The organism is Paenibacillus sp. FSL H7-0942 (assembly GCF_045040715.1).
In the GTDB taxonomy this organism is placed as follows: Bacteria; Bacillota; Bacilli; order Paenibacillales; family Paenibacillaceae; genus Paenibacillus; species Paenibacillus amylolyticus.
The window spans coordinates 3,229,598-3,287,268 of record NZ_CP150279.1 but is presented as its reverse complement, the minus strand read 5'-3'; the positions used below and the strand labels follow the sequence as shown (position 1 = coordinate 3,287,268).

The 57,671-nt window shown below is 43.8% G+C and carries 55 protein-coding genes (2 of these 55 running past the window's edge); 18 read left to right on the top strand and 37 right to left on the bottom strand.

Features of this window, described 5'->3' with window-relative positions; all coding sequences use genetic code 11:
* On the bottom strand, positions 1–966 hold the 5' end (the start) of the coding sequence (locus MHI48_RS14750; protein WP_405144472.1) for an ABC transporter substrate-binding protein. 1,005 nt of this gene lie to the left of the window's left edge; only the first 966 of its 1,971 coding nucleotides appear in the window; the start codon lies at positions 964–966; its stop codon lies beyond the left edge, outside the window.
* Positions 967–1,147: 181 nt separating this feature from the next.
* Complete coding sequence (locus MHI48_RS14745; RefSeq protein WP_017688524.1) at positions 1,148–1,342, bottom strand: hypothetical protein; 195 nt, start codon at positions 1,340–1,342, stop codon at positions 1,148–1,150.
* Positions 1,343–1,505: 163 nt separating this feature from the next.
* Between MHI48_RS14745 and MHI48_RS14740 the strand changes: the two genes are divergently transcribed.
* Positions 1,506–2,177 carry a cyclase family protein gene (locus MHI48_RS14740; RefSeq protein ID WP_036616002.1) on the top strand — a complete coding sequence of 224 codons (672 nt, stop codon included), beginning with the start codon at positions 1,506–1,508 and terminating at the stop codon, positions 2,175–2,177.
* Positions 2,178–2,250: 73 nt separating this feature from the next.
* Here the strand turns inward: MHI48_RS14740 and MHI48_RS14735 are convergent, their stop codons facing one another.
* Both MHI48_RS14735 and MHI48_RS14730 read right to left on the bottom strand, forming a co-directional pair.
* Positions 2,251–3,123 (bottom strand): YitT family protein, encoded by an 873-nt coding sequence (locus MHI48_RS14735; protein ID WP_017688526.1) that lies wholly within the window; start codon positions 3,121–3,123, stop codon positions 2,251–2,253.
* Positions 3,124–3,213: 90 nt separating this feature from the next.
* Positions 3,214–3,570: a MerR family transcriptional regulator gene (locus tag MHI48_RS14730; protein WP_076327623.1), complete on the bottom strand. Its 357-nt coding sequence runs from the start codon at positions 3,568–3,570 to the stop codon at positions 3,214–3,216.
* A 111-nt stretch (positions 3,571–3,681) separates the two neighbouring features.
* On the opposite strand from MHI48_RS14730, the gene MHI48_RS14725 reads away from it, so the two are divergent.
* Positions 3,682–4,455: an SDR family oxidoreductase gene (locus MHI48_RS14725; RefSeq protein WP_282321465.1), complete on the top strand. Its 774-nt coding sequence runs from the start codon at positions 3,682–3,684 to the stop codon at positions 4,453–4,455.
* A 185-nt stretch (positions 4,456–4,640) separates the two neighbouring features.
* Here the strand turns inward: MHI48_RS14725 and nspC are convergent, their stop codons facing one another.
* From nspC to MHI48_RS14705, 4 genes are all read right to left on the bottom strand, one after another.
* Positions 4,641–5,768: a carboxynorspermidine decarboxylase gene (gene nspC / locus MHI48_RS14720; protein WP_340904533.1), complete on the bottom strand. Its 1,128-nt coding sequence runs from the start codon at positions 5,766–5,768 to the stop codon at positions 4,641–4,643.
* 1 nt (position 5,769) lies between these two features.
* Complete coding sequence (locus MHI48_RS14715; protein ID WP_036616010.1) at positions 5,770–7,008, bottom strand: saccharopine dehydrogenase family protein; 1,239 nt, start codon at positions 7,006–7,008, stop codon at positions 5,770–5,772.
* 937 nt (positions 7,009–7,945) lie between these two features.
* Entirely contained in the window at positions 7,946–9,205 is a 1,260-nt protein-coding gene (locus MHI48_RS14710; protein WP_405144468.1) for a cytochrome P450, read from the bottom strand.
* Between the two features lie 216 nt (positions 9,206–9,421).
* Positions 9,422–10,315 carry a TetR/AcrR family transcriptional regulator gene (locus tag MHI48_RS14705; RefSeq protein WP_405144466.1) on the bottom strand — a complete coding sequence of 298 codons (894 nt, stop codon included), beginning with the start codon at positions 10,313–10,315 and terminating at the stop codon, positions 9,422–9,424.
* 236 nt (positions 10,316–10,551) lie between these two features.
* Here MHI48_RS14705 and MHI48_RS14700 point away from each other — a divergent pair, with 236 nt between their 5' ends.
* Both MHI48_RS14700 and MHI48_RS14695 read left to right on the top strand, forming a co-directional pair.
* Positions 10,552–11,199, top strand: coding sequence for a TetR/AcrR family transcriptional regulator (locus tag MHI48_RS14700; RefSeq protein ID WP_076253018.1), 648 nt, complete (start codon positions 10,552–10,554; stop codon positions 11,197–11,199).
* A gap of 19 nt (positions 11,200–11,218) precedes the next feature.
* Positions 11,219–13,543: an MMPL family transporter gene (locus MHI48_RS14695; RefSeq protein ID WP_405144464.1), complete on the top strand. Its 2,325-nt coding sequence runs from the start codon at positions 11,219–11,221 to the stop codon at positions 13,541–13,543.
* A 107-nt stretch (positions 13,544–13,650) separates the two neighbouring features.
* Here MHI48_RS14695 and MHI48_RS14690 read toward each other — a convergent pair whose 3' ends face one another.
* Positions 13,651–14,406: a gamma-glutamyl-gamma-aminobutyrate hydrolase family protein gene (locus MHI48_RS14690; RefSeq protein WP_405144462.1), complete on the bottom strand. Its 756-nt coding sequence runs from the start codon at positions 14,404–14,406 to the stop codon at positions 13,651–13,653.
* 212 nt (positions 14,407–14,618) lie between these two features.
* Complete coding sequence (locus MHI48_RS14685; protein ID WP_405144460.1) at positions 14,619–15,818, bottom strand: MFS transporter; 1,200 nt, start codon at positions 15,816–15,818, stop codon at positions 14,619–14,621.
* 245 nt (positions 15,819–16,063) lie between these two features.
* Between MHI48_RS14685 and MHI48_RS14680 the strand changes: the two genes are divergently transcribed.
* Positions 16,064–16,936: an AraC family transcriptional regulator gene (locus MHI48_RS14680; protein WP_405144458.1), complete on the top strand. Its 873-nt coding sequence runs from the start codon at positions 16,064–16,066 to the stop codon at positions 16,934–16,936.
* A gap of 94 nt (positions 16,937–17,030) precedes the next feature.
* On the opposite strand, the gene MHI48_RS14675 is transcribed toward MHI48_RS14680, so the two are convergent.
* The 3 genes from MHI48_RS14675 to MHI48_RS14665 form a co-directional block, all read right to left on the bottom strand.
* Complete coding sequence (locus MHI48_RS14675; RefSeq protein WP_405144456.1) at positions 17,031–19,016, bottom strand: methyl-accepting chemotaxis protein; 1,986 nt, start codon at positions 19,014–19,016, stop codon at positions 17,031–17,033.
* Positions 19,017–19,259: 243 nt separating this feature from the next.
* Positions 19,260–20,789 (bottom strand): response regulator, encoded by a 1,530-nt coding sequence (locus MHI48_RS14670; RefSeq protein WP_405144454.1) that lies wholly within the window; start codon positions 20,787–20,789, stop codon positions 19,260–19,262.
* A gap of 13 nt (positions 20,790–20,802) precedes the next feature.
* Positions 20,803–22,566, bottom strand: a complete 1,764-nt coding sequence (locus tag MHI48_RS14665; RefSeq protein ID WP_405144452.1) for a sensor histidine kinase — start codon at positions 22,564–22,566, stop codon at positions 20,803–20,805.
* A gap of 206 nt (positions 22,567–22,772) precedes the next feature.
* Here MHI48_RS14665 and MHI48_RS14660 point away from each other — a divergent pair, with 206 nt between their 5' ends.
* From MHI48_RS14660 to MHI48_RS14650, 3 genes are all read left to right on the top strand, one after another.
* Positions 22,773–24,086, top strand: coding sequence for an ABC transporter substrate-binding protein (locus tag MHI48_RS14660; protein ID WP_405144450.1), 1,314 nt, complete (start codon positions 22,773–22,775; stop codon positions 24,084–24,086).
* 68 nt (positions 24,087–24,154) lie between these two features.
* Entirely contained in the window at positions 24,155–25,027 is an 873-nt protein-coding gene (locus tag MHI48_RS14655) for a carbohydrate ABC transporter permease (RefSeq protein ID WP_405144448.1), read from the top strand.
* Position 25,028: 1 nt separating this feature from the next.
* Entirely contained in the window at positions 25,029–25,859 is an 831-nt protein-coding gene (locus tag MHI48_RS14650; protein ID WP_017688542.1) for a carbohydrate ABC transporter permease, read from the top strand.
* 117 nt (positions 25,860–25,976) lie between these two features.
* Here MHI48_RS14650 and MHI48_RS14645 read toward each other — a convergent pair whose 3' ends face one another.
* Complete coding sequence (locus MHI48_RS14645; RefSeq protein WP_036616036.1) at positions 25,977–26,681, bottom strand: SDR family oxidoreductase; 705 nt, start codon at positions 26,679–26,681, stop codon at positions 25,977–25,979.
* Positions 26,682–26,902: 221 nt separating this feature from the next.
* A complete protein-coding gene (gene helD, locus MHI48_RS14640) occupies positions 26,903–29,317 on the bottom strand; it encodes an RNA polymerase recycling motor HelD (RefSeq protein ID WP_340020340.1) in 2,415 nt (804 codons plus the stop codon).
* Positions 29,318–29,679: 362 nt separating this feature from the next.
* Between helD and MHI48_RS14635 the strand changes: the two genes are divergently transcribed.
* The 3 genes from MHI48_RS14635 (at position 29,680) to MHI48_RS14625 (ending at position 32,235) form a co-directional block, all read left to right on the top strand.
* Complete coding sequence (locus MHI48_RS14635; protein ID WP_017688544.1) at positions 29,680–29,997, top strand: helix-turn-helix domain-containing protein; 318 nt, start codon at positions 29,680–29,682, stop codon at positions 29,995–29,997.
* A gap of 146 nt (positions 29,998–30,143) precedes the next feature.
* On the top strand, positions 30,144–31,022 hold the full coding sequence (locus tag MHI48_RS14630) for an SDR family oxidoreductase (RefSeq protein WP_282321476.1): 879 nt from the start codon (positions 30,144–30,146) through the stop codon (positions 31,020–31,022).
* A 232-nt stretch (positions 31,023–31,254) separates the two neighbouring features.
* On the top strand, positions 31,255–32,235 hold the full coding sequence (locus MHI48_RS14625) for an aldo/keto reductase (RefSeq protein ID WP_341007391.1): 981 nt from the start codon (positions 31,255–31,257) through the stop codon (positions 32,233–32,235).
* A 75-nt stretch (positions 32,236–32,310) separates the two neighbouring features.
* Here MHI48_RS14625 and MHI48_RS14620 read toward each other — a convergent pair whose 3' ends face one another.
* The 3 genes from MHI48_RS14620 to MHI48_RS14610 all read right to left on the bottom strand — a co-directional run bounded on the left by MHI48_RS14620 (position 32,311) and on the right by MHI48_RS14610 (position 34,510).
* Complete coding sequence (locus tag MHI48_RS14620) at positions 32,311–32,682, bottom strand: iron chaperone (protein WP_047842909.1); 372 nt, start codon at positions 32,680–32,682, stop codon at positions 32,311–32,313.
* Between the two features lie 128 nt (positions 32,683–32,810).
* Positions 32,811–33,452 (bottom strand): HIT family protein, encoded by a 642-nt coding sequence (locus MHI48_RS14615; protein ID WP_405144444.1) that lies wholly within the window; start codon positions 33,450–33,452, stop codon positions 32,811–32,813.
* A 17-nt stretch (positions 33,453–33,469) separates the two neighbouring features.
* Positions 33,470–34,510: an NAD(P)-dependent alcohol dehydrogenase gene (locus MHI48_RS14610; protein ID WP_074095019.1), complete on the bottom strand. Its 1,041-nt coding sequence runs from the start codon at positions 34,508–34,510 to the stop codon at positions 33,470–33,472.
* A gap of 192 nt (positions 34,511–34,702) precedes the next feature.
* On the opposite strand from MHI48_RS14610, the gene MHI48_RS14605 reads away from it, so the two are divergent.
* Complete coding sequence (locus tag MHI48_RS14605) at positions 34,703–35,116, top strand: MerR family transcriptional regulator (RefSeq protein ID WP_405144442.1); 414 nt, start codon at positions 34,703–34,705, stop codon at positions 35,114–35,116.
* A gap of 98 nt (positions 35,117–35,214) precedes the next feature.
* Here the strand turns inward: MHI48_RS14605 and MHI48_RS14600 are convergent, their stop codons facing one another.
* A complete protein-coding gene (locus MHI48_RS14600; protein WP_405144440.1) occupies positions 35,215–35,793 on the bottom strand; it encodes a TetR/AcrR family transcriptional regulator in 579 nt (192 codons plus the stop codon).
* A gap of 289 nt (positions 35,794–36,082) precedes the next feature.
* Between MHI48_RS14600 and MHI48_RS14595 the strand changes: the two genes are divergently transcribed.
* On the top strand, positions 36,083–37,006 hold the full coding sequence (locus MHI48_RS14595; protein ID WP_405144438.1) for an AraC family transcriptional regulator N-terminal domain-containing protein: 924 nt from the start codon (positions 36,083–36,085) through the stop codon (positions 37,004–37,006).
* Positions 37,007–37,145: 139 nt separating this feature from the next.
* Here the strand turns inward: MHI48_RS14595 and MHI48_RS14590 are convergent, their stop codons facing one another.
* From MHI48_RS14590 to MHI48_RS14570, 5 genes are all read right to left on the bottom strand, one after another.
* A complete protein-coding gene (locus MHI48_RS14590) occupies positions 37,146–38,168 on the bottom strand; it encodes an NADH:flavin oxidoreductase/NADH oxidase (RefSeq protein ID WP_405144436.1) in 1,023 nt (340 codons plus the stop codon).
* A gap of 112 nt (positions 38,169–38,280) precedes the next feature.
* The gene (locus MHI48_RS14585) at positions 38,281–38,625 is read right to left on the bottom strand and encodes a rhodanese-like domain-containing protein (RefSeq protein ID WP_405144434.1); all 345 of its coding nucleotides are present in this window, start codon (positions 38,623–38,625) and stop codon (positions 38,281–38,283) included.
* 51 nt (positions 38,626–38,676) lie between these two features.
* Positions 38,677–39,321, bottom strand: a complete 645-nt coding sequence (locus MHI48_RS14580; RefSeq protein WP_405144432.1) for an SDR family oxidoreductase — start codon at positions 39,319–39,321, stop codon at positions 38,677–38,679.
* A gap of 137 nt (positions 39,322–39,458) precedes the next feature.
* On the bottom strand, positions 39,459–39,884 hold the full coding sequence (locus MHI48_RS14575) for a MarR family winged helix-turn-helix transcriptional regulator (protein ID WP_405144430.1): 426 nt from the start codon (positions 39,882–39,884) through the stop codon (positions 39,459–39,461).
* A 186-nt stretch (positions 39,885–40,070) separates the two neighbouring features.
* On the bottom strand, positions 40,071–41,099 hold the full coding sequence (locus MHI48_RS14570; RefSeq protein ID WP_405144428.1) for an ABC transporter substrate-binding protein: 1,029 nt from the start codon (positions 41,097–41,099) through the stop codon (positions 40,071–40,073).
* Between the two features lie 211 nt (positions 41,100–41,310).
* Here MHI48_RS14570 and MHI48_RS14565 point away from each other — a divergent pair, with 211 nt between their 5' ends.
* Entirely contained in the window at positions 41,311–42,123 is an 813-nt protein-coding gene (locus MHI48_RS14565) for an undecaprenyl-diphosphate phosphatase (RefSeq protein ID WP_036608062.1), read from the top strand.
* A gap of 87 nt (positions 42,124–42,210) precedes the next feature.
* On the opposite strand, the gene MHI48_RS14560 is transcribed toward MHI48_RS14565, so the two are convergent.
* A complete protein-coding gene (locus MHI48_RS14560; protein ID WP_405144425.1) occupies positions 42,211–43,389 on the bottom strand; it encodes an MFS transporter in 1,179 nt (392 codons plus the stop codon).
* Between the two features lie 144 nt (positions 43,390–43,533).
* On the bottom strand, positions 43,534–44,391 hold the full coding sequence (locus tag MHI48_RS14555; RefSeq protein ID WP_405144423.1) for an arginase family protein: 858 nt from the start codon (positions 44,389–44,391) through the stop codon (positions 43,534–43,536).
* Between the two features lie 105 nt (positions 44,392–44,496).
* On the opposite strand from MHI48_RS14555, the gene MHI48_RS14550 reads away from it, so the two are divergent.
* Positions 44,497–44,862 carry a helix-turn-helix domain-containing protein gene (locus MHI48_RS14550; protein WP_036608870.1) on the top strand — a complete coding sequence of 122 codons (366 nt, stop codon included), beginning with the start codon at positions 44,497–44,499 and terminating at the stop codon, positions 44,860–44,862.
* A gap of 141 nt (positions 44,863–45,003) precedes the next feature.
* On the opposite strand, the gene MHI48_RS14545 is transcribed toward MHI48_RS14550, so the two are convergent.
* Positions 45,004–45,474: a GNAT family N-acetyltransferase gene (locus MHI48_RS14545; protein ID WP_340020327.1), complete on the bottom strand. Its 471-nt coding sequence runs from the start codon at positions 45,472–45,474 to the stop codon at positions 45,004–45,006.
* 205 nt (positions 45,475–45,679) lie between these two features.
* Between MHI48_RS14545 and MHI48_RS14540 the strand changes: the two genes are divergently transcribed.
* Positions 45,680–46,345, top strand: coding sequence for an MBL fold metallo-hydrolase (locus MHI48_RS14540; RefSeq protein WP_405144421.1), 666 nt, complete (start codon positions 45,680–45,682; stop codon positions 46,343–46,345).
* 128 nt (positions 46,346–46,473) lie between these two features.
* On the opposite strand, the gene MHI48_RS14535 is transcribed toward MHI48_RS14540, so the two are convergent.
* Positions 46,474–47,097: a hypothetical protein gene (locus MHI48_RS14535; RefSeq protein ID WP_076327649.1), complete on the bottom strand. Its 624-nt coding sequence runs from the start codon at positions 47,095–47,097 to the stop codon at positions 46,474–46,476.
* A gap of 224 nt (positions 47,098–47,321) precedes the next feature.
* Between MHI48_RS14535 and metE the strand changes: the two genes are divergently transcribed.
* Positions 47,322–49,616 carry a 5-methyltetrahydropteroyltriglutamate--homocysteine S-methyltransferase gene (metE, locus tag MHI48_RS14530; RefSeq protein WP_076327650.1) on the top strand — a complete coding sequence of 765 codons (2,295 nt, stop codon included), beginning with the start codon at positions 47,322–47,324 and terminating at the stop codon, positions 49,614–49,616.
* A gap of 161 nt (positions 49,617–49,777) precedes the next feature.
* Here metE and MHI48_RS14525 read toward each other — a convergent pair whose 3' ends face one another.
* From MHI48_RS14525 to MHI48_RS14495, 7 genes are all read right to left on the bottom strand, one after another.
* Complete coding sequence (locus tag MHI48_RS14525; protein ID WP_253508302.1) at positions 49,778–50,329, bottom strand: redoxin domain-containing protein; 552 nt, start codon at positions 50,327–50,329, stop codon at positions 49,778–49,780.
* Between the two features lie 2 nt (positions 50,330–50,331).
* A complete protein-coding gene (locus tag MHI48_RS14520) occupies positions 50,332–51,045 on the bottom strand; it encodes an ABC transporter ATP-binding protein (RefSeq protein ID WP_036670852.1) in 714 nt (237 codons plus the stop codon).
* Positions 51,038–51,859, bottom strand: a complete 822-nt coding sequence (locus tag MHI48_RS14515) for an ABC transporter permease (protein ID WP_036670851.1) — start codon at positions 51,857–51,859, stop codon at positions 51,038–51,040. Before MHI48_RS14515 ends, MHI48_RS14520 begins: the two co-directional genes overlap by 8 nt.
* A gap of 28 nt (positions 51,860–51,887) precedes the next feature.
* Entirely contained in the window at positions 51,888–52,469 is a 582-nt protein-coding gene (locus MHI48_RS14510; RefSeq protein WP_051449728.1) for a nitrous oxide reductase accessory protein NosL, read from the bottom strand.
* Positions 52,466–53,854: a nitrous oxide reductase family maturation protein NosD gene (locus tag MHI48_RS14505; RefSeq protein WP_235193811.1), complete on the bottom strand. Its 1,389-nt coding sequence runs from the start codon at positions 53,852–53,854 to the stop codon at positions 52,466–52,468. The genes MHI48_RS14510 and MHI48_RS14505 overlap by 4 nt, the downstream gene beginning before the upstream one ends.
* A 317-nt stretch (positions 53,855–54,171) precedes the next feature.
* Positions 54,172–54,846, bottom strand: a complete 675-nt coding sequence (gene bshB2 / locus MHI48_RS14500; RefSeq protein WP_036670850.1) for a bacillithiol biosynthesis deacetylase BshB2 — start codon at positions 54,844–54,846, stop codon at positions 54,172–54,174.
* 23 nt (positions 54,847–54,869) lie between these two features.
* Positions 54,870–55,214, bottom strand: a complete 345-nt coding sequence (locus MHI48_RS14495; protein ID WP_017688572.1) for a YojF family protein — start codon at positions 55,212–55,214, stop codon at positions 54,870–54,872.
* 269 nt (positions 55,215–55,483) lie between these two features.
* On the opposite strand from MHI48_RS14495, the gene MHI48_RS14490 reads away from it, so the two are divergent.
* Complete coding sequence (locus MHI48_RS14490) at positions 55,484–56,269, top strand: DUF817 domain-containing protein (RefSeq protein ID WP_076327653.1); 786 nt, start codon at positions 55,484–55,486, stop codon at positions 56,267–56,269.
* A gap of 92 nt (positions 56,270–56,361) precedes the next feature.
* Here the strand turns inward: MHI48_RS14490 and MHI48_RS14485 are convergent, their stop codons facing one another.
* The gene (locus tag MHI48_RS14485; RefSeq protein WP_179086462.1) at positions 56,362–56,976 is read right to left on the bottom strand and encodes a hypothetical protein; all 615 of its coding nucleotides are present in this window, start codon (positions 56,974–56,976) and stop codon (positions 56,362–56,364) included.
* Positions 56,977–57,201: 225 nt separating this feature from the next.
* Positions 57,202–57,671: the 3' portion of a UDP-N-acetylmuramate dehydrogenase gene (gene murB / locus MHI48_RS14480; protein WP_370511408.1), read on the bottom strand. The gene runs 439 nt beyond the window's last position; 470 of the gene's 909 nt are visible here — the last part of the coding sequence; the start codon falls outside the window, past its right edge; the stop codon is at positions 57,202–57,204.

Below are 57,671 nucleotides of genomic sequence, written 5' to 3'. Positions count from 1 at the left end.
AGATGTAAGTGATTCTCCTTTTGAGTTGTATTGATAATAATTATCATCATCAATAGGATCATAACCGCGATGCATGGGACTGACAATGGACAATTCTGATTCTTGAATAGCATTATTCTGACCGGTTGGCAGGGCGATACATTTTTGTTTGAACCGACCTGGTGAAAGGCCAACATGCTTTTTAAATAAACGATTAAAATAGATCACATCTGGAATGCCGATTGCCTCGGCAATCTTCTGAAGAGATGCATCTATGTGCAACAGCAGCTCCTTGGCTTTGTACATCCGTATCCGAGTTAAATAGGTAATCAGACTGCTGCCTGTCTCTTTCTTGAACGTTCTCGACAGATGCCCTGCACTGCAATCCAGAAGTTCTGCGAGCGGATCGACCATAACGGGCAACATGTAGTTCTCTTGAAGATAACGAACGGCTTGAGCTACCAGATCGGGCTTGGCAGTCTCAATTCCTTGTGCACTTAACTGCCTCATTAATTCATTAATAAATTGATAAAATAACGTCTTTACCTGAAATTTCGAGAACGCATCCGTCCGTTCCCAATGTTGCTCTATTCTTTGGACTTTATCATATAAGTCAATGGGATAGCTTGGGGCGAAAGCATATTGCACGTGAAACGGGACATGTTGCCTGAGCAGAGCTTGATTCTCACGAGTATTGGATAACGACAAATTAGCCCGATAAAACATCAAATAAAATTCGAATGAATCCTCGCTCAGGGAGATATTCATCCATACCCCCTTGCCTCCATGTAAGACTTGCATCTGATCGATCGCGTACATCGTGTCATCCAGCGTAATCGTTGCATTGCCGCGAACTGTATATATAAAACCGCTAATTGGAAATCGATAGGCATGGATGGGTTCGCCAGCGCGCACGACGACGTGACGCACATCCCATATTTTAATTGAGGCCAGATTCCATAACTTCACATGCTCTTCTACGTGCATCTCTTCCTTCACCTTCCACAACCCATTAAGTTAGCAAAACATCAGCAAAATCAGCGGATATTTTCACTTTTCTCCATTCTATCGATAATCATTCTCAACTACAACATATATCTTCCTGTTAGATAAAATGCTACGCACGAATAAGCCGATCCATGAAAGGATCGGCTTATGTTGTAACGTTTTAGACTTCGCCGCGTCTGTTCTCAACCGATTTCATACGGTTTTGGTCATCTGGCACTCGGTCAACACTGAACTCTTGACCAGCTTCAACCTCACCATGACCTGAAATATTTCGGGAAAAATTAGTGAACTGTCTTTTTTGTTCATCCAGTTCATGTTTTTGCTTCAAAAGCTCTTGCGGGTCCTGCTTTGTCACTATGCTAACCTCCCATAGGAATCATGCTATTTAATCACACTACAGAAGTTTTCCATAATAGAGCTGTGCTTATGCATGAAGTACCGATTCCTTTCATAATATGAGTCCATACATTCACCAAACATTATATAAATCCTGTGTGACATAAAGGAGAGAACAATAGATGAAGCGGATCCTCTTGTCCTATCCTCTTAGTGTAAATACTCCCGTTTATAAAGATAACCCTTCTGTTGAGATTCAGCAGCAGTCCAGCATAGATCAAGGAGACCTGTATAACCAATTTATCATCACATCCCTCAACCATAATGGAACTCATATTGACGGGCCTTGGCATTTCAATCCGCAAGGTCTAAAAATAAGCGAGATTCCAATAGACTATTTTATCTTTACTCATCCAACAATCCTCGATATTCCCAAAGGTAATGATGAACTTATTACCAAAGCTGACCTGGAGCCGTATGAGCACCAGATCGCTGGCTCTGATCTACTGCTCATACGTACAGGTTTTGGCAAGTTTCGATCATCTGACCCTATTCGTTATAGTGATCATAACCCAGGATTTGCAGCGGATGCTGCAAGCTACCTGATGGTTTTTGATTCATTGCGAGCAGTTGGGATGGATATGATCTCTTCAGGCTCTGTGATTCATGTGGATGAAGCTATCGCTTTTCATCAAATTATGCTCGGGAAAGGTCGGGTTGATGGCAAGTTCATTCTACTTATAGAGGATATGAATTTAAACCATAATTTATCTGGAATTGAAAAGGTATATGCTGTTCCATTATATATTGAAGGTGTTGACAGTAGCTTCAGTACAGTTTTTACGGAAGCTTGATTTTTTTTATATACATAAGGTAAACAAAAACGCGCTGGCAAGAGTATTCCTCCTGTCAGCGCGTTTTTGTATGTTAGTGAATATCTTTCTTTTTGAAATTGCCGCCTCTCACTTCAGCTACATCGTATACGACTACAAAAGCAGTTGGGTCAATTTCGTGAATGATATCTTTAATTTTACTCTCTTCCATCCGGTTAATGACACAAGTAATTTCCTTGAATTGCTCATTAGAGTAGCCACCGTAAGCCTCGGTATACGTTGCTCCACGGCCTAAACGGTCCCGAATGGTTTCAACCATAATCTCAGGTTGATTCGTAATAATTTTAAACGTTTTGGAGCCGCTCAAGCCCTCTTCAACAATATGTATTACTTTAGAAGCAATAAAATACGCAAGTCCTGACAAGATCGCACCTTGCAGACCGAACACGGTAGAAACGACAATAAATACAAACATGTTGAGGAACAGAATGAGATCACTGGTTCCAAAAGGTACTTTTCGCGAAAGGAGTACAGCCAGCATATCTATGCCATCCAATGCCCCGCCATTACGTAATGCAAGTCCCATACCAAAACCGATGATAATCCCGCCGACAACCGTAACAAGCAAGGTATCACCTTCAATGATGGTTGGTATATGGTGCATCAGACTGGTGCTGATTGCGAGTGAAGCAATACCGATGATCGAATATAACGCAAAGCTTTTTCCGATTTGCTTGTACCCGAGCCACACAAATGGAATGTTAATAATCCCGATGAGCATCCCCAGTGGTAATCCGAACAGCTGTGATCCTACGATACTCAGACCTGTGACACCACCATCTGAGACATTATTCGGGATCAATATGGCTTCGAGGCCATATGCCGTTATAAATCCCCCAATGATAATCAATAATACTTTGGAGAGGATCTTTAACTTGTTTGACTTTTGTTTTCTGTTTTGATGCATTGCATTTCCCCCTTGATGAACAACCGATAAAAAACAGTCTATAATAAAAATCACTGTTTTGGCAATAGATCGTCATTTGTGTGTGTTAGTTCATTGTCCGATGAGCGTTCGATACGACGAAATTTTATGCTCAAGCATCTCATCTGCTGTGTGAAGTATGTGCATCTGTTTTTGAATCGACTCTTTATGCTCCTCCAGTAGCTTCAAACGATCCCCCGCCGTATGCTCCCCTTCCTGAAACAAGGACGCATATTTCTTAATAATAGCAATGGGCATTTGAGTCTCTTTTAATTTGATTACAAATTGCAGCCACTTCAGGTGTGACTCGTTGTATCGCCTGTCTCCACTGGCATCTCGGAGAGGAGTTACAATCTGTTCCTTCTCATAATAACGCAACGTATGTGCACTGATATGGAGTAATTCTGCCACTTCACCAATGGTATGCATGGTTAACCTCCCCTCCATTTTCCCGCTTGACTTAGAGTAAGCTCTAATCAGTATAATCAACTCGTGGTCACATCACAATAAAAAATGAAATCAGATCCAGGAGGAATTCCCATGAAATATACAGTGATTACCGGTGCCAGTTCAGGCATTGGATATGAAGCGGCTTTAGCTTTTGCAACTCGTGGCAAAAATATAATTCTGGCAGCGCGCAGAACCGATGAATTGAACAAGTTAAAAGCAAAAGTAGCTGAAATCAATCCTGCTCTGGATGTTGTCATTCGTACAGTGGATTTGTCCATTGCCGCTAATGTGCATGAATTCTATGAGAGTCTTCAGGCTTACTCCATTGAGACGTGGATTAACAACGCCGGATTCGGAAATTTTGCTTCCGTGGGCGAACAACATCTGCCCAAGATTGAACAGATGCTTCATCTAAATATAGAAGCTCTTACGATTCTTTCTTCCCTGTATGTACGTGATTATGCAGATGTTGATGGCACACAGATCATTAATATCTCCTCTGGTGGTGGATATACGATTGTAGCCGATGCAGTAACCTACTGCGCAACCAAGTTCTATGTAAGTGCCTTTACGGAAGGACTTGCGCAAGAGTTAAAAGGTAAGAACGCAGCGATGCAAGCCAAAGTTCTCGCACCGGCTGCAACCGAGACTGAGTTTGCGAAACATTCCTTTAATGTAGACGAGTTTGAATATGAAGGCAGAGTTCCCAAGTTCCATACGGCGGAACAAATGGCTGGATTTTTGCTAGAGTTGTATGACAGTGAAAGTGTAGTCGGCATTGTGGATGGGTTGACGTATGATTTTGAACTAAGAGAACCGATTTTTCCCTACGCTGCACGAGCAGCCTCTAAACCGAAAAATTAACCCGAAAACTGAAGTCGAAGCTAAGTCGGCTCAATACCGGTAAACATTCACCTAACCCGGCTAATAAACATCATTAAATCTAATCGTTAAACTTCAGTTAACGTTAAAAAGGGAACCTGTCTCCAGGTTCCCTTTTTTGTATTTATTTTCAATTCTATATTAATACTTACTATATTATGAAGTAATTATGCCAGCCTCATTTTGAAATCCTGATATCCGAATTCGCGAACAACTTCGCAATCGCCGTCTTTTCTTTTGACTGCAATCGCTGGAAGCGGCATGCCATTAAACGTATTGGTTTTCACCATGGAGTAAATCGCCATGTCCTCGAATACCAGACGGTCGCCTTCTTGCAAAGGCTGATCGAATGAATAATCCCCAATCACGTCACCGGATAGACAGGTTTGTCCACCTAGGCGATACAGATGAGCCTTCTCACCCACTTCTCCCGAACCGATCAGCGGCGGGCGATATGGCATTTCCAGCACATCCGGCATATGACACGTAGCTGAAGTATCCAGAATAGCGATGTCCATACCGTTTTTATGGAAGTCCAGCACAGAGGTCACCAGATAACCCGCGTTCAGCGCAACAGCTTCTCCCGGCTCTAGATATACTTCCAGGCCATAATCGTTCTGCATACGTTTGATGCATGCTTCCAGTCTTGGAATATCATAATCTTCACGTGTGATATGGTGCCCACCGCCGAAGTTGATCCATTCCATCTGAGGCAACCATTGTCCGAACTTCTCGACAACTGCATTCAGCGTAGTCTCCAGATCGTCGGAATTTTGCTGACACAGTGTGTGGAAGTGCAGTCCAGAGACACCTTCCAACAGGTCTTCATCGAAATCCTCCAGTTTCGCGCCAAAACGCGAACCCGGAGAACACGGATCGTAGATCTCATGTCCTTCTTGGGTGGAGCATTCAGGGTTGACGCGCAAGCCGACCTTACGGCCAGCTTGAAGCGCCTTATCCTTGAATTTTGCAAGCTGTGAAAATGAGTTGAAAATAATGTGGTCGCAGATAGAGATAATCTCGTCGATCTCTTCTGCACGATATGCTGGAGCAAAGACATGATTCTCTTTGCCCATTTCCTCATGGCCCAGACGCGCTTCATACAAACCGCTCGCCGTTGCACCGCTCAGGTATTCTCCAATCAGCGGATACATCGCAGTCATGGAGAATGCTTTTTGAGCCAGTACGATTTTGGCACCTGTACGCTGCATAACACCGTTCAGGATTTTCAGGTTTTTCTCAATAAGCGCCTCGTCAACAACAAAACATGGTGTCGGTAATTGCTCGAACCGCATTTTAGCGAACAAGCTCCGATTCTTTAACTTCTTCTGGCAGCTCATCAACGAGTACCGGGTTGAAGTCTTCTACCCATGGGAGGCCCCATTTGTTCAACTCTTCCATGAATGGATCTGGGTTGAACTCTTCTACATTATATACGCCTGGTTTGTTCCATTTGCCTGTCATGACCATTGCTGCACCGATCATTGCTGGAACGCCTGTTGTGTAAGAGATCGCTTGGGAACCCACTTCTTTATAACACTCTTGGTGATCACAGATATTGTAAACATAATATGTTTTGTCTTTGCCGTCTTTTTTACCTTTGAAAATACAACCGATGTTTGTTTTACCTACAGTACGTGGTCCAAGGGATGCTGGATCAGGCAGTACTGCTTTCAGGAATTGCAGTGGAATAATTTGTTTACCTTCATATTCAATAGGCTCGATTGAAGTCATGCCTACATTTTCAAGAGCTTTCAAGTGAGTCAGGTAGCTTTGGCCAAATGTCATGAAGAAACGGATACGTTTCAGACCTGGCATGTTTTTTGCCAAAGATTCCAGTTCCTCATGATACAACAGGTACATGTCTTTCTCGCCAACTTCTTTGAAGTCGTAGACACGTTTGATTTCCATCGGCTTCGTTTCGATCCATTCACCATTTTCCCAATATTTTCCGTTCGCAGATACTTCGCGAATGTTGATCTCAGGGTTGAAGTTGGTTGCGAACGGATAGCCATGGTCGCCGCCATTGCAGTCCAGAATGTCGATGTACTCAATTTCGTCAAAGTAGTGCTTCAGGGCATAAGCGGAGAATACGCCAGTCACACCTGGGTCAAATCCACTACCGAGCAATGCAGTGATGCCTGCTTGTTCAAAACGCTCTTTGTAATCCCATTGCCAGCTGTATTCAAACTTCGCTGTATCATGTGGCTCATAGTTAGCTGTGTCCATGTAATTTGTTTTAGTTGCAAGACAAGCATCCATGATTGTCAGATCTTGATATGGCAAAGCGAGGTTCATAACGATATCCGGTTTAACTTCGTTGATCAGAGCGATCAGTTCGTCAACATTGTCAGCATCAACTTGTGCTGTTGTAATTTTTGTTTTTCCGCCGTCCAGCTTGGCTTTGAGTTCATCACACTTTGATTTTGTACGACTCGCGATGCAGATTTCCTCAAAAACTTCGCTGTTTTGAACGCATTTGTGTACTGCCACGGAAGCAACGCCGCCGGCGCCGATGATTAGTGCTTTTCCCATTTTACATTCTCCTATCCCAATATGTATTTTTTTAAAATTGGTTTAATACGGTGACAACAAGACAACAAAAAAAGCAAGGTGAAAAATGCTCGCAATCGCGCATCATCACACTTGCTTATCGATATACATCATAAAAAAGACGTGAAGTCTCCATGACCAAAAAAGTTCACAAGAACTCCTTTGGCGGAAAGCTTCTTCATGTATATCAATATTGGATCAGAGTCTATATAGCAAATAATTCGCCTTTACCACTCTTATTGACCGTTTCACAAGTTGATGTGCAATTGCACTGGTTGTAAAGTAACCAACTTATAAAATTTGAGCTTTGAACTCAATCAATAAAGCAACATAAGTTGCCAATCGGCGTTTGACCCGGCTGTCCGTATGGCCTTAACTTCCTGATGAAGTGGTCAAAATTATCTGCTGGAAAGCTCTAATTCATATTGATAAATTAACTTCCCAAAATCACAGGTCTTACACTATCAGACGTCGAAAAAAAAATCAAGCAATAATTTAAAATTAATTTTTTGACCTGATTACGCGTTGGAAAGAAATTGATATCCTTCGAATACTTTCAAGCCTTCTGCACTCAGTAATTCCCCCACTACTCAGGCTTTTGAGGACTTTTCTCAAATACTTCTTCACACGAGATCATGATGTTACCACCAGCAATTTCCGCTAATTGATCATGAGCCGAATGGTTCGTTTCCTTCTTTGCGAGCTTGCAGAGCAATCTCAATGGCTTTATGCATAAAAAGTTCATCTTTATTCATAAGGTTTACCTCTACAACAAAATTTATGTACTCAATTTTATGTTTTTGCTTTAAGCATGTTCACTCCATGAAATGCTTCTTGTTCATCCCATTCTATCATCTATACAAATAAAGAGTATGACGATAATTCGTCATACTCCAATGGGTCGTACTAAGTTTATCTATTAAAATTTCACAGGCAATGCTGCCAATCCCTGTGATGACAAAGCAGAGTGCCAATGAATCTCTTCCTGAGGAATACTGAGCTGAATATCCGGTAGCCGACGTAAAAGCGTAGTAAACGCCACGTCCCCTTCTACACGAGCAAGCGGAGCGCCAAGACACATATGAATGCCGTGTCCAAAGGACAAATGCCGTTTTATTTTGCGTTCGATATCCAACTCTTCGGGGTCAGTGAACTGCTGCTCGTCCCGATTCGCTGATTTCAGAAGGGGAATCACAACATCTCCCTTTTGAATCAATTGTCCATCCAACTCCGTGTCCTGCGTTGCATAACGAGGACCTGAGGAAGTCGCGGGTCCGTTATATCGTAGCAACTCCTCCACCGCAGAAGGAACCAGGTTCAGATCTTGTTTCAGTTGTTCCAGTTGTTCGGGATGGGTCAGAAGAAGATAAGAACCAGTTGCAATCAGATTGGAAGTTGTCTCATGTCCGGCAAATATCAATAACGTGATCATGGATATTAATTCATCTTCATTCAGTCGATCCCCCTCTTCCTCAATCGCAATCAATTGACTGATGAGGTCATCAGAAGGTTCTACTCGTTTGTTCGCCACAAGCTGTGAGGTGTACTCTGCAAATGATCGCAAGTGCTGCGCTACGGCAGGGTCCTGTTTACCAAAACCAAGACCTTTTGCAATGGCTTCAGACCATACATGGATCTGAGGTCGGTCTTCCTGAGGTATACCCAACATCTCGGAAATAACGTTGATTGGGAAAGGATAGGCATAGTCTTTTACAAGATCCATCTCTCCTTTACCTTCGAATTGGTCAATCAACTCATCGGCAATTTCCTGGACGCGTGGACGCAGGCTTTCCATATATCTTGGCGTGAACGCTTTGGAAACCAGGCTACGCAGTCTTCGGTGATCCGGTTCATCAACAAAGAGCATCGACTTTCCGGTAAAAAAGGTCTGGGGTTCCGATGAACCAAGCTCACCTGAGAGATTCTTTCGAATATCATTGCCACTATCAATAGAGTTCATATCTACCGTAAATCGAGAGTGATCTTTCAGCACTTCCATGGCGACGTCCATCCGAGTTACAATCCAGGTTTGCCCTGCTCCACCCATTGGATTAGGAATAGGGACAACGGAACCTTTGGCACGCATCTGTGCAAACATGGCAAATGGATCTTTACTATTTTCTTCGCTAAACAAATTAAATTCTACTTTTTCTGATGTCTGGTTATTCGAGTTATTCATATAAATCTTCCTTTCGAAGTGAAGTTATTCAAATCTATGGAAATATATGTTCATTCCGATTATATACTACTCGTATATTTAATTTCAAATATCATAGTTTAAACAGCAAAAAACAACTGTTATAACAACATTTTATTAATATACTCATAGTATATTAATAAAAACTACGGGCATAAAAAAGCAAAAAAAGAGGTCGGCTACGAGCCAACCCCCATATTAATTACGTTGCTTCACTAGTTCCAAATACCACCAACAGGCTTCGGTCAGTCTATTGGCTTCAGATTGAAACGTACTGGATTTGTACTCTTTGTGAAACGCTTGAAGCACCACTTCGATTACAGGAATATTTAAATCCTCTTGATCTTGTAATAGCGCTAAGAGCCCCTTCGAAAGTTGCTTGAATGATGCAGATTCCTTGGATTTTTGTACACGGTTGTTGAACTCATCCAATTCGATCAATATATTATCGATGTCCAGACCCATATCATGGTTACGCTCATCGGCATTCAGGAAATAGAGAGACTGAAAGTCGAAAATGTGTTCATTTCTCTGGTGCATTGTTCTTAGGATCACTTCAATGTACGTTAATACTTTGGGAACCACTTCGCTCCATACCGGTTTTTGCGTATTTAGACTTCTTGATGTGTTGGCAATCTGATGTAATATGCCGTAGCACAATATGGCCCCTTCGTTGGCATATAAGCTAATATCGTTCCCGTACACCTGAATCAAGCGTGTGGACAGCCATTTTAGGTGAATTGTAGCCAGTTTGGCTGAGTTGATCTCCCCGGAATAAAAACCCGTCCAATATAATTCCCATACTCGCTCTTTATTAGGTACAGACATAGGAATCGCAATCTGATCTACGAGCAGGTCATAATCCGATGTATAGTGATTTTGTTCAAGCTCTTTACGAATGAAAACATCCTCTTGCATACGCTGATCAATAATAGAATATAAACAGTCTTCTTTTGAACTGAAGAATTTGTAGAATGTGCCTTTGGATACACCCGATTGATCCAAGATCATCTGGATTGTTGTATTTGCATAACTATGCTCTAAAAATAGTGCAAGTGCTGTTTCCAATAAACTTTGTTTACGACTACTCATATCTCGTTATCGCCCCAAGTTTTTCTATTGATTTTAACATTCATTCCTCAGGAGTTGAAGCATTGATTCGCAGTATAGCTGTCATATAAAATAATTGCACAATGAGTAAATTTGCACAATGGGCAACTTGTTTGTTATGATAAACCTCACAAAGTGCATATTCAGTAAGTGTGCTCTTCTTAAAAGAATTAAACCATAGTCATTGGTGTTGGAGGTGAACGCATAAGCGGAGAATAATGATCAAACGAAACTTGCGACATTTGAAGAAAGAAGCAACTGAAAAAGCACTTGCTAGTGCTGCATTTGAACTTACCCTTGAACATGGGCTTGATGGCTTTACGGTCGAAGATATCGTGCATCAGGTGGGTTGTTCCCGCAGAACATTTGCAAACTACTTCACATGTAAAGAAGAAGCCGTAGCAAGAGGCGCAATATCCGTTCAGAATACAACGGAACTCGAAGAGTTACTTACCGAATTGCCCGACAACGTCTCCTTGCTTGACGTACTGTATAACCTGATCAAGATGCAGCTTACAACAGAACTAATAGGAAGACTTCATCAGCTACTATCGCTATCCCAGACCTATCCCGTGCTTGAACCGCATTACCTTGGAGCCATGCACCGGATGCAGACGCAGGCACAAGATACCTTATTAGACTTATCTAACGGGAAGTATGACGAGATCTATACTTATCTTTTGATCAACGCACTATATGGAACAATACTGCCATTAATTGATGGAAGACTCAATGTGTTACTACCCGGACAAGTCATTACTGAAGATACCAAGCCCGGTGTTTTAACATTCGATCAATTTTTGGAAACCACGTTTAATCATTTACGGGCAGGATTTGAACATGCCAACCATCCACATTCATCATAGAGGAGTGTAAAATAGAGAAATGTCTACATTATTATACAGAGTGGGGAAAACCGCTTTTAGCAAACCTGCCTATTTCATCATTGGCTGGGTTTTAATTCTGGGAATTGTCATCTCCATGATCAGCATCAATGGTATTCACATCAGTTCCGAAATGAAGATTGAAGGCACAGAGTCACAGAAGGTTCTGGATCAATTGGCAAAAGAACTGCCTGCCGCCTCCGGCGGTCAAGGAAGTGTTGTCTTCAAAGCTCCAGACAACGAGCGTTTGGATACGCCTGAACGTTTGGCGGCCATGATGAAAGGTGTAAATGAAGTTTACGGATTAGACAAAGTCATTAACCCTGCGGACTATGCAGCTGAAGCGGGTAATTCGGGTGCTCAGGCGGAGATGGCTCAGAATGCTCAGGCTACTGATATGGCGCAATCCGCAACAACCACGCCTCCTCCCTATGGACCTTTGATGGTGGATGGTGTTCCTGTACCTGGAATGCTGATCTCTTCGGACGGCAGCATTGCACTGTTCCAATTCCAATTTACAATTGAACAGTCTGCCATAACACAGGATGTATTTGATTCCGTTATTCAATCTGTTATGACGGTAGAGCAAGGAACCAATATTAAGGTGCTGCCGGGCGAAACTCTCAAAACGGTATCGATTGGAGTCGGCTCGGCAGAGATTGTTGGACTGGTCATTGCTATCATTGTATTGCTGATCACCCTTGGCTCCGTTGTTGCAGCAGGTCTACCTCTGATCACTGCACTCCTCGGAGTTGCCATTGGAGTTGGTGGTGCGTTCTCCATCTCCAAATTCATTGAAATGCCTAGTGTCACTTCCGTTCTAGCTCTAATGGTTGGATTGGCTGTTGGAATCGACTATGCGCTCTTCATTGTTAATCGCCAACGTCGAATGATCATTGATCAAGGCTTGAGCGCAAAAGAAGCAACGGCCAGAGCCATTGGTACATCGGGCAGCGCAGTATTTTTTGCCGGATTAACCGTCATTATTGCACTGTGCGGTATGCTTGTCATCGGTCTTACATTCTTGTCTACGATGGCTTTGGTCGCAGCTGCCACCGTACTCATCAACGTATTTGTTGCTTTAACCCTGTTGCCGGCTTTACTGGGATTGGTAGGAGAACGCATCTGTTCCGCCAAAGCTCGTGAGAAAAGCGCGAAACATCCTAAAGCCACTAACCACGGAGTCGCGAACAGATGGGTGAAATTCGTTATCAAAAATCGTTGGGCTACCATTATCGCCATCATCGTCATTCTTGGTTTTGCCGCGACACCTATCGCGAAAATGGAAATGGGTATCCCCGGAGCTTCCTCAGCGAATCTGGATACAACTGCAAGACAAAGTTACGATGCCATCTCCGAAGGTTTCGGAGAAGGATTCAACGGACCCCTTATTCTGGTCGCAGAGCCTAATCAGTCTTCCGCAAAAGTTACACCAGAACTCTTGGGTGGTCTGGTGATGGAACTCCAAGGTCAGAATAACGTTGCACAAGTCACACCGCTTGGGATGACAGAAGATTTAGCTATTTTCAGTCTCATTCCAAAAACGGGTCCAAACGATAATCTCACTAAAACACTGGTCACTGATCTACGCGCGGCTGATTCCCGCATCGCACAGACCTATGATGTGAAACTCGGAGTTACTGGACTCACAGCTGTTAACATCGATATGTCAGCCAAACTGGCGCAGGTGTTCCCTATCTATGTAGGCATCATCATCCTGTTGTCACTGATCATTCTGTTACTCGTATTCCGTTCGATCATCGTTCCCATCAAAGCAACAATTGGCTTCCTGCTTAGTATCCTGGCTACATTCGGGATCACCACTGCTGTATTCCAATGGGGCTGGCTGCACTCGCTCTTTGGTTTCGATACAGGTGGCCCGCTGCTGAGCTTTATGCCAATCATCGTGACAGGTATCCTGTATGGCCTGGCGATGGACTATCAAGTCTTCCTTGTGAGCTCCATGCGGGAATCCTATGTGCATGGTCATCGCGGGACCGAATCCGTTGTTCATGGGTACAATCAGGTAAGTCGCGTGGTTGTTGCCGCAGCAGTGATTATGGTCTCTGTATTTGCAGGATTTATATTCACTGACGATGTCATGATCAAACAGATTGGTTTCACTTTGGCGGTAGGCATTCTGATTGATGCTTTCATCATCCGTATGGGCTTGGTCCCTGCCATCATGGCTATTTTCGGAGACAAAGCTTGGGCACTTCCAAAATGGCTGGATCGCATTCTGCCAAACCTGGATGTTGAAGGCGAGAAGCTGATTGCTTCCCTGAATGCTGAAGAGCATGCCAACACGAAGTCTGGATTAAAATAATCCTGCCAATAGAACGGTGATACCATGATTACTATTACGACTATATTCACCAATACAAAGACCTCCTCTGTTTTTATAAACAGGAGGTCTTTTTTCTTTTTCACATTTTATGCGGTGATGTCTTCAATATGGATAGTATAGCGTGGGGATTTAGCAGCATTAACAAACGCCGCAAATAACTTCTGACTGTAGTCATCTACTTTGTAGCTGTACTCTGGATGCCACTGCACAGCCACAACAAACGAGCGGTTTGGCATGACCACGGATTCAACGAGTCCATCTTCAGCGACGGCCACGGCAGTTAACTTATCCGATAACATCTTGATTCCCTGATGGTGGTAGCTGTTCACTTTTATCGTATCTGTTTGCAAGATATCGTATAGGATATTATTTTCCTCAATATGTACATCATGTACGAGATTCGTATACGGCGGACTTTGCTTATGATTAACGATCTTGTTCCCATGAAGTTGAAGGCTAGTTGGAATGTCTTGATATAACGTCCCACCCAACATAACGTTAAATAGCTGTAGTCCACGGCATATGCCAAAGGCAGGTTTATCAAGCTCAATTACCTTTTGTAATAATATCGACTCCATCATATCGCGTTCAATACACAACTCTCCACAGGTAACCTCAGCATGCTCATGATACAGCTCAGGATTGAGATCATGTCCCCCGGTGAACAGGAACCCATCGAACTGATTAACCAGCGTTTCTATGATCTCGGTATCCGTTGTCAAAGGAAGCATAATTGGAATCCCACCTGCTCCTTCTATGGCGTTCATATAATCTGGAAGCATCCAGTAACTTTTTTTGTCAATATCGTACAAAGGCAGAACACCGATCATCGGCTTTTTCATGGGTTCCCCTCCTATCTTTTCATTCATTTTATCAGATCTCTTCATATACAAATTCACTGAATTATTGCATTTTCCTACCTTTACAATCTGTGAACCCGTTACATCCGGAGTGTTGGAAAAATAAAAACAAACAAAGCCGCATAACAGCGACTTTGTTTGTAGTTCATATACCATATATACGCATTCATGTGTTTGTCTAGACAGCATCTCATCTAAGCTGCTTTTACAGTGGTTACTTCGTCTGAGTTCACTTGGATAGAACGCTGGCATATCAGGGTAACGACAAAAGCCAGCAAGGCAAGCATCACAGCAACTGGAGGCACCCACTGGAGACCACCCATATTAACGGCAATTCCCCCGACACCAGAGCCTAGCGCTATACCTACATTGGCCGCCACAGGCAGGAGTGTAGATGCAAATGCTTTGGAACCCGGCGCGATCGATCCTGACACATCAAACAAATATAACTGGGATGCCGCGCTCATGGAGGATGACAGACATCCAATCAGGAATAGAAATGCCAAGCCGAGCCACACATTAGAAACGGTAAAACTCATGCCAAGGAACAGGATGGCTTGGATGACGAAAAGCCGCTTGAGCTTGGGCAGGAAGTCACCCCTGGCTATTTTGGCACCAATCCAGTTACTCAGGATGCTGCAGGCGCCATAGATCAGGAGTATGGCACTAATCCATTGTACTGGCACACCCATCGTCTCACTCAGGAGTGGCGTAATGTACGTAAAAACGACGAAAATACAGCTGTTTCCCAGTACAGGGATCAGACAGGCCAGCAATATCCGTGGTTTTAAAAAGAGAGACATCTGATCACTGAACGAACCTGCAATCGTTGTTGTTTGGCGTGGCAGAATACGGAACATGAACACCAGCGGCACAACACCTATGCATGCCGTAACAACAAACGTCATGGACCAGCTCAGATGTTGTCCGATAAATGTACCGAGCGGAACACCTAGCACATTAGCGATTGAAAATCCGCCCAGAATCCAGGCGATAGCTTCCCCTCTTCGCTCCCGGTTCACTGCGTCGCTTACGATCGAGATCGAAAGCGATATTGTAAGTCCACAAGCAACGGCCGACACGATGCGAATGGCCATCAACGAATAAAACGTTGTTGAGAACACGGTTAATAGATTTAATGCTAACACGATTGCAAATCCAATCAATATGGAACTTCTTCTGGATATTTTGGCCAAGAAGGCTACGGCAAATGGTGTACCGACTGCGTATGCAATCGCAAAACCGGAGACAAGCATCCCCGCGGCAGCAAGTGATACTTTCATGTAACTTTCAATTTCCTTCAACACACCCACGATAACATACTCGGTTGTTCCCAGTACAAAGCTAACAAGCGTAAGCGTTAAAATAAGTAGGTTCTCTCTATTTCTAGTCATAAATCAATACTCACTAATCCTTTCTATTGTTGCAAGCGCTTCAATTCTGTCTACGATCATTAATTCATGTATTTTCTGCTTTCCCATCCCTTCACTTTCGATATATAGTACATTTTGGATAGTGAAATTGTACTGTCAGATATACCATGGCGACAATCAAGGTTGTTGTGGTTTTATTGCAAAACATTATATATGTTGTCATTTCAACACAGACATACATTACAGATTCTGAAGGGAAGACATAGATGAATACACACCACGAATTCGGCCAACGGCATCCAAATCGAGATTGCACCATTATTTATGTAGGCAAACTGGCCGACAATCCCCATTGGAGTTTTCCGACGCATAAACATGACGATCTGCATGAGATTATCTACGTAACTGAAGGCAAAGGATTGTTCACCATTGACGGCACCAAACACTGGGCTCAAAAAGGGGACATGCTCATATATAACAAGGGTACTCTTCACGAGGAGAAATCCAATCCTGAATTCCCGTTATCCACCTTTTATTGCGGCTTTCGTTTTACAGAAGGCACCCAGACCCTTGAGGATTGGGTCATCCCTCCCTCTAACAATCCGATCATTCGAGCCAACCGATATTCCGATGAGCTCCATTCGTTAATGCAGACTCTCTTCAATGAATTTTCAATCCGGGAACATGGATACGAGTCGATCTCTGGGCATGTCCTGAAAGCAATACTTCTGATCATCGATCGGCAGTCCCGTCAACAGCTTCCTAGTGGGGAGATCGTTGAGAGCAATACCCTTGCTGAGAGCATTAAAGACTATTTGGATACCAACTATCGGCAAAACATTAAGCTCAAAGAATTGGCAGATCAATTTCATATCGATTTTTATTACTTAATTCATATGTATAAAAATCACTATGGCACTTCTCCTTATCATTACCTGATTCAACGAAGAATGGGTGAAGCCACCCGATTATTAGTCTCAACCAACAAAAAAATATGGGAAATTGCCAAACTGGTCGGTTACGATAACCCCAATTACTTTACGATTTTATTTACCAAAACGGTTGGTGAATCACCACGAAGTTTCCGAAAAAAGAATCAAAAGGATATGTTCGGGGATGAGGTGTCACATTCTTACTAATCTTACTAAATGCAAAAAGGCGCTCCATTAGGGGAGCGCCTGGTGCTTTACATATCTCTTTACATGTTTCTTTACACATTTATTTACTTCTACTTTAGAGCTTAAACCGGCGAACCAATTCTTGCATGTTCTCAGCTGTTTTGGATAGCTGTGCAGATGATGCCGATATCTCCTGCATTGCCGCCATTTGTTCTTGGGCTGCTGCTGAAGTTGTCTGAGCACTATCAGCCGATACTTTAGAGATATGACTCATCGCGGCAACTGTAGCCGACACTTCTTCCGTGCTGGCTGACAACTGTTCTGAGACAGCGGAAATATCCTGAATTTGATCCACGATATGTGTTGTATACTGTTCAATGTTCGATATGGTTACTGAAGCCTCTTGGCTGATCCGTATTCCTTCACCAACTTGATTACGAACTTTATCATTCATAAGAGACGTGGATTTGGCAATCAGATCAAGCATTTTACCAATAGTAGCGCCAATCTCGTCCGCACTTTGTTTGGATTGCATCGATAACGTGCGCACTTCACCAGCAACGACAGCAAAACCTTTTCCGTGTTCTCCTGCTCTTGATGCTTCAATAGAGGCATTCAGTGATAGAAGATTGGTTTGCCGAGAGATATCCGCAATCGCTTCATTCATTCGATTGGCTTCAGCGGATAGACTGGACAGCTCGTTAATCAATGCCGAGGTTTCTTCAACAGCTCCGAGAATATGTTCCATTTGTTCTCCGACCTGGTTTATCGTTTTCCCACCATTAGCAACAGCGCGCTCCGTCTCTTCAGCCGAATCCACAATCGCACTCGCAGATTCTGCAATTGTACTGATGCCTCTCGCCATCTCTTCTACGGCATTCGCGGTTTGTTCCGAATTCTCCGCCCCAACGATAGCTGATTCCGCAGTCTGTTGCATGGTTTCAGCCACATGTTGAACCGATTGGGTGGTTTGTTCTGTACTTTCCTGAATCATCTGGGAAGAGTGACTTAACAACGATGAAGTCTGGTGAAGTTCAGCAACCACCGATTGAAGGGAGATGGTCATTTGGTCAAAATCATTTGCCAATATACCAAATTCGTTTTCGGTTTTAAGATTAACCCGTTCGGACAGATTCCCTTCGCTTACGCTGCGGGTGGCCTTTCGCAGTTTTTGCATAGGTACGATAAAAGATCTCAGAATGAAGAAAATAATTACACCGGCAATCAATACAGATATAACAATGACCGTTAGACTCGATACCATAATGGGTTTCGCTGCGGCGATAAAATCTTCATGGCCCATCAAAGCAATGACATTCCAACCCGTCAAAGCATTAACACCGTTATATACCTCCAGATCATACGCCAGATCCGTTCTAACAAATTGGGAAAATGCCATCGGTTCATCGGAATTTGAAGCCGTATTTGGATGGACTGGAATTCCCTCGATGAGTGCTCCGCCGAGCTCTCCTCCTCCACCTTTTGCAATCGCACCGGACCAAGCTGCAATCGTTCGATTGGAGTCCACTACAATCAGACTTCCATTGCCTCCTACATCAACATATGATAACGCTTTTGCTAATGGCTCCAGATCAAGTTTAATACTTGCTACACCATGTTCATCTGAAAGAGCTTTTGAAATCTCTACATAAATCTTCCCGGATGCCGGATCATTCATAATACTCGAAAAATAGAGTGATCCATTGTTACTTTCACCATTGGCATACCATTCTGTGCTGCGTGGATCGTATGTTGCATCCTCTATTGCTGGAGAAGATATAACACTGCCTTGGTCGTTGCCTACGGTTATGGCAAGAATATCAGGGTATGTATCAGCTAACTGGTCGATTCCTACTTGTAGTGCTTCATTGTTCGCCTGACTGGGGTCGGAGCCATACATACTGTCTATATAACTCAATAATGCCGCTTTTTCCCCCACCAGATTGTTAATATGCTGTCCGGTCATCGTTAATATGGTATTGATGGGCTCTGTCATTTTTTGTTGTACTTGATCTTTGGCACTATGATACGAGAAATATCCGATAAGTGCAGTGGGGATAATAAGTACCGCAAGGAAAGCTGCAATGAGTCGAGTACTCATTAATCGTAAAACGGCTCCTCCTTTCTTACAAAATGACCTTTTTTCACTTTCCTTTTTCAAGTTCAATCTTCCTCTCTTTATTCATTTTTGGTAGAACTAATCGGCCAGTAAACGCAAAAAAACCCATATATATGCACACCCAAAGAAACTTTGAGCATGTATATACATAGGTATTGCCTGAATGAATTCAGTAACAAGCCGTATTTGTTTAGTATTATAACATAAATAAAAAGGGTTTGTTAACTATGATTGGGTCTTTATACCAGACATCTGTTGTTTATAATCCGTAGGACTTAGCCCCGTATACTCTTTGAACACCTTCGAGAAATAGTGCTGGTCGCTAAACGACAGTACATCGGAAACCTCCTTAAACTTCATGTCGGGTTGACTTTCCATCAGTCTGCAGGCCTCCTGAATGCGAAGCCGGGTGTAATACTGGACAAACGTAATTTGTGTTGCATTTTTGATCACTCTGCTGACATACGACGGGCTAACGTGAAACTTCATGGCAATGTCGTTGATAGATAATTGAGAGTATTTATTTAGTTTTACGTAATCGTCAATCTGTTCAAACAGGATCGCCTTGCTTTTTCGAACGTGGGATTGCAGCATATCGAAGCACTGTCCCGTCCATTCCGCCAGTTCCCGGCAAAAATCGGCATAGGACTGTGCCTGGGCGAATTGTCTTGACCGAAGCTCCAGACCCAACCTCATGCCCGACCCCTGTTCCTCGTACAGATGAGCAAACGTGTCTACAATCAATCCAATAAACCGATCCACCTCGGTCATATGTACATTTTCCTCTGCCCATCGATCCAGCAATTCGGATAACTTAAGAGCAAACCGTTCTTTCTGCCGAGCCTGTATCATCTGTACAAAAACAGATTCCTGCACCGGATCCAGACAGCCTGTCTCGGATCTGGCCATCGACACCGGATTCCCGGTATCCAACACTATTCCTTGTTTCAACCGTTGCTGCTCAGACAAAATGGATGACATGCGGTGATAGAGCTCCGGCAGATTACCAGACTCAGCGAATAGAAGTTGTCCTCCAATGATTGCATCGATGTCATGCGCAACCAAATGCCGTCGCATCGATTCAAGACATTCATGTACGGAAGAGTACACCTCAAGTGCACTCTTGTTGACAAAAGCGATAAATTGATATGAAGTTTGACTGGTGTAAACACGACAAGGATGGAATGCAAAAAAATCCTGCACTAAACCCTCAAGTTCCACCTGCACCCAACGTTCATGCCCTGCGGTAAAAGGCTGTTTGCTCATAATGATCATCATCTGGCTGAATAAAGGCGGAAACTCCTCCCCTTGTTTGGGCGTAGTCTCACATTGGGGATGAATGATTTCCTGCAAATCCAGCAGTTCCTTGGACATCTGTTGATCAAGTTGGTCAATTACCCGACCCATGACTTCTTCAAGCGCCTCTCGCTCGACGGGTTTTAACAAATAGTCAAACACTTGCAGGTTCAATGCTTTTCTTGTGTATTCAAAATCGCTATAACCGCTAATCAAGATGACCTTCAGATCCGGGTTGGCAATTTTGGCTTGCTCAATCAGAGACAGCCCATCCATTTTTGGCATTCGTATATCGGTCAACAGCAGATCAATCGGTTCCTGCTTTAACGCTGCCAAGGCTTCTTCTCCATTCGTTGCCGTAGCCGCTACACGAATCGGGAAGCTCAGCGTCTCCAAGAGCATTTTAATATTACGTAATATCGGTTTGCTATCCTCAACGATCATAACGTTATACATCATCTATGCCTCCTCGCTAGTAAAAATCTCTCGTCAGTGAGCCGATGATTTGAATCGTTGCTCCATGTTGCTCTTCCGCATGATTGTTAAATATATTAATAAAAAGCCGGTTGTTATACATTAGTTTGAGTCGATTGACACTATTGATAATCCCCATGTTACCAAGGGCTGTGGCACGATCGGTAGTCTGGTTCATTCCGGAACCCGATGCCTGAATATTGGCTAAAATCTCCTGGATCTTATCCGGTGGAAAGCCTTCTCCGTTATCTTTAATCTCCAAAGCCCATAATCCGTTATATTGCTTCACGGTAATCTGGATACGCCAAGGCGGCACGGTGTTGGCAAAGGCATGTTCAATGCAGTTTTCCACAAACGGCTGAATGACCAACCGTGGCAATCGGATTTCGTTCGCCAGCTCGTCTGCACGGATGTCCCACTCCAGATCCTCTTCGTACTTTTGTTGTACAAGGGAAAGATAATGTCTCGTATGTTGAAGCTCCTCAGCCAAAGTCACATGCGCGTATGGTGAAGAGACAATATAACGCAGACTGTCCGAAAGATGTTTGCACATATCCGATACAACTTTGGTCTTCCCCTCTTGGGCGGCAATACTGATCAGGTATAAGACATTATGAATAAAATGAGGTGCAATCTGGGCTTGCAGCGCCGAATTACGCGCCTTTACTTCTTCATGAAGCGCCGATTTTTCCCGGTCAATCGATTGCTGCAGCCTCTCCATCAGATCCTGAAAGGCTTCATTTAGTAATAAGAGATCGTTATTCTTCGGCGTTTCATCCACCTTCAGATTCATATTGCTGTAGTTCATGCGCCAGATCTGACCGCGTAGCTTGCGGATAGGCAGTAGCAGGTTACGTGTCGACAGGAAGATATACACAAATGAAACCAGCATCAGTGCTGTAATCAGCAGAATGGACATCGTCTGAACCGAATGGATCGAGCCTAGAACAGATTTTTTGGGCGTTATGATATACGTGATCCAGCCTGTACTGGGTGAAGTGGAATGCGTGATATAATTGTCGTTTTTGTCCACATCCAGTCCCTCGTCTGATGAAGGCTTTGTCCAATTGGCAAATGTCACACCCTCTTCCGAGCCCGTCATCTGCTCCCCTTGTTCATTCAGAATATAGACATCGCCAGCGGTAATGCCCTCCGTTAGGTTCTGTATATAGGCCTGTTCCATCTGGATGCTAAGATAACCGTACACCTTGCCGTTCTGATTATTGATCGTGCGCACAAAGGAGATCATATCGTCTTGACGCAGCAGAACAAAACCACTTTCCGTCCAATCTCGTCCGACCTGACTACTCTCCATCATGGTGTTCAGGATTGCGGGAGGATTGCCCGAACCCAGATATGATGTCAGGAGAACCCCGTGATTGTCGTAGATAGACATGTCCTTGATATTCATGCTCGGCCCGATGGCCTGAAACATAATGTCTTTGATGATCCGAATCTGTTTCAGCCTTTCATAATTACTATGCGCTGAGGAGCTCTTGTCCATGGCTTCAAATATATTTTTGCTGGATAATATTCGCTGCGACATCTGGTTCTGTTGTTCTACGTAGAGATCAACTTGCTCTCTTACCTTCGTAGCTGTAACGAGCGTATCCTGCTCTGTTTTCAGTTTGAGCGGGCGGACAACGATCACATTCACATAAACGATAAAACAGCCCAACACGAACAAAAGCAGAGCCAGAAACGTCAAAAACACCTTTGTCTGCAAACTGAATTGAGTTGCTTTATGTATGAGCTTTGCCATTCTCAGAGATGCCCTCCTGTTCTGACATGATGTGAAATCCCTTATATTCATGTCTACTCTATCACGGTATTTCATGAAATGATAGCGATTTCAAGTTCAGGATTTTACACATCAACGTTCAAGCACAGACATGTACCGGGGCGAGAAAAGAATCTATAATCGGACTTGTAAACGGATTCACTAAACGTTTTAGAGGGGGATTTGCATTGAAAACAATAAAAAGAAAAAAGGCGTTTTCTATTATTCTGGCCAGTTTATTATCGGTCTCGTTAACCGCTTGTGGATCAGGAGGTACGGATTCCGGCACAGCTGCTGGCGGGGACAGCAAGAGTGGCAAAGTCACATTGGAGCTGGCAATCTCTAAAAGTTCTCAGGACTCTGCTTTCATCCAGCAGGACATTCTCGATGCATTCGAAAAACAAACAAACATTCGTGTCAATTTGCAACTGATTCCAGCGGAACAAACAACAACTGTACTGCAAACCAAACTGGCTGTAGATGAAACGCCTGATATTATTCAGTACAATCTGGCGAGCGCAGTCACGGACCTGAACCTTGAACGTAACTTCGAGATTCTGGATAACGAGCCTTGGGCGAGCAGAATTGTGAACAAAGACGTCCTCTCTTCTGGTGGCCATCTCTACAGCTTCCATGTCAGCCAAGATACGGGGATGCAAGGGGTCGTTTATAACAAACAAATCTTTGAAGAACTCGGGTTGTCGATTCCAACCAACTACGAAGAATTCCTGGCGATCTGTGAAAAAATCAAAGCAAGTGGCATTACACCTGTATTCATGCCTTACAAAGATGCCTGGGCTGCCAACATCTGGCCTGCTGCAGCTTTTGCCGATTTTGTAGCCAAAAATGAACCGACTTTTTTTGATGAGTTGAACAGCAACAAGAAAAAATGGTCTGATATCCCGGAATTCAAAACATTCCTGGAACAACAATATGAGATTTACACTAAAGGTTACACCAACACGGATGTGCTTAGCGACAGCTATGACATGGCCGTAGGTAAATTCCTGAACAAGGAAGTTGCCATGATGTTTATGGGCGATTGGTTAATTGAAGGCGTGGCCGAGCAAGATCCAAATATGGAACTGGGCGTATTCCCGATTCCATCGTCAGACAATGCCAGTCTGGGTGCAAGTCCACTCGGCGGACAACTGTTCATTCCGAAGAAATCCAAACATTTGGAAGAAGCTAAACAATTCTTGGACTACATCGCCTCCAAGGAAGTTGCACAACAGATCGTGGACTCCAAAGGGTACGTATCCAATTTCAGTGACGTCACCACACCAGAATTGCCGGCTTACAAGCAGGATATTGTAGACAACTATATTACGCCGAAGAAAACCGTGCTGACAACGGATGCATACATGCTGGTTGATCGCAGCGAACTGTATCGATTGTTACAGGATCAATTCGCGGGTGGATTGTCACCAGAAGAAGTACTGAAATCCTGGGATGAGAAGTTCAGTCAGTTGATGCAGGATAAAGGCGTAGAAGGTTTCTAAAAAGTGAAATATAAGGCAGCATAACAGGATCGATCGTTATGCTGCCTAGTTATAACGGAGTGTGAGACATGAAAAGGACTAAAAATCTGTACTCGTATTACATGATATTTCCCGCACTGATTATCTACTCCATCTTTTTTGTTGCGCCTGCTCTCGCCGCTTTCTATTATTCATTCACGGATTGGCGGCTGGATCGGCTGGAGCTGAAGTTCATCGGGTGGGATAATTTCAAGAAAATTTTCTCAGACAAAACGCTTATTCTGGCGCTGAAAAACACGGCAATATTTGCAATCGTCACCGTCGTTGGCAAAAATGTCATCGGTCTATTGCTGGCCGTAGGACTTAACATGCGACTAAGAACAAAGAACCTGCTACGCGCGATCTTCTACTCCCCTTCCATTCTCAGCATCCTTGTGATCAGCATTCTGTTCACTCCCATGTTGCGTACCGAAGGTACAATCAACAATTTGTTGGAATCTGTAGGATTACATTCGTTAAGCCAAGCTTGGCTGACCAACCCATCGATTGTGATCTGGACGATTGCCATCGTCTCGATCTGGCAGAGTGCCGGGTTCCAGATGGCCATTTATCTGGCGGGCCTGCAGTCCATTTCTCAAGAGTATTACGAAGCAGCCAAGATTGATGGCGCAAGTTCGTGGAGAAGTTTTTTCAAGATCACACTACCACTCTTGCTGCCCGCAATTAACATTAACTTGATGTTGACATTGATCGGTGGACTCAAAGTATTCTCCGAAGTATATGTCATGACCGGTGGTGGCCCGGGTAACGCTTCCCAGGTCGTAGGTACGATCATTCTGCGATCTTTCGGCGAAGGCAACTGGGGACTTGGTACCGCGGTCAACACACTTCTCTTCGTGGTCGTTACCATTATTGCTATACCGCTATTGATCTTCATGCGGCGTAAGGAGGTTACGGAATAACATGGGCTATACACGCAAACTCGCCATCCGCAACTATATCGTGGAAGGTTTCCTGATTCTGGCCTCTCTTATCGTTCTGTTGCCGCTTGTCATTCTGATCTTTGGTTCATTTAAAACCAGCGCCGAAGTGCTTAGCTTCTCCCTGAGTTTCCCGGAAACATGGCAGTTCTCGAACTATGTTCGTGTCTTCCAGGAAGGCGGCCTGTCGCGAGCGTTCTTCAACAGCATTTTGATTACTGGTGTATCTTCCATTATTAATATCGTTGCCTCTTCAGCAGCGGCATTCATTCTGGCACGTCGGGAAACCAAGCTATCCGGCACGATCTACATGTATTTCTTCATGGGACTGATTGCGCCAATGTCGATTATTACGACCATACGAGTTGTACAAGGATTGGGATTCTACGGCAGCATCACAAGTGTTATCCTGATCTACGCCGCGTTAAATACAGCCTTCAGTGTATTCTTGTATAGTGGATTCATCAAAACCATTCCACGAGCGCTGGACGAAGTGGCATTTCTGGAAGGAGCAAGTGTGTTCGGGGTGTTCTTCCGCATCGTCACACCGCTTATCCTGCCCGTTAACGCAACGGTAGCGATCATGGTGTTCATGTCCGTCTGGAATGACATTACAATTCCGGTATACTTCCTGACAGACAGTTCCACCTGGACGATGCCACTATCGATCTACAATTTCTACGGCAAATATAGCCGGGACTGGAACCTGATCTTCGCTAATCTCGTGCTTACTTCGCTGCCTGTATTCATCCTGTATCTATTTGGGCAAAAATATATTGTCAGCGGCCTTACTGCCGGTGCAGTTAAAGGTTAAACCTTATATTCTCACGGTTCTCAAGGCATAGAATTGGATTATTCATGACGTACTCAACCCCCACCAGATCTGGCGGGGGTTGTTTTATTTATAGCGAGAAAATGCATCTACGCCTCTTTATTTTTGAAACAATTGCGGGTAAAGGGCAGCAACACCACCAGCAAGACCCTGTTGTACATTCCGACTGGTATCATCAGCAATAATCTCGTAGAGATCCGCTTCGATGGAATCTATTGCAATTTTGGCAATATCCGTTGGGCTCGTTTTTGGTGCGTCGATACCTGCCGTCATATCCGTATCCATGAACGCCACGTGCAATCCGGCAACGCTAACGTTCTTAGGGGCTAATTCGAGACGTAATGCATTCGTAATTCCCCACTGAGCGGATTTTGCAGCTGAATATGCACCTGAGTTACCAAGGCTTAGCCAAGATAGAGCGGACAGGATATTCAGTATCGAACCGCCCCCATTCTTCTCTATTACCGGTGCAAACGCACGAATCATTGAAAGCGTACCGAATACATGTGTATTGAACTCCAAGTGAATATCGTTCAGCTCACCTGTGAGCAGAGAAGCACCCGTAGCGGAACCAGCATTATTAATTAGAAGGGTTACATCACTAGCTACCTCAGCTGCAGCCATGACAGATTGTGGATCCGTAATATCGAGTTGCAGTGGAATAGCCCCGGGCAGATCAATGGATTCAGGGTTTCGCGCGCCAGCATACACTTTGGTTCCCCTCGCCAGCAGTTCAAGAGCAAGTTCCTTACCCAACCCTCGATTAGCCCCACTTACAATAGCAACTTGTTTGGAAATATTCATTTATTATTACTCCCTCTCATTGAGAATGTATTCATTTTCGAGCTGTTATGGGAATGATCATTCTCATAACTCCCAATATCAATCTATCACATCGGGAACGATCAGTAAAGAATAACTTTTATAATCCATGTCTTTAATAAAAGAAGATGCCCGATAACCTTTGAAAAAAGGCTCCGAGCATCTTTCTTTGGTCCTTCATTGAGAACGGATTTACATATGGATTATGATTTTATGTCATACAGATTCGCAGGTAACGCCTGCACAAATGGTGACCAGTCACTCACTGTATATAGATGAAGTCGGTGCATGGCTCGTGTGCAGGCCGTATACAGAAGCTTGCGATCATATTCCTGGCTGTAAGCAACGGGTGAAGCATCATAGACCAGGACAGCATCGAACTCAACGCCTTTGGCGAGATACACAGGAATAACCATGATTCCTTTTTCGAAAATCTGTATGTCCTTTGTTATGAGCTGCAACCCTTCGCCGCCTTGACTTTGCAACCTTTCATAGGCGTCACGGCTTTCAGCCGCGGTCTTTGTAATCACAGCGAAGGAATCAAACCCCTCCGCCTTAAGCACGGCGATGTCTGCGAGAATCTGCGCACCACGCAGTTTTTCGTCCTTCAATCCTGTTAAAAGAGGCTTCTGATCTCCCCTTTCAAACGGTCTGATCTCTTCTCCCCCTGGTAACATCTGTCTCGTGAACTCAACAATCTCTTTGGTTGAACGATAACTGCGTACGAGCCGTATCAAAGTAGTTTCGCCTTCTCCGTAAAGGTGAACCAGTGGCGAGTTGGATGCTGCCAAATCCGTAGCCTGCATAAAGATCGCCTGCCCGAAATCCCCCAGCACCGTCATGCGGGCACGAGGAAACAGTTTCTTGAGATATTCGTATTGAAACGCCGAATAATCCTGGCCTTCATCGATAAAGACATAACGAATCTCTGTGTTCGTCCGGACGCCTTCGATCATCTCTTTTACATATAAATACGGAGTAGCATCCTCATGGAACAGCTCGTTCTGAAGGATCATGGCCTTGGTCTGTTTACAAATCTCAGGCCAGTGCTGTGGGGGGATTGCCCCATTTGTTTGTTGTCGATAAGCCGCTTCATCTACAAATAGTTGTTCGTATATACCTTTCACATCCACGAACTGGAATTTCCGCACACTCTTTCTTAAAGGTTTAAACATGTCTTTCACCAATTTCTGACGAAGCAACTCTTCTTCCCGCACTGCAAAGTTAAAGGCACCCTCATCTTGCACTTCCTTGTTATTTCCGTTCTCACGGGCTGCATATTTTTCCGCCACATCAAACACAGGCTTTTCTTTGTGCAACATGCGGAAAGCTTCCACATACTCATCCGTGTCCAGATAATTCAACTCCTCCAGAACCCAGTCTGCTTCCCGTTCCAGACGTTCCAGCGAAACAAGTTCTCTCAGCAGCCATTCCTGCAAAAGAAGTATACGGTTGGACAAGGTAAGATTCTGATCCAAACTGTAAAATTGGGTCTTGATTTGGTCTGAACTGATGAATTCACGTCCCCGAAATTGAATGCCGTTAAACCGCATCCCCTCTCTTCCTAACCACTTACCGTAGTTTTGGAGCACTTGCAGGAATGTCTCGGAAGCTTTGTACTTGATCGCCTCCATACGAGCTTCATATCCCGGATCATTCTGAGCTGTCAGCATATATTCAATCTGATCAAAGGCATCCTCTGGTCGTAAGGAGGAATCCAGCCAATAATTCAGATATTCCTGGAAAGTTGTCTGCTGCATGTTCTCTTCGCCAAGTTCCGGGAGTACGGTCGAGATATAACTGGTAAACATCGGATTCGGCGAGAAAAGCACAATCTGATCTGCTTTGACGGTCTGGCGGTGTTTGTATAGTAAGTAGGCCACTCGCTGTAATGCAGCGGACGTCTTACCACTGCCAGCTGCCCCCTGAACGATAAGCATTCGGCTTCGGTCATCACGGATAATGGCGTTTTGTTCTTTCTGGATTGTTGCTACAATGCTCTTCATTTGTGAGTCTGCACCCTTGGCGAGCACTTGCTGCAACAGTTCGTCACCAATCGTCTCAGTTGAATCAAACATGCTATGAAGCTGCCCATGTTGAATCTGGAATTGACGCTTGAGCTCCATCTTTCCGTCGATTCGTCCTGAAGGTGTGTCATAACTTGCTGGCCCGGGAGAGTGATCATAGTACAGACTCGCAATTGGCGTACGCCAGTCATAGATTAGAAAGTTCAATCCATCTTCATCCATGAAGGATGATACACCGATGTAGATCTGTTCAGTCAATGTCATGCCTTTTTCCTTATAGTCGAAACGGCCAAAATACGGCGTTGGAAGCAGTCTCTTTGTATTTTTCCATTGTTGTGTTAACAGCTTGTGCCCGCGCTCCCTCTCCGCCAACACTCTCGACTGCTGATTAATGGTATAGAATGCATCTTCAAAATCCGTGTACGAACCGGTATTAATCGTCACTTCTTCCCAGAACCGTTTACGAATTTCGGCAGCCTGTTCATGCAGTCCGGCAACCTTCGGTTCTAACTCGTCGAGTCGTGCCTGAAGCTTGTTCCTCACCTGCACTAGTCTTTCCTCTTCCAACTTCCATTCCACTGTTTTATCCATGAATGAGTCCACTCCCTTTTCCATTTATTAGGGCCAAAAAAAAGAGCATTGACAAATCGGAATGTCGGATGTAAAATTAAATTAGGATAAATAATGATTCACCCTTTACATTCAATATAAATGTCAATTGCGCTATAGATTATATCATGGCTTTTTTTCACGTTCAATGCTTTTTTTCGTTCTGTCTGAGTTGAACAATAATTTATATTATATAAGGTGTCCCTCGAGCTACACTAGGGGCATCTTTTTTTGTGTCCTGGGCATGGTTCATATGCGCTGTAAGCTATACACCCCTTTATAAATTCGATAAAATGAACGAAACATGAAACATGAGTTGATGCTTTTGGGAGGGATACATAAATATGAATATAGAACCTGTGGAGGACCGTTGTCCTGTTGAGTTTGCAGTCAATATGATTGGTGGGAAATGGAAGTTATTAATTATAAATCGTCTCATCCGCCATTCAACAATTCGATTCAATGAATTACAGAAAATGCTGGACCCCATTACGCATCGCACGTTAACCAGGCAATTACGAGAACTTGAAGAAGCTGGTTTGATAAACCGTGTTACCCACCCTGTAGTTCCGCCTAAAGTCGAATATTCCCTTACAGAAAAAGGACAAAGCCTGACTTCGATCTTGTTTCAGTTAGGTGATTGGGGATCGAAACATATGTAAAACGCCTTCCCATAGTATCCCAAGGGATACTTTATATCATTAATGTGCGTACTTACGCTCCTATTCTAAATCCGTTATGCTGAGGTCAATGCTGAGTGTTAACTCATTCATTCCAATCACATATTGAAAGGAAGTTATTGACCACTATGACACAGAATGATCGATTTTTAGTATATGGGGCATCGGGCTCCCAAGGCGGCGCTGTCGCTCAATTACTCGTTCAACAAGGTTGTGAGGTTCGCACGATTACTCGAAATGAGGCAACAGCCAAAACACTAAAGGAACAAAACATTGAAGCTTTCATCGGGGATCTATCAGATGTGGAACAGCTTCATACGGCGCATGAAGGTGTAAGTAAAGTCTTCCTGAACCTGCCGGTGGAGTTCAATTCGGATAAGATCAGACAATATACCAAAAATGCAATTGATGCTGCTATACAGGCAAACGTTAAATTGATTGTAGTTAACACGGGTACCTATGTTCCTGACCCTATCACCCATTCCAAAGGAATTGAATTGAAACGTGAAGTTATCCATGAATTGCAGCAAAGTGGTCTTCCATATATCATTGTGGAACCCATTGTATACTTGGAAAACTTCCTGATTCCCGGAATACTGAACAATGGCGTTTTGGCCTACCCGGTACCAGCAGACAGGCCGATCTCCTGGATTAGCTTAAACGATGCAGCTCAATTCCACTATTATGCCTTGACTCATTCGGAATTGGCAGGAAGCATTATCCCAGCACCCGGATTAGAAGCCCTGACAGGTGAACAATTAGCGGAACAATTCAGTGCTGTATTAGGTGAAAAGATCAGCTTCATGTCTCTACCTTTTGATCATTTTGAAGCAGCGATTCAGCCTTTGTTGGGAAGTGAGACAGCAGCAGGTCTTAAAGGATTGTACCAATGGATTGATGGGCATACAGATCTTCTTCCACGGTATGAAGAGTTAGATGATAATATCAAAGCCAATCTTAAATTAACCAAAATAAGCGATTGGATTCATCAAACAATGATTAAATAATATTTTATGAACAAGCCATTTGAATCTCCAACGGAGAAACGAGTGGCTTGTTTCTTTTTATATGAGAACTTTAATGGGCTCAACTGATTCAAATTCAGAGATTCTGATAGGATTAGGCAAAACTTTGATAGAAATGTGGTACAGGTTGTTCCCTTCGTTATGACATAATAATGTGTATATAGATCACCCTACAGGTGGCAATAATAAACATTAGAAAGGATTTGAACATGACATGGAATATACTAAACTTGGTAATACAGGCTTGGACGTATCTCGATTTTGCCTAGGATGTATGGGATTTGGGGATGCCAGTAAATGGGTTCATGAATGGGTACTGAATGAAGAAAATTCTCGCCCGGTGATAAAGAAAGCGCTGGATCTAGGCATTAATTTCTTCGATACAGCTAATGTATACTCTCTGGGTACAAGCGAGGAATACCTTGGTCGGGCATTAAAGGATTATGCCAATCGTGATGAGGTTGTCATTGCAACCAAAGTACACGGACAAATGCATAAAGGACCCAACGGTTCTGGTCTTTCCAGAAAAGCCATCCTGAGTGAGATTGATAAAAGCCTGAAACGATTGGAAACCGATTATGTGGATCTCTATATCATTCATCGTTGGGACTACAATACGCCTATTGAAGAAACCATGGAAGCCTTACATGATGTGGTGAAGTCCGGTAAAGTGAGATATATTGGCGCTTCGGCCATGTTTGCATGGCAGTTCCAAAAAGCATTACATGTAGCAGAGAAAAATGGTTGGACCAAGTTTGTCTCCATGCAAAACCACCTGAATCTCATCTACCGTGAAGAGGAACGAGAAATGTTGCCTTTATGCAAGGAAGAAAAGATTGGTGTGACTCCCTACAGTCCTCTTGCTTCTGGCAGGTTAACCCGTGACTGGTCCGTATCAACACTTCGATCCGAGACAGACAAAATTCAGAAATCCAAGTACAATGCGACAAGTGATGCAGATCGGCTTGTTGTTGAACGAGTTGCATCCATTGCAGAAAAATACGGTGTCCCTCGCACACACATTGCACTTGCCTGGTTGCTGCAAAAAGACACTGTAGCGGCACCAATTATCGGTGCCACCAAAATATCGCATCTGGAAGATGCGGTAGGTGCTCTTTCTGTTAAGTTGACCTCAGAAGACGTCTCATTCCTTGAAGAACCCTATGTACCTCACCCTGTAGTAGGTGCTCAATAATCGCTTTTGCTTAAAATACAGAAGACCTCCTCTTTCCGCATCCGGAAGTTGGGGGTCTTCTTTTTATATCGCGATTTATTTACGCCAGAATGTTGAACATTCTGCCTTATCCGCTATATTGAACTCAATCATTCTCTCAAGTAACGAAAAATCAATCTCCTGTTTCCACTTCATCCGCACCAACTCTTTGGTGTGATCATAACCCGCCTGTGTGATCTCTTCCGAAAAACGATTAATTCCTGCCTTCTCGGGAGCAACAGCCAAGTGTTGCTTGGATACACTAAAGCCAATAATAAAGGTCTCATGGTCGGTAAACATCGGTTGATTCCAGGCTATTTTTTGCTTTAAATTCGGGAATTTTTCAGTGACCCAGTTCAAAACTTCTTCCGTTCGTGCCTGGTGTTCCGGGTTATCGATGCGTGCTATAAATTCTGCAAAGGTCTCCATTAGTTTCCCCCTATAACAAGAAATCTACTACTTATATTGTCCAATTCAATCTTATTCTATCATGAATATCAAATTCAAAAACCCTTATCTGCCGATAACTCAACAAAAAATGAGCAGCCTGCTAGACTTTAAATGTTTTCTTTTATCCAAAATCGCAACTGATCAGCATAAAAAGCGCGTTCATCTGGATCGGACGGAGAACCATTTGTCAGATAAAGTTGATCATTCACGTATCTGGGGTAAACATGCAGATGATAATGCCACACGTCTTGATTGCCAGCTGGTTCATTATGTTGCCGTGTCGAAATCCCATCACATCCATATGTACTTTTCATTGCAAATGCTGTAAGCTGAGCCGCGCGGTGAATTTCAACAGCGTAATCCGCAGGGAGTTCAAAGATGTTCTCGAAATGTTGATTCGGAACAATAAGAACATGTCCTTTATTGTTTGGCCACCATTTGCCCGCTATAAATGCCGTTACCTTTTCATTCTGATAGATGATATCCCTTTGTTTTGTTCCCTGATCAGGTCGCTCGATACCCCAAATACGACAAAATGGACATTCGTAACCTTCAGGCTGATGTGAAAATGATACTGTCATCTTTCTCATTCCACTTCTTTCATGTTTACTCATAGTTATTAGACGCAGGTATCTTCTGTTCGTTGCGAAAAGAGCACGGGTTGTAGAATGATCAGCAATTAACAGGCTGAAAAGCAAAAAGCAGCTGACCTTGGCGGCAGCTGCTTTTTTTCTATCTTTAACTATCATTATTGCACACTTCACAATTACATGGTGCTGATATCAATAACAAAGCGATATTTCACGTCGGAAGCCAGTACACGTTTGTATGCTTCGTCAATCTGGTCAGCGGAGATGACCTCAATATTAGGCGCAATATCATGTTCTGCACAGAAATCAAGCATTTCCTGCGTCTCACGGATGCCACCAATCATGGAACCTGCGAATGAACGGCGATGGCCGATAAGAGAAAATACGTTTACGGCTAGTGGCTCAGCAGGAGCACCCACGTTCACGAGTGTGCCATCCAGTGTGAGCAGTGAGAAATAAGCGTTAATGTCAATATTCGCACTTACTGTGTTAATCATCAGATCAAATGTCCCTGCAAGTTTCTCGAATGTTTCCGGTTCGCTTGTGGCAAAGTAGTGATCTGCACCAAATTGCAGTCCATCTTCTTTTTTGCTCAAGGATTGGGAGAGAACCGTTACTTCCGCACCCATCGCATGTGCAATTTTGACAGCCATATGACCTAGACCACCCATACCTACAACGGCAACCTTCTTACCTGGGCCAGCTCCCCAGTGATGAAGTGGTGAATACGTCGTAATACCGGCACACAGCAAAGGTGCAGCAGCATCAAGTGCAATGTTATCAGGGATGCGAACGACGAAATTCTCTACGACAACAATATGAGTTGAATATCCACCTTGCGTAGGCTCACCGTATTTGTCTACTCCAGCGTAAGTTTGAATATTTCCTTTGAGACAGTATTGCTCTTCACCTTTGCGACAGTTAACACATTCACCACAAGAGTCCACCATACATCCGACCCCTACTCGGTCACCGACCTTATATTTGGAGACTCCAGTTCCTACATCGGTTACAATCCCGGCAATTTCGTGTCCAGGAACGAGTGGATAATTCACAGGGCCCCATTCACCGTGGGCAGTATGGATGTCAGAATGGCAGATACCAGCATATTTAATCTCAATTAATACATCATTGGTATCCAGATCACGTCGTTTGATTTCAGCACTTCTGAATTGTTGGTCTGGTCCGTCAACGGCTCTGGCTTTAGCTATAATCAATGGGATAACCTCCTAGTAATTTAAAGTTCAAAATAATCTTACCCCCTCTAGTTAACTCTAGGTCAAATGTTTATCTTATTTTTTTATCTCCAATGTACTTTGACATCCAGTAATCCAACATGTTAGAATTCACTCGGATCAATCCTAGAGCTAACTCGAAGTCTACCCCTAGTAGAAAGGAATTTTATGAAAATGACCTATTCAATCGGTGAAGTTGCCAAAAAATTAGACCTTACGGTATATACATTGCGTTACTACGACAAGGAAGGACTCATGCCTTTTGTTGAACGCACCACGAGTGGAACACGTTTGTTCAAAGACTCCGACATTGACTTTCTAAAGATCATCCAATGTCTGAAGCTGACCGGCATGCCTATTAAAGACATTAAGGACTTCATTGAATGGTGCTCTGAAGGGGACTCCTCGCTGAAGCAAAGATATGACATGTTTACGGAGCGAAAAGCTATTGTGGAAGCACAAATGGAGGAACTAAAAAGAACCATGGAAGTCATCGAGCACAAACGCTCCTACTACGAAACAGCTTTGGAGGCTGGGACCGAAGAGATTCACAAAATTAAACCGATGGAAAATGCCATCACCAATTAATGGTTCATACTTTCTATTTTCTAAAATTAGCGCACAAAAAAGTAGCTTGAAGTCCTCTAACGGATTTCAAGCTACTTTTTTGGGTATGTCTCTACTCATCATTTTTCCAAAAGTTTCATCGTTACATTGATAATACGGTTTAGTTTTTCTTTTTCCGTCGAGGTTCTTGCCATGGCTCTGATGCCGACAGAAATATTGTGCAGGTACTCTGCCATTTCCTTTGCATCATGATCAGAAGAGAATTCTCCCTCCCGCTGCCCCCATTGAATGATCTGCTCGAACATCCGCTCAGCTTCGTTAAACGATTCAAGAGATCGGTTGTCCACTTCCTGATCACGTGTGCCTAGCTCCACGGCGGAGTTCACGATCAAGCATCCCGATGGCGTATCCTCTACTGCACTGATCATAACATCGAAAATTTTATGCAGTGCTTCCACTGCCGTCTTGGATGCCTTGATTTCTGCGAGTAATGTGGCGCTGATCTTGCCACTATAACGATCCATAGCCTTCAAAAACAGCGTATGTTTATCGTCGAACGTATCATATATACTTCTGCGATGAATGCCCATATGCTCAACCAGATCACTCATCGACGTCTTCTCGTAACCTTGTTCCCAGAAGATCTTCATTGCTTTATCCAATACTTCATTCACTTCAAACTCTTTACTTCTAGCCATTCAACTTCCCTCCCAAAATCAATCTAACACATCGGGAACGATCAGTAAATAAAAGATGCAGATACCCTTTTCATTCTCATCTTATCATGTATTAGCTGAACCGTAAGTGTATATCTTCTGTACTTGTTGTATATCATGACCTGTGTACTTGTGATTATGTAACCAGCAATCAGCATGTCTTATCCATTCACATCAAATGTTTGCCTATTCCTATCCGTTTTCTACCGCCTTCGGTCAATATACGATAGAATGTGATTATTATGTTGTGAGGAAAAAAGGAGAACTTTGCATGTCTGATCAAATACATGAACAACAGAACGAATTAGCCACACTCATTGATCGTTATTCTGACAAGGATGGGGTACATCCTACGGCAATCCCTTCATTATTTCTAATCCGTGAATCGGTCGTTACTGAACCTATATTTAGAGTGAATGAACCATCCTTCTGCATTATCGTTCAGGGTGAGAAAGAGGTCCTGCTGGGACAGGATCGTTTCCGGTATGGTCCAGGAAGTTATATCGTGGCAACCGTTGACTTGCCGGTTAGTGGACAAGTGATTCAAGCCTCGTCTGAGGCTCCCTATCTGGCCCTGAAACTTGAATTCACATCCAGTGAGATTCTGGAGTTATTGAACCATTCCGATTTCCCAGCAAGACCGCGGAAAACAACGAGACGTGCGATGTTTGTCAGCCAAGCTGAGCCGTCTCTGCTGGATGCAGTCGTCAGGTTAGCCCGTTTGTTGGAAGATCATTCGGAAGATATCCCGCTGCTCGCTCCTTTGTTCAAAAAGGAAATTCTCTATAAAGTTCTGAAAGGCCCACATGGGACTGCTCTGGAACAAGCTACCATGGAGGGCAGCCATACCTATCGAATCAGAGACGTTATTGAATATATTATGAATCACTCTGAGCAAAATTTTCGGGTTGAGGAATTGGCGGATTTGGCCAATATGAGTACTGCCTCGCTGCACAGACACTTTAAAGAAGTGACTGCCATGAGTCCGATTCAGTTTCAGAAACAACTTAGGCTGCAAGAAGCGCGCCGCTTGTTATTATCCAAGTCCACCGATGCAGCAGATGTAGCATTTCAGGTAGGTTACGAGAGCCCTTCCCAATTCAGCCGTGAATATTCTCGCATGTTCGGATTTCCGCCCAGAGAAGATATTAAACGCTTGAGAGGCAGAGCCGATGAAACGACTACCATCTCTTGACTGGTTACTCGCTAGTACCGTTCCAATAGCTCGTCTAGTTCAACGACCAAAAGGACTCCTTCTGTTTTATCAGAGGAGTCCTTTCTTATTCATGTATTAATGAAGATCATTAAATCGCTAACATGAAGTCTCTAATACATTAAAAACCAGTCGTATATTGTTTTGGAACGTCCGTTGTCTTGCGCAAAGCAGTCGCAGCTTCCAAGGCCCAGTAAGGATTTCTTAACAGACCTCTGCCAACCGCAACGAGATCGGCTTCTTCATTGCCGATGACTGCATTCGCCAACGTAGGATCATCGAGTCTTCCAACAGCAATCACGGGTACATCAAGAGCCTCTTTGATTGCTTTAGCGAGAGGTACTTGATAAGCCGCGTGAGTTCCTGGTCTGCCCCATGCAGCAATAGGTCCCTCGCCACCAGATGAGATGTCAAATACATCAACGCCTGCCTCTTTATATGCTTTCGCAAACTCGGAACTTTCGTTAATGCCATAGCCACCTTCGACGTATTCTTTGGCTGAAATACGCATCATCAAGGGCATATCCTCGGGCATCTCTGCCTTTGCAGCCTGAATGATCTCCCGGCCGAATAACGTTAAATCTTGACCATATTCGTCTTCTCGCTTGTTTGTTAGTGGAGAATGGAACTGATGAATCAGATATCCATGTGCGCCATGAAGCTCAATCGAATCAAAACCAGCTTTCACAGCACGAGCTACAGCACTCCGGAATTTTTCAACCATTCCTTTTACTTCGTCCGTTGTAAGCGCTCGAGGTTGCTTGGAATTCTCATCAAAGGCGATCGCGGACGGAGCAACTGGAACCTCAGCATCTTCTGCTTTGCGGCCCGCATGAGCAATCTGAATACCAACCTTGGCACCATAACTGTGACACGCATCTACGATCCGCTTCAGAGCCGGGATCTGTTCATCTGACCATAACCCAAGATCATAATCTGAGATTCGGCCATCCGGCTCCACATCTGTCATTTCAATGATAATGAGACCTGTTCCTCCCACAGCACGACTAACGTAGTGCATATAATGCCAATCGGTTGCAATACCATCTTTTTGCTCAACTGAATATTGGCACATTGGAGCCATTACAACACGGTTTTTAAGCTCTAGGCTTTTAAAAGAATATGGACTAAACAAATCTGTCATCAAAATAAAACTCCCCTTTTCATGAATCATGTCTAATAAAAATGCATGCGCAGGCATCAAATAAATGCCTACAATTAATAACTCCGTATGATTTAGAACTCACATATATCTTTTACTTCATCACATAAAGACATTCAAATCCATGCTTTCGCAAAATACGAACAGCCTTTTTGGATTGAAGCATACCAGGTGACATTATAATTACGTTATCTTCTCGAAGAAGGTATTTTTCCCATGTGAAAGCAAGGCGTCCCAATGAGATGTTAATCGTATCCGGAGTAGGATTAGCCAAATAATCCGTCGCATCTCGAATATCAATCACTTTATACTGCCGAAAATCACGCTCTTGTCTGAGAAATACTTGATAATCTATATATTCAAGATTGCGTACTGGCCAAAATTGACGTACAACGATGAAGATACCTAATATGAAGGTCAAAAGCATCAACATAATCATTGTATAGCCCTCTCTTAACTCATCAGATATCGTTGAAAATTTTGTTTCGGATCAGAGCCCACTCAATGCCTCAGATATTGTATCCTCACCAGCGATTAGATCAAATGAACGCTTGTAGGTATTCTTCTCACTCAAACTGGCCCAAATCACATGAGCTACATCTTCACGAGCAATGTTACCGGTTGTTATATTCTCAGCAGCAGTAACTTTACCTGTTCCCGGTTCATTCATTAGAATCCCTGGACGTATAATGGTATATGTTAATCCACTGATCTCTAACAATCTATCAGCATAGTGTTTCGCTGCATAATATGGAAGGATGTTATCATGCCAGTTCTCACGATTATTGGCTTGGATCGCACTCACCATGATAAATCGATCAATACCCGCTTTTTGAGCCGCTTCAATGGTTTTCCCGGCACCATCCAGATCAATCAGGAGTGTTTTATCATATCCCGTTGTACCGCCAGAACCAGCCGCAAATACAATGGCATCACAACCCGTTGCAGCAGCTACAAGTGAGTCAACCGTACCTTCCAAGTCGGCAAGCACCGTTTCCACACCCTGTGCTGCAAATGAATCTACCTGTTCTTGTTTTCGTACCATGGCAAGAACGGTGTGTTCTTCACTATTCTTCAAAAGATGAATAAGCTGTTGACCAATCTGTCCATTTGATCCTACAACGAAGACCTTCATGTTCAATACCTCCTTTATACAAAATCACCGCACCCATATTAAATTCATGCGCATGCATTTAATTTAACGGATATATTAATGAGTGTCAAGTCTTCTTATAGGGTAAATGACTACATTACCCTATATTTCCCCTAGCCTTAGAACAATTCTTTAGTGAGGTTCTCTAATCGAGTCTCAAATCCATCCTGTTCCAATTCAGTTTGCAAGACCTGATTAAACATTTGAAGTGCTTTCTTGTATTTATTCTCTCCAAGCTCCGTAATACGAGTGTAAATGCCACGTCGGTCATCTTCACATGCATGTCTTTCCAGAGCCCCACAGTCTTTGGCTTCCATCCTAACGACGAGCCTGGAAGTAGCACTTTGGCTCAACCCTACTAGTTCTTGAAGTTGCTGTAAGCGTAATTCCTTACCCTCCGCATTATATATGAAGTTTAACACATAAAATTCCTTCAAAGATAAGTCATATTGTTGAAGCAGAGCTTGTTCCAGCTTCTCGTTCAGATGGGTATGAATGTTAGAGAAAGCCAACCAAACATTCAAACGTTCACTCTTTTGCTGCAATCTAGATCACCCCACTTGATATTTAATGTTCATCAGCTGTTATCCTATTGTATCAAGCTTAATTACATTGGTCAAAACCCATCCAAGTTCGACGTATATAACATTCTAAGCTCATCAGAAGAGCATTTCCCCGTCTTGTAACGACATTTGGAAATGCTCCAGTATTACCATTTATGCAGTCTAATCTTACTTCGCGGTAAGCAAGCTATCGGAAATAAATTGCAGCTGACCTTCCAACGTTAACGGATCGTTGTACGAGTCTGAAGTCGGATCAAGCTGGAACACATGATTTGCCTTCACCGCAGGCAAGTTTTTCCACAATGTATTATCATATACGATCTTGGGATCGGTTGTATCTCCTGACCACGGGCTGGTGAAGATGATATCCCCCGCATACTCCGGTAATAGTTCCATGGAGATTGAAGCCCATCCAGTCCCGCTGTCAATCGCTTCAGCTTGGGCCTTGGCCGGTGCCTTGAGATCAAACTCCCCGTAAATAATTTCACCGCCTCGACCATAGTTATGACCAAATACAAATAATCCTTTGGCATACGGATTCAGTATGGAAACGGTACGATCGCCTACAGCTTCTTGAACCTTGGGCTTCAGTTCGTTGATCTTCGCTTCCCATTTAGCATTCCAAGCTTTCGCTGCGTCTTCTCTATTCGTGAGCTTACCCATTTCAAGCATTAGATCCTTGAAATTGCGCTTACCATATGCAATCTGTACAACAGGCGCAATCTGCTCCAGCTTATCGATACCCTCTGTTCCAGTGTACACGATAATTAAGTCAGGTTTTAAACTGATTAGTTTCTCTGGTGTAGGCTCTTGACCCAGATCACTGGTACCCGCTGCTGCAAGTTGATCCTTGATATATTTGTTGTTCATCGCTCCTGATAATGCGCCGACTACCGGTGCATCCAGGGCAACAAAGTACCCTGTCGAAAATGATGTCAAATCAATAATGCGCTTAGGATTCTTTGGTACCTGTACTTCGCCTGCATCCGATTGATATGTAACAAGTTCCCCTTCGGCAGTTGCCGTTGATTCAGCGGAAGAAGCTGAATCCGAGTTCGTCTTGGTTTCTGTCTCCGCAGCTGCATTCGTGCTATCACCGGTTGTACTATTGGTCGTCGCAGACTGACCACATGCACTAAGTACAATCAGCAAGATAAGTGCCATCATGATCAATATTGATTTTATCTGTTTACGCAAAATAAACCCACCTTTTCGTTGATATTGATAATCGTTATCAACGATATCATGCTATGCAGGATTTGACAAGCTATGTTTATTTCACCCCCTCTATGAACTCTAACTTGCAAGTCACCAACTTAAACAGCTATCATCAATAGAGTAGACAAGTCACTTTTATTAAAAAGAGAGATCATTGGAAAGCCAATGAAACGTATTAAAGGAGGACAACATGGAAGAGATTATATTGTGGTTAAAGTATTTGTTTTTAGGTATTGTTCAAGGTGCGACGGAGCCAATCCCCGTCTCCTCAAGCGGTCATCTGATCATCGCCCAGAAACTTATGGGCATCAAGCAGAATGGATTGTCATTTGAGATTTTAACAAACACAGCATCACTTATCGCTATTATTTTTATTTTCCGGGAAGATATCAAAAAGTTGATTATTGGTGCATTAGGTTACCTGCGTACTCGTAAAGAAGAATATCGAGCAGACTTCATGTTTTGCTTATACATAATTATTGGTACGATCCCTGCTGCTGTCGTTGCAGTCCTGTTCAAGGACCGGATTGAAGAAATCTTCTCATCCGTATATACCGTTTCCATCGCGCTATTAATCACCGGGGTTGCCTTGTGGCTTATTCGTAATCTTCGTGGTCGCAAGCAAGACGGTGATCTGTCTACGAAAGATGCATTGTTGGTAGGTCTGGCTCAGGCGGTCGCTCTTATTCCGGGGATTAGCCGCTCAGGGGCAACTGTAATTGCGTCCATCGCTGTTGGCATGAAACAGGAAACGGCTTTGAAGTTCTCCTTTATGCTGTACATTCCCATCAGTATTGGCGGACTCATCATGGGGGTATCCGACATTGCCAATGATCCGAATCGATCACAACTGGCTATCCCTTATCTGATCGCATTCATCACGACACTCTTTGTCACGTATTTCTCCATGAGATGGTTTATGGGCATTATGGCCAAAGGCAATCTGAAATACTTTTCGTATTACTGTTTTGCTGCAGGAACATTGTTACTGATCTTCTTATAAAAAATAGTCCACACACCAAAAGGAACAACCAGCGATGGTTGTTCCTTTGTTGTATAGTGGTAGAACCTTAATGACCTATAGCAAGAGCTAGACGGTCAGGCGCGTAGCCTTGTTGCTTCTGTTAATCAGCTCTGTAGCCGCTAACATAACACTGAACAGAATCAGCAGGATCAGGGGTACCATTGACATTCCCCATTGGCTGGCTATAAGTCCCATACCTAACGGGATGAGTGTTGAACCTGTATAGGCACTGGCCATTTCAAGTCCAATTACACTTGGGGATGCCTTCTCACCGAAGCGTTCCGGTGTCGCATGAACAATACTCGGATAGATCGGTGCTCCGCCCAATCCCATGATAAATAAAGCCCCTGCGGCAATCCAGTAAGGAATCGGCATAACCAGGATAACTAATCCGAAGCATCCGACGATTCCACCATATCTGATGAGATTTTTGCTGGATACATGAGTCGAAAGAAAACCTGAGATTACACGTCCCAAGATAATGCCAATGAAAAATAGAGAGGATAGTGCTGCGGCAGTGCCTGGAGAAACTCCTTTGCTAACAATGAAGAAAGAAGCCATCCACAGACCGGTAGCAGTTTCGGAACCGTTGTAACAGAGCATCGCAATCATCGACATTTTCACGCCGGGGATACGTATGGCCTCACGGTTGCTTACGCGTTTCTTCTCATCGCCTGAACCCTCTTCTCTTCCCTTCTCAAAAATCTTCCATAGAGACAAAGTTGATAATAAGACCACCACGATCCCAAGCAAAATCAACGCCACAGTAACGTATCCTGCACGCCAGTTGTTTGCTTGATTCAGCCAATATGCCATAACGAGTGGGCCTGTCACTGCGCCAATTCCCCAGAAACAATGCAACCAGTTCATATGCTTGGCCTTGAAATGCAATGCTACATAATTACTTAGTGCCGCATCCACCGAACCTGCACCTAAGCCGAGAGGGATCGCCAGAATCAGTAAAAACACAAAATTCTCAGAAAATGAGAATCCCAACAGCGCGATCGTTGTTGAGAGGATACTAAATAATGTGACTTTACCCGTTCCGAACCGGTGTAACAATCGGCTGGCCATTAGACTGGACACTACTGTACTAAATGAAATGATTAGCGATATGTAACCAGCCATTTCTGTTGTCGCATGTATATCGTTTTTCATAACGGACCAGGCACTGCCAAGTAAAGCATCAGGTAATCCCAGCCCTATAAATGCGAGATAAATAATGATTAACAATAACGTGACCATCTGGGTGTCTCTCCTCAGTTTGTTTAATTTCTGATTCTCGTCGAACCACCCATATAATAATATTGAAATTTCTATCTGTAATCTTCCTATATTTTGACTCCTTATATCAGTATTCTGATATATTCTGGCGACTTATTACCTATATCACTGGTTCAGGATAGGTATTTCTCCAAGCAAATTCTTCAAGTTAATGGCATCCCACGGCATATGCTCAGTTATCCCTAATCCAACTACATCTGCTTCTTCAGACAGTTCTTTGATCAGACGAAGCAAGTGAGGTATTTGCATGGTTCCCGCTGGTGAAAAAACATAAGGTTCCCCTAGTTTAGCGAATAACAATGAACGGAACATGTTAGGATCAAGCACATCCAGATCAAGATGAATTGCCAGGTGTTTGATACCAGTCTCTTTAAACCACTTCTTAATCGAATCCATGCCATGGGTTAATTCTTCAGTTCCAGCCGTTCGGATACCCAATCTTTGAATCAGATCGGTTTCCTGTTCCATGGGGGTTGTCAACCCGGCCATGAAGACATGTTCGGGCTTCAAGGGGACACTCACATGTTTGGCAAACTCCGGATCGCCTTCCCCAAGAAGGTTTCCGAGCGGTAAAGTATGACCGTTGTCATAGCCCTCGTATCTAACCAGATCACCATGTGCATCAATCCATATCAAACCAAGTTCTCCGCCATATCGTGCATTTAAATAAGCAAACGGGGCTTGTTCAACCAAACAGTCACCGCCAAACATGACAATGCGATCGGGCTGGTGAGCTTGAATAATATGCTGGGCAGCCTGCAATTGCTGAAGTAGATGTGTTCTGCCTTTTATCCCGTTCTCGCTTACCAGAGATGTTCCATCATAAGCCTCAACAGGAACATGAATGAGAGGTTGATCATTGTCAGGTGCAAGCCATGCAAGCAACTCCGCTCCAAATGAGTAGTTTGGATTATCTCCACCTTGCCATTGTGGCATAAGCAGACGTATTGTTTTTTGAGTCATCGTAAATCTCCTTTACTTCAAAGTAAGGTTAGTATAAACTGATCCCAAACAAATAAATAGTACGGTCTTTTATGATAGGTACTACCCGGAAGGATAGTGTAAATGATGAGTATGGCTGAATACCACGGTAAAGTTAAAAACATTCAAGATACCCCTTTTGGATATACGTTGTCTGTTATTGGTGGTAAATGGAAAATGGTGATTTTGTATCTTCTGGCAGAAAACCCACCTGTCCGTTTCAATGAACTAAAAAGACAGATCGGCGCTATCACGTATAAAACGCTGAGTTCACAACTCAAAGAATTAGAAGCAGATGGTATGGTCGAACGGAAAGAGTATCCCCAAGTCCCTCCTAAAGTCGAGTACCGTCTGACAGCCAAAGCTGAAACGTTATTGCCCGTTTTGGAAGGACTATGCGAATGGGGTGTCCAACATCAAGAACCTTCGATCAATAATAGCGCAACGGATTGAACGCTTTTGTCTATATTTCAGATGAGATAATTGGAGTAAATGCAGTATGTTAAAATGCAAAAAGTCGCCAATAGGCGACTTTTTTACTTTTATCTTGTGTTCCTCTGTACGTTCAGCAAATAAAAGCTGTGATTCGTAGAATTATACTTTTTCGTGTATCAGATCTTTCTGGTAGGCCAACACTCTGTCCCAATTGCCACTGAAAACAGGAATTCGATAATACCCTACACGCTCATACAGCGCTGCAGCTTCTGGTTGCAAGGGACCTGTTTGCAGTTTCAGATTCGTATAACCAAGTTCGTTCGCAAGACGCTCTGCCTCGGCCAATATAGCCTGGGCAATCCCCTTACGGCGGTAACCACTGCGTGTATACATGCGTTTAACCTCTACAGATGTATCATCAAGGGGTCTAAGTGCTCCGCAACCGACCGGATACCCGTCGATCCTGGCAACGATAAAAGCCGCACGTGGCACCTCAACGTCTGACAGTTGAAATCCCGCCGTTCCATCACCGCCATATAACAAACCGAGTTCTTCACTCAGTTCCTTGATCAATAGTAGCGAATCCTCGCTCCGAATATCTTCAGCTGCTGCATGCACGATATGTGTCATCCCACATACCCCCTTTATCTTATTGGACTTATTGGTTTAAATGATATATCTAAATTATCATTCCCAACAGCAAGCGTCAATTCCCCCATTCATTGAATATTTCTATAAGCAACCGAACGTATCTTTTTGCAGTCTTTATTCGTTTACATAAGAAATATAACGAGCAACGATGTATATGAATTTCAACTCTCGGAGGTCTGATATTATGGAAATTTCAAAGGGAATAACGATGCTTCAGCTTGATTTTGAGGGGAATATAATTCACCCTGTGCTGATATGGGATGAAGAAATGGTTGTGTTAATTGATACCGGATTCCCTGGACAATATGACGATTTGTGTATCGCACTCGAAAAGATTGGTGTGCCGATCAGCCAACTTAAAGCAGTGATTTTGACGCATCAGGATATGGACCATATCGGGTGTCTTCCCGAGATTTTGCAGGAGTGTGGCTCACAAGTCAAGATATATGCGCATGAGCTGGATAAACCATATATTGAGGGGCAGCTCCCTCTTCTCAAAGATGCTCACCTTGAACATCCTCCAATGGGAAAAGTAGATGAAACGGTTACTGATGGTCAGGAACTGCCGTTTTGCGGTGGAATTCGCGTTATTCATACACCTGGTCATACGCCAGGTCATATCAGTCTATATTTGATGGACAGCAAGACGCTCATCGCCGGAGATTCAATGTACAGTGTAGACGGCATGCTTGGAGGCATTCATGAACCTACTACGCTGGATACAGAGACTGCTCGAATCTCTTTGAAAAAGTATATCGAACTCGACATTTCATCTGTGGTTTGTTATCACGGAGGACTAACTCATAGGAATGTAAATGAACAGATCTCAGAGCTATATAAAATGAACTAACGAATAGTATGCTACCGATGTAGCTTCTTGCAAAAAGCTTGTAGGCGAACGCTCCGCTTCTTCAGGTTCTTTCTGTCCTCTCCGTTTTGTGTAAATGTTTAGTTCAATTTATATAGTTATGGGTTTATTTATTGTTTGGCATACTGCAAAATGGCTGTAGCCGCACGGATTCGCAGCTCTTCTTCTTCACTGTGTAACGCTTCTCTCAGCACATGAAGAGCTGTTTGAATCGTGGCTTCATCTACTCCTGTTGAGAGAGAGTTGGTTGCTTCGGCTGTTATACTGACTGCAAGACCTCGATCCAGCTGTGCTTGTGATATAGGATACTCAAATTTCGCAAGAATGGCTGAATCATTTTGCAGTGCCTGCACTTTGCCATTCAGCTCAGCGAGAGGAATACGACCCAACCATGTAACTCCCCGACGGTGACAGATCAAGTCGTTTTCTGTGCCAGCGGAATCGTCGTAATAATAATCCCCGATATCCCCAACATACGTCCATTCATCATCGCTAATTAATACATAATCTCCATCCTGCATGAGGTTACCAAACATATGTAATGTCGCGAGTGTGCTCGCCAATTCTGCTTCATCCAAGGGATAGTGTTGAACCAACAGTTCCTTCCATAGTTCCCGGGGCGTTTGCTCCAGATCCCCTGTACCTGACCAAGCAATACCAATATAATTGTCTTCCAAAAAGGATGTTACTCTGTTGATTCCGTGCACGGTGGACTGGATATGATACAGATTCATGCGTACCGCCTTCCTTTCAATCATTCGTATGAACATAGCTCACCATTGTAACATTAGTGGGGTCTATTTCAAACGTAATGATCTCTTCAAGTTCTATACTTCATGCTGAACACACCTTTGGATATAGCCTCAGGCTATAACTAGGTATAATTTAATGGAATTACATTATAACTCCGGATCTGTGATAAATTTTGTGTAACATAAAAGCAGAGGGGTTTTAAACGATGACAAAAAGTAGTGTATTGGGATATCCGCGTATTGGTGCTGATCGGGAATGGAAGAAAGCATTGGAAGCGTTCTGGGCAGGTAAGCTGGAGGAAACAGAATTTCATGCACGTTTGCAAGAGATCCGCATCGATCATTTGCGCAAGCAACAAGCAAAAGGCATCGACATCATTCCGGTGAATGACTTTAGCTATTATGATCATATCCTGGATACGGCTGTGATGTTTGGCATTATCCCTAAACGATTTGCTTATGATGGTGGCTCGGTTCCGTTGTCCGTATATTATGGCATTGCACGGGGAACGAAAGATGCCGCAGCAAGTGAAATGACAAAATGGTTCAACACGAACTATCACTACATTGTACCTGAACTGGACGGAGCTTCCCCAACTCTGACGGAGAACAAACCACTTCTCGCTTATCGTGAAGCAAAAGAAAAACTCGGCATTGAAGGCAAGCCGGTTATCGTTGGACCGTTAACCTTCCTAAAGCTCTCCAAAGGCTATGATAAATCCGAGACAGACGCTTGGTTGGACCGCTTGCTTCCACTTTACACTCAATTGCTTCAAGAACTTGCGAGCGAAGGCGTTCAGTGGGTGCAGGTCGACGAACCTATTCTGGTAACCAAATTAAGCGATGAAGACGTACAGCGTCTGAATAAAATATATGAAACATTTGCCGCAGCCGTTCCAGGCCTGAATATTATGTTGCAAACGTACTTTGAATCTGTGGAAAACTACAACGATATTGTTGCACTGCCAGTTCAAGGTGTAGGACTTGATTTTGTACACGGACTCTCTGGTAACACACAATCTATTCGGACATCCGGTTTCCCGGCAGACAAAGTGTTGGGAGCAGGTATTATTGATGGACGTGGGATCTGGAAAGCTTCCCTTCAAGCAAAACTGAATTTGCTGAATGAATTGACTGAGTTCGTGACGCCTGAACGTATCATCGTGCAATCATCTTGCAGCCTGCTACACGTGCCAGTAACAACAGACCGTGAGGCAAAACTTACATCTGAACTGAAGAATGCCCTCGCATTTGCAGATGAAAAGCTGGATGAGATTGTTCTTTTGACTACAGCCTTATCTTCACCAAGTGCAGAGATTACTGCCAAAATAGACGAAGCAGAGCTTCCTCTTCTGGCGCTTCAGGAATCCGAAGATCGGAACCGTACCGCTGTACAGAAAGCCGTTGCTTCCATCAGTGTTCAACAGCCGGAGCGCTCCCGTCCTTTTGCAGAGCGTCATGAAGCTCAACAGGCCAAATGGCAATTGCCACTCTTCCCGACAACAACGATTGGTAGTTTCCCACAATCTGCTGAAGTCAGAAAAGCACGTCAGTTGTGGCGTAAAGGCGAATTGAACAACGAACAGTATGCTGCCTTCATCCGGGAGCAGATTGATATCTGGATTAAGATTCAGGAAGAGATCGGAATTGACGTATTGGTACATGGCGAGTTTGAGCGTACCGACATGGTTGAATTCTTTGGCGAGAAACTTGCCGGTTTTGCCTTTACACAGTTCGGCTGGGTTCAATCGTATGGTTCACGTTGCGTGAAGCCACCTATTATCTTCGGCGATGTTGCATTTACGGGTGAAATGACGGTGGAAGAAACGAAATATGCTCAATCGCAGACAGAGCGTCCTGTCAAAGGCATGCTGACTGGCCCGATTACCATCATGAACTGGTCATTCGTACGCGAAGACATTGCTCGTGAGCAGATTGCCTATCAATTGGCGTATGCGTTGAGACAGGAAGTCGAGGCACTTGAACAGGCAGGCATTGGTATGATTCAGGTTGACGAGCCGGCTGTTCGTGAAGGGCTTCCGCTGAAAGAAAATGAACAAGCCGATTACCTGGCTTGGGCGGTCAAAGCGTTTCGTATCTCCACGTGCACGGTGCATGAAACGACTCAAATCCATACGCATATGTGCTATTGCGAATTCCATGACATGATTGATTCCATTGAAGCTATGGATGCAGATGTTATCTCCATTGAGACATCCCGTAGTCACGGTGAACTAATTCATAGTTTTGAAGAAAATACGTATGAGCTTGGTATCGGTCTTGGCGTATATGATATCCATAGTCCACGTGTTCCAAGTGTGGATGAAATGAGCAGCATGATTGAACGCGCTCTTCGTGTTCTTGATCCGAAGCTGTTCTGGATTAACCCGGACTGCGGATTAAAAACCCGTGGACAAGAAGAAACGGTAGCTTCTCTGCGTAACATGGTTGATGCAACCAGAATCGCTCGTAACAATCACGCTTCAGCTGCTGTATTGTAATCGGCTGCGAAGCAGCATAACTTCAAGAGTAAAGCCGGACACCCCTTCGTTAAATGGGTGTCCGGCTTTTTATATGGCTACTTTTAACGTACATTCATTTCACTTGTAACATGGCGATCTCTGGCGTTCCTGCCCCTTTTCTCAACATCCAACGCTTACAACTAGATACTATCTTTCAGCCATTGCTGCAATGGTGTATCTTCGGTCAGTTCACCGAGCAATATATGACGGAACTCTCCGTCCTTATCAATAACCATCGTTGCCGGTAAACCTGTAATCCGATACATGCCTGATATGTTGCCCGTCACATCAATGATCACCGGGAAATCAAACGCCTGCTTATCCATAAACTCACGAATCGTGCCCTTCGATTCCCCCACGTTAACAAACAGGGTTTCCACGTCGTTCTGATAGTCCTGAGCAATCTGGTGAACGAGCGGCATCTCCCTTACACAAGGTGTGCACCATGAAGCCCAAAAGTTAATCATCACGGCTTTGCCCCGATAATCGGACAGTCTGACTTGTTCGCCTTCTGAATTAACCGCTGTGAACTCAGGGGCTCTTGCACCTGCTTGAATAGTGTTGCCACGCCCAGATTCGGGTGTCGATACATTTTCGAAAATAGCCCATGTACCTACTAACAATGCGATCACACCAATCAAAATTGTAAGTGTACGTCTGCTTTTAAAACTTTTTTTCTGCAATAAACTCACCTTCACTTTAAGCCAAGACTTTGATGAAATGCTGCATGGAGCGAACCGAATTGATCACAAAAGTCGTGAGTAGAGCCCTCTCCAACATTACGTCCATGGTTCATGAATATCACCTGATCCGCAATGTCGTCTGCGATCTCCAGCTGATGGGTCGAGAACACGACCATGTGGCCTTCCTGTTTGATGCCCTTGAGCAGCTGAGTTAATTCCTGCATCCAGAATGGGTCCAGTCCATTCGTTGGCTCATCCATGATGAGCAGTGGAGGTTTCGACAGCACAGCCTGGGCGAATAACACACGTTGGCGCATGCCTTTGGAGAAGGTCGTAACCCGGTTTTTCTTTTGATCCTCCAAACCTACCATGGTCAGTACTTCCTGTACTCTCTCCTTGGGAACTTTCCTCAGAGAAGCCCAGAACAGAAGCATTTCCTCCGCACTCAGTCCTTGATTAAATTGATAATCGTCCGGCATATATCCAATCTGCTCTGAATAACGCTTGCGCTCCTTCAACCATCGTACATTGTTCACTGCAACCTCACCGGAGGTAGGCCGAAGAATTCCTGCGATCATACGCAGCACCGTGCTCTTTCCTGCACCATTCCCTCCACAGAGGGCAAGCACTTGGCCTGAAGTAATGCGAAAGGAGATATCCTCAACAATTGGTTGCTTTTTAATGGATTTGCACAATCCCATCACTTCGAGTCCCACTTTATCCATGAGAACGCCCCCTCTCCCAGATCGCATATACCGCCAGGACAGAGAAAGCAATCCAGAATAGGCATATCCCGATGAAGATCCAACTGCCATTTGGTTGCTGCACCCACTCCACCCATCGATAATATTCTGGTCCAAGAATGGAGCCACCTCCCAGTTTGATGACTACAAACAATCGCACCAGCTCGGCCGGATTGATGAGTGTTAGCATAACCAGCAGAGGTTTCACCCATAGATAAGGCATCAGTCCCAGCACAGAGAGCAATAACGTCGGCCATCCAATGACAGCGAAGAACCATACGGTCACGGATATGGTTAACGCCTGCCACCGATTGCGCGACAACGAACCGATAAATAGCGCCAACGTCAGGAATAACAACACCAGTCCACACGAGAATGCCAGAAAAAGAAGATATGTCATGACATCCAGTGGATTCCCAATCACTCCGCTAATGACCCCCATCAGGCCGTATCCAAACGCAACAATGGTAATTAAAACAATCGACAGCCCAAGATACTTCCCCACAATAAAAGACATCGTGCCGATGGGATACGTGGACAGCAGTTGCCAGCTACCGTCTTCCTTTTCGGATGTTAGTGAGAAGGAACCGAGGAACAGCGTCATTAATGGTAAGAGGTAAAGAATGAGATTCAACATCGAACCTGTTGTGCCCGAATATCCTTCAACCAGATTCTGCGAATTCAGAAGTAACAAGCTTAAGCTAAAGGTGCAAAAAAGGATCAGAAACGAATACGCCCAAGGATTGCGAAATCCCATTTTCACTTCTCGTCTTGCAATCTGTATCATATCTGACATCATTGATCACCATTTTCTATTGTCATACTTAGTGGCCTGACTCTTCTTTCATCTCACCTTCCTGATGCATCTCATTACCGTCTCCTTCTTCACCATGTCCGTGCTCATCATGCCCATGTTCACCCATCATGTCCATATTCTCTGTGTTCTGTTTCCAGTCATGGGAGGCAAGATCCTCAGCGGTCATAATGGTTCCTACACCTTGCTCTGCAATGAAAGCTTCAGCCGAGGGCTTGTCCTTAAAGTTAAGAATTCCATAGGCCATAGGTGTACGCAATGAAGCGTCGTATACATACGTGGCTTTGCTGTATTCAATCCATTCCTTGTCATTGTAATCACGTACATAGTCCATGCCGATGTTATCTGTGCCATTTTCTGTTTTCCACTGGTTCATGCAGCCGATATCATCGAACTTGTAATTTTGGCCGTCTTTCGTAGTGAGCTGTGTTGCATATGCATCGTCCTTCACCTGCATTTTACAGATCGCACAGATATCCACGTCTTCATTGATCGGCAATGCCGCGTATTTTGTTCCGCAAGCGGTTAACAGCACCATGCCAAACATAAGTACCATCACCATGGACCATCTTCTGTTCAAACTTTTGTTCATTTTCGTAATACCCCCATATAGATGATTATAAAAGTTGCCATACTCAACAGAACTAACCCGAACATCCACACCATCTTGGAACCTGCTGCCCTTTCCACTGACATGTGCAGATCAGATTCCGTATCCATGCTCATTCGTGGAGATTTGTCGGTAGTCCATTGTTCTCTGCCTTCTGTAAACAACTCACTCAGAAAGACCATACCCGGTGATTGGAAAAAGAGCTGATACGCTGAATTTCGACTGACCAGTTGCTCATAAAAAGGATTGATGGCATAGGATATTTCACTGATCCCATCCCGATTCAGATCGAGCCCCTGAAAGGAGTCCCAGTAGTTCTCCATCAGGACATTATTCGGGCTATCCAGCGCCGAAGCTTCAATGACATTAGACACCAATTGGTTACGTGTAAACTCATTAGCTTCTGCCAGAACAAGCTGTATGCCAACAAAATTCCGAAGCACCGCATTGTCATGTATCTCATTGCCTGAGGATTCTGCAATATTCATCCCAACACGATTACCTTCCACTACATTGTTGTGAACAGAGGATTGATGTACGTCATACAATAAAATCCCTTGGGAGTGAACATTAGTACTCTGTTTGCGAAAAGAATTGCCCGATATAACCGTATTCTTGACGCCCATGATCATGGCACCTGTCATGTTCTCTTCTCCGGTATTATCCATGACAGAAGAGCCGTCAATATACATGCAATGGATGCCATACCTCGTATGTAACAGCCTGTTATTTTGCACGATAGACTTGCGACTGTTCTCCAGATAGATTCCATCCCTCATGCCGGTGATCTCATTGGCTTCAATGAAGCTATCATGGGAGTTGTACAGATCAATGCCATTGCCCTTCTGGCCACTGGAAGCAGAATCAGACCCGGCCCACGTAATGTTGTTCCGCTTAATCGTTGCCTGACTCGAATTCCGGATGATCATCCCATACCCCTGGGTCTGAATATGCAGATCCGTGATTTCACTGTTTTTCCCTTCAACCTGAATCGCTGCAGTCTGTTCATTCGTATCATGTTCAATTGTAAAACCGCTCAATTTCACCCCATCCGAGTGAATCATTATCGTAGAGGTGGCTTCCGCATTAACAACTATGACCGTAGGATCACCTTGAATGGTGATGTTTTTGTCAATCGTCACGGGTCCAGAATAACGACCTGATGCAAGTTCAATGACTTCTCCAGGTGCAGAACGGTCAATCATAGGCTGAAGGGGAATGAGCTCACGATGTCCGGAGGAGGCAATGACTGCACCGTGTGGAAGGGATAGCAGGAGCATCATCATTCCGATTAGAAAAATTAAACCCGTAACCCGACTCTTCTTACAACTGTTGAATGTACCCAAGCCTGCCCAAAGACTACTCATGATTCAAACCGCGCAATTCCGGCTTCTTGTTACAGTTGCTTATTGCTGTGGCAATGTATTCAACGGCTCTTACGTTAATCCAAAATATACGTTGGTTGTACACACCATCCCTCCACTCCACTTAAAATCAACTCTCCATGTTCCTCATCCATTGAAGCAACGTAATAAATGAAGCGTTATCACAATCCTGATCATAGTGTACTTAAAATGATATTTATTCCATATAGCTCAATTAGGCTATAGACGCTCCATTTTTGTGTCGATATTGTGATGTGAATCAAAAAAAGCCGCCATATAGGCGACTTCTAAGTAATATATTATTCAAATGGATAGGTCCAAAATGTTTCTCTGCCAAAACGTTTCTTGATTTCTTCATTATTCAGCTCACGATTTCCTACAAGCTCTGCTGCCTGGAATTGTGAACGGTGGGCACGAATGGACGCCATTTTTCGATCCAAAAATTCGGATACATCAACAAATACATCCGGTTTGCCAATGTACTGTTCCTGATTATTAGCGAACGCAACGCAATGAACAATCGGACGTTCATCCACAGGAAGTTTAGTGATTGTACGTATAACAGCGGCTCCCGTTGCATCATGATCGGGATGAACACTGTACCCCGGATAGAACGTTATGACCAGCGTAGGGTTCAACTCTTTAAGTAGCGACATGATGGTGTCTTCCAGTAACTGTGGATCTTCGAACTCCAGCATTTTATCGTGGAAACCCAGCATTCTCAGGTCCTGAATACCAATCGCTTCAGAAGCTTCGATGAGTTCCTGTTTACGGATGCCAGGCAACGTCACTCGGTTGGCAAATGGAGGAATCCCCATATTGCGCCCCATCTCGCCAAGTGTTAGACAAGCATAGGTTACATGGGCACCGCCATCTATGTATTTGGCTAACGTTCCCGATACAGAGAAAGCTTCATCATCTGGATGTGGATATACCACCAAGATGCGCTCATGCTCGTTGTGTGTAGTATTCATGGTTATTCAATCCTCCGCTTTCATCAGAACATCTCTCGGCTTAATTGTAACGCCACAACTAGTTTACCTTGGCTGTCGTGACCGGCGAGAATCAGTCTTTCTTGTTCCTGCTCATCAATATGTGTAAGTCCTTCGGCGTAAAGCCATCCCTGCGTTGTTTTCAGACCAACACGGTATGGACCTGTACCTGAAATGGACCCCTGCGTATATCGTATGGCCGCATTAGTAATGAATGCCGATGCTGGATGTTTTGTACTGTCCATGTGTTGTGCGTAAGCACCTGACGTAAGTTCTAGATGTACGTATAAGTCCTGATCAGCAAGATTATTGATCCGGAGCTGAATGTCTTGAGGTTTAATCGGTTGCATAGCGGCCTCCTTGTCTAATGTAATTGTACGAACTTCATTTTAACATAACCACACAAGAGAATATACATGGAGTGACCCTGTCGACCTCACATAGAGCCCTCTCATGATGATTCCAGTTTGAAAACAAGAACAGATTTGCGTGGTTTTTTCTCTTTTTATTCATGGATCATATCTATATTATGAAGTGTAGGCAAAAACGCCCGTGATGAAGAACCTTAAATTTTAAATGAATCTTGCTCCAACATGTTTGGAAAGGAGTTTAACTCGACTTGAAATCTCTAATACAACTACTTCATTTTGGCTATCATCAGGCCATGAGCTGCATATTTCCCGTAGCGATCTTTGGAACACTGGCACTGTCCAGCGTAATTCCTATTCCTTTCCTTCATCGATATGATGCCATTCTGCTCGTATTGCTTGCTGTGCAGTACCTGATGTATCGAAGCGGCTTGGAAACCAAGGATGAAATCAAGGTCATCTGTGTATTTCACATTATTGGCCTGGTGCTAGAAATCTATAAAGTATGGATGGGATCATGGTCATACCCTGAGCAAGCATACAGCAATATCCTGGGTGTCCCTCTTTATAGCGGATTCATGTATGCAAGTGTAGCCAGTTTTATGTGTCAGGTGTGGCGAAGACTGCGAATGGACATGACCGGATGGCCTGGTTTTGCACCTTCGATGCTGCTCGGAGCAGCCATCTATATTAACTTTTTCACTCATCATTTTATGCCCGATTTTCGCTGGTGGCTGACGGCGCTTGTATTTATTGTCTTCTGGAAAACCTGGATTATTTACCGGGTACGAGCAACGACCTATCGAATGCCCTTATCGCTTGCTTTTATCATCGTTGGTTTCTTCATTTGGACTGCTGAGAACATCGCTACATTTTTCAATGCCTGGAAATACCCTGATCAGCATGATGCCTGGCAACTGGTTAGCTTTAGCAAAATTAGTTCGTGGTTCCTGCTGGTCATCATCAGTGTCATCATCGTTGCGCAGCTCAAATATGTGAAGGCCAATCGAACCGCAGATGATTCAATGTCCAGGTAACTATTTATTCTCTAACCGTAAAACAGCAGCAATCTTAGACTCGTACTTAAAGTCTTCGAATGCCGCTGTTTTTTGCGTGGTTCTATTTGAGATTATTCAACAAATAATGAGCCAAAGTCATCTGCCTCTTCAATGTCTTTATTGATTAAGAGGTTCTCCTTTTCATCATATGCTTTGATTGTATAAGGAGTAGTCGCTGATGAAGGCAGGAATGCGTACCAGGTTTGTTGGTTCTCACCTGCCTCAACCAGCTTCGCATTGAAAGTGGCGGGATTTCCATTGTGCTTGATTTCAACAGTTACACGTTTGATAGTGGAGTCTATGATGTCACCAAATAACATCGGAAACGGGGCCGAGACTTTTTCCAATTTCGGTATGCTCATATAATTCAACGCAAACTTGGATTCAACTGATTCATTAATGGAATATCCTCCACCCCATACCCATTTCCATCCGAAAATGTTCTTGCGGGTATACTCCATCTGAAGATTACTGTTATTTTCCCGACCCTTTTTTTGTGTAAACAAAATCATGCCCCCGTCCACAGCCTCCTGATGAATGAATTGGGAGGTATAAGATTCACCTCTAAATTCTTGAACGGCCCCTTGAGGACTGTTCGCTATAGGAATATGTATAGGTTCATTCAATCCCCAAACTTTGGATATCCGTTGATCGGCTAGCCCGCCAGCTCGTTCATTCATATACATATATGCCAAGATTGACAGGGGCGATAGTAAAATTACCATTGCAGTGATTAGCAAAATTCTCCTGTTACGCTTGATTATCTCCATGTACACTCCTTATGATAACGATGAAATATTAAATACAATCACTCTGATATTACCATTATTAGCATATTAGTTCTTGTTTAAGTATAATTCGGACAATCAAAAAAGGCCGCCATTGGCGACCTTTCAAGTCATTCATCGAAGCTATTCTCCCAGAAAGATTACTTCGGTTTCCAATTCAACTTGGAACGTATCATATACTTTCTTCTGAATAAATTGGATCAGATCCATATAATCCTGGGCAGTAGCGTGATCCACATTTACGATGAAACCTGCATGCTTCATGGAGATTTCAGCACCTCCGATGCGAGTGCCCTGCAAGTTACAATCCTGAATCAGTTTACCGGCAAAATGTCCTTCGGGTCGTTTAAATACACTTCCACAAGAGGGGAATTCAAGCGGCTGCTTGGATTCTCTCAGGAACGTTAATTCCTTCATTTTGCTTGCAATATCTTCCTTGTTTCCTTTTTTGAGCCCGAATTCGGCCTCCAGTATGATATAGTGATCCATCTTGAAGAGACTATTTCGATAACCAAACTTCATCTCTTCTCGCGGGATTTCCAACACTGCGCCGTCTTTGGTGATCACAGTCGCACGTTCAACAACATCGGCGA

Coding starts and splice junctions, on each gene's coding strand:
- MHI48_RS14740 (WP_036616002.1), top strand. CDS start 1,506: ATGAAGCGGATCCTCTTGTCCTATCCTCTTAGTGTAAATACTCCCGTT.
- MHI48_RS14735 (WP_017688526.1), bottom strand. CDS start 3,123: ATGCATCAAAACAGAAAACAAAAGTCAAACAAGTTAAAGATCCTCTCC.
- MHI48_RS14730 (WP_076327623.1), bottom strand. CDS start 3,570: ATGCATACCATTGGTGAAGTGGCAGAATTACTCCATATCAGTGCACAT.
- MHI48_RS14725 (WP_282321465.1), top strand. CDS start 3,682: ATGAAATATACAGTGATTACCGGTGCCAGTTCAGGCATTGGATATGAA.
- nspC (WP_340904533.1), bottom strand. CDS start 5,768: ATGCGGTTCGAGCAATTACCGACACCATGTTTTGTTGTTGACGAGGCG.
- MHI48_RS14715 (WP_036616010.1), bottom strand. CDS start 7,008: ATGGGAAAAGCACTAATCATCGGCGCCGGCGGCGTTGCTTCCGTGGCA.
- MHI48_RS14710 (WP_405144468.1), bottom strand. CDS start 9,205: ATGAATAACTCGAATAACCAGACATCAGAAAAAGTAGAATTTAATTTG.
- MHI48_RS14705 (WP_405144466.1), bottom strand. CDS start 10,315: ATGAGTAGTCGTAAACAAAGTTTATTGGAAACAGCACTTGCACTATTT.
- MHI48_RS14700 (WP_076253018.1), top strand. CDS start 10,552: ATGATCAAACGAAACTTGCGACATTTGAAGAAAGAAGCAACTGAAAAA.
- MHI48_RS14695 (WP_405144464.1), top strand. CDS start 11,219: ATGTCTACATTATTATACAGAGTGGGGAAAACCGCTTTTAGCAAACCT.
- MHI48_RS14690 (WP_405144462.1), bottom strand. CDS start 14,406: ATGAAAAAGCCGATGATCGGTGTTCTGCCTTTGTACGATATTGACAAA.
- MHI48_RS14685 (WP_405144460.1), bottom strand. CDS start 15,818: ATGACTAGAAATAGAGAGAACCTACTTATTTTAACGCTTACGCTTGTT.
- MHI48_RS14680 (WP_405144458.1), top strand. CDS start 16,064: ATGAATACACACCACGAATTCGGCCAACGGCATCCAAATCGAGATTGC.
- MHI48_RS14675 (WP_405144456.1), bottom strand. CDS start 19,016: ATGAGTACTCGACTCATTGCAGCTTTCCTTGCGGTACTTATTATCCCC.
- MHI48_RS14670 (WP_405144454.1), bottom strand. CDS start 20,789: ATGATGTATAACGTTATGATCGTTGAGGATAGCAAACCGATATTACGT.
- MHI48_RS14665 (WP_405144452.1), bottom strand. CDS start 22,566: ATGGCAAAGCTCATACATAAAGCAACTCAATTCAGTTTGCAGACAAAG.
- MHI48_RS14655 (WP_405144448.1), top strand. CDS start 24,155: ATGAAAAGGACTAAAAATCTGTACTCGTATTACATGATATTTCCCGCA.
- MHI48_RS14650 (WP_017688542.1), top strand. CDS start 25,029: ATGGGCTATACACGCAAACTCGCCATCCGCAACTATATCGTGGAAGGT.
- MHI48_RS14645 (WP_036616036.1), bottom strand. CDS start 26,681: ATGAATATTTCCAAACAAGTTGCTATTGTAAGTGGGGCTAATCGAGGG.
- helD (WP_340020340.1), bottom strand. CDS start 29,317: ATGGATAAAACAGTGGAATGGAAGTTGGAAGAGGAAAGACTAGTGCAG.
- MHI48_RS14635 (WP_017688544.1), top strand. CDS start 29,680: ATGAATATAGAACCTGTGGAGGACCGTTGTCCTGTTGAGTTTGCAGTC.
- MHI48_RS14630 (WP_282321476.1), top strand. CDS start 30,144: ATGACACAGAATGATCGATTTTTAGTATATGGGGCATCGGGCTCCCAA.
- MHI48_RS14625 (WP_341007391.1), top strand. CDS start 31,255: ATGGAATATACTAAACTTGGTAATACAGGCTTGGACGTATCTCGATTT.
- MHI48_RS14620 (WP_047842909.1), bottom strand. CDS start 32,682: ATGGAGACCTTTGCAGAATTTATAGCACGCATCGATAACCCGGAACAC.
- MHI48_RS14615 (WP_405144444.1), bottom strand. CDS start 33,452: ATGATAGTTAAAGATAGAAAAAAAGCAGCTGCCGCCAAGGTCAGCTGC.
- MHI48_RS14605 (WP_405144442.1), top strand. CDS start 34,703: ATGACCTATTCAATCGGTGAAGTTGCCAAAAAATTAGACCTTACGGTA.
- MHI48_RS14600 (WP_405144440.1), bottom strand. CDS start 35,793: ATGGCTAGAAGTAAAGAGTTTGAAGTGAATGAAGTATTGGATAAAGCA.
- MHI48_RS14595 (WP_405144438.1), top strand. CDS start 36,083: ATGTCTGATCAAATACATGAACAACAGAACGAATTAGCCACACTCATT.
- MHI48_RS14590 (WP_405144436.1), bottom strand. CDS start 38,168: ATGACAGATTTGTTTAGTCCATATTCTTTTAAAAGCCTAGAGCTTAAA.
- MHI48_RS14585 (WP_405144434.1), bottom strand. CDS start 38,625: ATGATTATGTTGATGCTTTTGACCTTCATATTAGGTATCTTCATCGTT.
- MHI48_RS14580 (WP_405144432.1), bottom strand. CDS start 39,321: ATGAAGGTCTTCGTTGTAGGATCAAATGGACAGATTGGTCAACAGCTT.
- MHI48_RS14565 (WP_036608062.1), top strand. CDS start 41,311: ATGGAAGAGATTATATTGTGGTTAAAGTATTTGTTTTTAGGTATTGTT.
- MHI48_RS14560 (WP_405144425.1), bottom strand. CDS start 43,389: ATGGTCACGTTATTGTTAATCATTATTTATCTCGCATTTATAGGGCTG.
- MHI48_RS14555 (WP_405144423.1), bottom strand. CDS start 44,391: ATGACTCAAAAAACAATACGTCTGCTTATGCCACAATGGCAAGGTGGA.
- MHI48_RS14550 (WP_036608870.1), top strand. CDS start 44,497: ATGAGTATGGCTGAATACCACGGTAAAGTTAAAAACATTCAAGATACC.
- MHI48_RS14545 (WP_340020327.1), bottom strand. CDS start 45,474: ATGACACATATCGTGCATGCAGCAGCTGAAGATATTCGGAGCGAGGAT.
- MHI48_RS14540 (WP_405144421.1), top strand. CDS start 45,680: ATGGAAATTTCAAAGGGAATAACGATGCTTCAGCTTGATTTTGAGGGG.
- MHI48_RS14535 (WP_076327649.1), bottom strand. CDS start 47,097: ATGAATCTGTATCATATCCAGTCCACCGTGCACGGAATCAACAGAGTA.
- metE (WP_076327650.1), top strand. CDS start 47,322: ATGACAAAAAGTAGTGTATTGGGATATCCGCGTATTGGTGCTGATCGG.
- MHI48_RS14520 (WP_036670852.1), bottom strand. CDS start 51,045: ATGGATAAAGTGGGACTCGAAGTGATGGGATTGTGCAAATCCATTAAA.
- MHI48_RS14515 (WP_036670851.1), bottom strand. CDS start 51,859: ATGTCAGATATGATACAGATTGCAAGACGAGAAGTGAAAATGGGATTT.
- MHI48_RS14510 (WP_051449728.1), bottom strand. CDS start 52,469: ATGAACAAAAGTTTGAACAGAAGATGGTCCATGGTGATGGTACTTATG.
- MHI48_RS14505 (WP_235193811.1), bottom strand. CDS start 53,854: ATGAGTAGTCTTTGGGCAGGCTTGGGTACATTCAACAGTTGTAAGAAG.
- bshB2 (WP_036670850.1), bottom strand. CDS start 54,846: ATGAATACTACACACAACGAGCATGAGCGCATCTTGGTGGTATATCCA.
- MHI48_RS14495 (WP_017688572.1), bottom strand. CDS start 55,214: ATGCAACCGATTAAACCTCAAGACATTCAGCTCCGGATCAATAATCTT.
- MHI48_RS14485 (WP_179086462.1), bottom strand. CDS start 56,976: ATGTATATGAATGAACGAGCTGGCGGGCTAGCCGATCAACGGATATCC.